The sequence below is a fragment of the Pseudomonas sp. G166 genome, from assembly GCF_037027455.2.
Lineage (GTDB): Bacteria > Pseudomonadota > Gammaproteobacteria > Pseudomonadales > Pseudomonadaceae > Aquipseudomonas.
Genome location: NZ_CP146985.1, coordinates 5,962,501 through 6,020,171 on the forward strand (window position 1 = coordinate 5,962,501; position 57,671 = coordinate 6,020,171).

51 protein-coding genes and 1 tRNA gene are annotated in these 57,671 nt (G+C 59.6%); 27 read left to right on the plus strand and 25 right to left on the minus strand.

Annotation, left to right across the window (positions count from 1 at the left end):
• Positions 1–133: 133 nt before the first annotated feature.
• Entirely contained in the window at positions 134–1,333 is a 1,200-nt protein-coding gene (gene tyrS / locus SGN16_RS26505) for a tyrosine--tRNA ligase (protein WP_210641400.1), read from the minus strand.
• 210 nt (positions 1,334–1,543) lie between these two features.
• Here tyrS and SGN16_RS26510 point away from each other — a divergent pair, with 210 nt between their 5' ends.
• Positions 1,544–2,959, plus strand: coding sequence for a peptidoglycan DD-metalloendopeptidase family protein (locus SGN16_RS26510; RefSeq protein WP_210641402.1), 1,416 nt, complete (start codon positions 1,544–1,546; stop codon positions 2,957–2,959).
• 3 nt (positions 2,960–2,962) lie between these two features.
• Positions 2,963–4,054 carry an anhydro-N-acetylmuramic acid kinase gene (locus SGN16_RS26515; RefSeq protein WP_335945457.1) on the plus strand — a complete coding sequence of 364 codons (1,092 nt, stop codon included), beginning with the start codon at positions 2,963–2,965 and terminating at the stop codon, positions 4,052–4,054.
• Positions 4,055–4,123: 69 nt separating this feature from the next.
• Here SGN16_RS26515 and erpA read toward each other — a convergent pair whose 3' ends face one another.
• A complete protein-coding gene (erpA, locus tag SGN16_RS26520) occupies positions 4,124–4,474 on the minus strand; it encodes an iron-sulfur cluster insertion protein ErpA (RefSeq protein ID WP_025215766.1) in 351 nt (116 codons plus the stop codon).
• Between the two features lie 128 nt (positions 4,475–4,602).
• Positions 4,603–5,637, minus strand: coding sequence for an N-acetyl-gamma-glutamyl-phosphate reductase (gene argC / locus SGN16_RS26525; RefSeq protein ID WP_210641406.1), 1,035 nt, complete (start codon positions 5,635–5,637; stop codon positions 4,603–4,605).
• 134 nt (positions 5,638–5,771) lie between these two features.
• On the opposite strand from argC, the gene hemJ reads away from it, so the two are divergent.
• The 6 genes from hemJ (at position 5,772) to coq7 (ending at position 10,213) form a co-directional block, all read left to right on the plus strand.
• Positions 5,772–6,203: a protoporphyrinogen oxidase HemJ gene (gene hemJ, locus SGN16_RS26530; RefSeq protein ID WP_210641408.1), complete on the plus strand. Its 432-nt coding sequence runs from the start codon at positions 5,772–5,774 to the stop codon at positions 6,201–6,203.
• 40 nt (positions 6,204–6,243) lie between these two features.
• Entirely contained in the window at positions 6,244–7,212 is a 969-nt protein-coding gene (locus tag SGN16_RS26535) for a nitronate monooxygenase family protein (RefSeq protein ID WP_335945456.1), read from the plus strand.
• 43 nt (positions 7,213–7,255) lie between these two features.
• Positions 7,256–8,218, plus strand: a complete 963-nt coding sequence (locus SGN16_RS26540) for a DUF805 domain-containing protein (protein WP_210641412.1) — start codon at positions 7,256–7,258, stop codon at positions 8,216–8,218.
• Between the two features lie 62 nt (positions 8,219–8,280).
• Positions 8,281–9,069, plus strand: a complete 789-nt coding sequence (locus tag SGN16_RS26545; RefSeq protein ID WP_335945455.1) for an SDR family oxidoreductase — start codon at positions 8,281–8,283, stop codon at positions 9,067–9,069.
• Between the two features lie 83 nt (positions 9,070–9,152).
• Positions 9,153–9,491 carry a histidine triad nucleotide-binding protein gene (locus SGN16_RS26550; RefSeq protein WP_123343850.1) on the plus strand — a complete coding sequence of 113 codons (339 nt, stop codon included), beginning with the start codon at positions 9,153–9,155 and terminating at the stop codon, positions 9,489–9,491.
• Between the two features lie 74 nt (positions 9,492–9,565).
• Entirely contained in the window at positions 9,566–10,213 is a 648-nt protein-coding gene (gene coq7 / locus SGN16_RS26555) for a 2-polyprenyl-3-methyl-6-methoxy-1,4-benzoquinone monooxygenase (protein WP_210641420.1), read from the plus strand.
• 75 nt (positions 10,214–10,288) lie between these two features.
• Here the strand turns inward: coq7 and speD are convergent, their stop codons facing one another.
• Positions 10,289–11,083 (minus strand): adenosylmethionine decarboxylase, encoded by a 795-nt coding sequence (gene speD / locus SGN16_RS26560; RefSeq protein WP_210645435.1) that lies wholly within the window; start codon positions 11,081–11,083, stop codon positions 10,289–10,291.
• Between the two features lie 238 nt (positions 11,084–11,321).
• Positions 11,322–11,744, minus strand: a complete 423-nt coding sequence (locus tag SGN16_RS26565; protein ID WP_210641422.1) for an OsmC family protein — start codon at positions 11,742–11,744, stop codon at positions 11,322–11,324.
• A gap of 230 nt (positions 11,745–11,974) precedes the next feature.
• Between SGN16_RS26565 and crp the strand changes: the two genes are divergently transcribed.
• Positions 11,975–12,619: a cAMP-activated global transcriptional regulator CRP gene (crp, locus tag SGN16_RS26570; protein WP_210641429.1), complete on the plus strand. Its 645-nt coding sequence runs from the start codon at positions 11,975–11,977 to the stop codon at positions 12,617–12,619.
• Here crp and SGN16_RS26575 read toward each other — a convergent pair.
• From SGN16_RS26575 to SGN16_RS26640, 14 genes are all read right to left on the minus strand, one after another.
• Complete coding sequence (locus tag SGN16_RS26575) at positions 12,616–13,317, minus strand: lipoate--protein ligase family protein (RefSeq protein WP_335945454.1); 702 nt, start codon at positions 13,315–13,317, stop codon at positions 12,616–12,618. The genes crp and SGN16_RS26575 overlap by 4 nt on opposite strands.
• A gap of 4 nt (positions 13,318–13,321) precedes the next feature.
• Positions 13,322–14,158 carry an indole-3-glycerol phosphate synthase TrpC gene (gene trpC / locus SGN16_RS26580; protein WP_210641433.1) on the minus strand — a complete coding sequence of 279 codons (837 nt, stop codon included), beginning with the start codon at positions 14,156–14,158 and terminating at the stop codon, positions 13,322–13,324.
• Positions 14,155–15,204 carry an anthranilate phosphoribosyltransferase gene (gene trpD / locus SGN16_RS26585; RefSeq protein ID WP_210641435.1) on the minus strand — a complete coding sequence of 350 codons (1,050 nt, stop codon included), beginning with the start codon at positions 15,202–15,204 and terminating at the stop codon, positions 14,155–14,157. Before trpD ends, trpC begins: the two co-directional genes overlap by 4 nt.
• A 9-nt stretch (positions 15,205–15,213) precedes the next feature.
• The gene (locus SGN16_RS26590) at positions 15,214–15,807 is read right to left on the minus strand and encodes an aminodeoxychorismate/anthranilate synthase component II (protein WP_210641437.1); all 594 of its coding nucleotides are present in this window, start codon (positions 15,805–15,807) and stop codon (positions 15,214–15,216) included.
• 86 nt (positions 15,808–15,893) lie between these two features.
• Positions 15,894–17,375: an anthranilate synthase component I gene (gene trpE, locus SGN16_RS26595; protein ID WP_335945453.1), complete on the minus strand. Its 1,482-nt coding sequence runs from the start codon at positions 17,373–17,375 to the stop codon at positions 15,894–15,896.
• Between the two features lie 70 nt (positions 17,376–17,445).
• Positions 17,446–18,264, minus strand: a complete 819-nt coding sequence (locus tag SGN16_RS26600; protein ID WP_335945452.1) for a phosphoglycolate phosphatase — start codon at positions 18,262–18,264, stop codon at positions 17,446–17,448.
• Positions 18,261–18,935 (minus strand): ribulose-phosphate 3-epimerase, encoded by a 675-nt coding sequence (gene rpe / locus SGN16_RS26605; RefSeq protein ID WP_335945451.1) that lies wholly within the window; start codon positions 18,933–18,935, stop codon positions 18,261–18,263. The genes SGN16_RS26600 and rpe overlap by 4 nt, the downstream gene beginning before the upstream one ends.
• 78 nt (positions 18,936–19,013) lie before the next feature.
• Positions 19,014–20,162, minus strand: coding sequence for an iron-containing alcohol dehydrogenase (locus tag SGN16_RS26610; protein WP_335945450.1), 1,149 nt, complete (start codon positions 20,160–20,162; stop codon positions 19,014–19,016).
• Between the two features lie 217 nt (positions 20,163–20,379).
• Positions 20,380–21,204, minus strand: coding sequence for an ABC transporter permease (locus SGN16_RS26615; protein WP_210641453.1), 825 nt, complete (start codon positions 21,202–21,204; stop codon positions 20,380–20,382).
• Between the two features lie 12 nt (positions 21,205–21,216).
• Entirely contained in the window at positions 21,217–22,464 is a 1,248-nt protein-coding gene (locus tag SGN16_RS26620) for an ABC transporter permease (RefSeq protein WP_210641455.1), read from the minus strand.
• Positions 22,465–22,667: 203 nt separating this feature from the next.
• Complete coding sequence (locus SGN16_RS26625; protein ID WP_210641457.1) at positions 22,668–23,711, minus strand: ABC transporter substrate-binding protein; 1,044 nt, start codon at positions 23,709–23,711, stop codon at positions 22,668–22,670.
• 49 nt (positions 23,712–23,760) lie between these two features.
• Positions 23,761–24,885 (minus strand): ABC transporter ATP-binding protein, encoded by a 1,125-nt coding sequence (locus tag SGN16_RS26630; protein ID WP_210641458.1) that lies wholly within the window; start codon positions 24,883–24,885, stop codon positions 23,761–23,763.
• Between the two features lie 334 nt (positions 24,886–25,219).
• Positions 25,220–25,849: a response regulator transcription factor gene (locus SGN16_RS26635; RefSeq protein WP_210641460.1), complete on the minus strand. Its 630-nt coding sequence runs from the start codon at positions 25,847–25,849 to the stop codon at positions 25,220–25,222.
• Between the two features lie 120 nt (positions 25,850–25,969).
• Positions 25,970–28,366, minus strand: a complete 2,397-nt coding sequence (locus SGN16_RS26640; RefSeq protein WP_335945449.1) for a transporter substrate-binding domain-containing protein — start codon at positions 28,364–28,366, stop codon at positions 25,970–25,972.
• 74 nt (positions 28,367–28,440) lie between these two features.
• On the opposite strand from SGN16_RS26640, the gene SGN16_RS26645 reads away from it, so the two are divergent.
• Complete coding sequence (locus SGN16_RS26645) at positions 28,441–29,436, plus strand: alpha/beta hydrolase family protein (RefSeq protein WP_335945448.1); 996 nt, start codon at positions 28,441–28,443, stop codon at positions 29,434–29,436.
• A 61-nt stretch (positions 29,437–29,497) separates the two neighbouring features.
• Here SGN16_RS26645 and SGN16_RS26650 read toward each other — a convergent pair whose 3' ends face one another.
• From SGN16_RS26650 to SGN16_RS26660, 3 genes are read right to left on the minus strand one after another with little or no spacing between them, the layout of a single operon-like run.
• Positions 29,498–30,265 (minus strand): TerB family tellurite resistance protein, encoded by a 768-nt coding sequence (locus tag SGN16_RS26650; RefSeq protein ID WP_335945447.1) that lies wholly within the window; start codon positions 30,263–30,265, stop codon positions 29,498–29,500.
• A gap of 1 nt (position 30,266) precedes the next feature.
• Positions 30,267–30,938 carry an N-acetylmuramate alpha-1-phosphate uridylyltransferase MurU gene (gene murU, locus SGN16_RS26655; RefSeq protein WP_335945446.1) on the minus strand — a complete coding sequence of 224 codons (672 nt, stop codon included), beginning with the start codon at positions 30,936–30,938 and terminating at the stop codon, positions 30,267–30,269.
• A complete protein-coding gene (locus tag SGN16_RS26660; protein ID WP_335945445.1) occupies positions 30,935–31,960 on the minus strand; it encodes a phosphotransferase in 1,026 nt (341 codons plus the stop codon). The genes murU and SGN16_RS26660 overlap by 4 nt, the downstream gene beginning before the upstream one ends.
• A gap of 130 nt (positions 31,961–32,090) precedes the next feature.
• Between SGN16_RS26660 and SGN16_RS26665 the strand changes: the two genes are divergently transcribed.
• The 11 genes from SGN16_RS26665 (at position 32,091) to SGN16_RS26715 (ending at position 46,185) form a co-directional block, all read left to right on the plus strand.
• On the plus strand, positions 32,091–34,889 hold the full coding sequence (locus tag SGN16_RS26665; RefSeq protein WP_335945444.1) for an LPS-assembly protein LptD: 2,799 nt from the start codon (positions 32,091–32,093) through the stop codon (positions 34,887–34,889).
• Entirely contained in the window at positions 34,870–36,186 is a 1,317-nt protein-coding gene (surA, locus tag SGN16_RS26670) for a peptidylprolyl isomerase SurA (protein WP_210641473.1), read from the plus strand. The genes SGN16_RS26665 and surA overlap by 20 nt, the downstream gene beginning before the upstream one ends.
• Entirely contained in the window at positions 36,183–37,172 is a 990-nt protein-coding gene (gene pdxA / locus SGN16_RS26675) for a 4-hydroxythreonine-4-phosphate dehydrogenase PdxA (protein ID WP_335945443.1), read from the plus strand. Before surA ends, pdxA begins: the two co-directional genes overlap by 4 nt.
• Positions 37,169–37,987: a 16S rRNA (adenine(1518)-N(6)/adenine(1519)-N(6))-dimethyltransferase RsmA gene (rsmA, locus tag SGN16_RS26680; protein WP_210641477.1), complete on the plus strand. Its 819-nt coding sequence runs from the start codon at positions 37,169–37,171 to the stop codon at positions 37,985–37,987. Before pdxA ends, rsmA begins: the two co-directional genes overlap by 4 nt.
• 114 nt (positions 37,988–38,101) lie before the next feature.
• Positions 38,102–38,482, plus strand: coding sequence for a Co2+/Mg2+ efflux protein ApaG (gene apaG / locus SGN16_RS26685; RefSeq protein WP_210641479.1), 381 nt, complete (start codon positions 38,102–38,104; stop codon positions 38,480–38,482).
• Entirely contained in the window at positions 38,482–39,360 is an 879-nt protein-coding gene (locus SGN16_RS26690) for a symmetrical bis(5'-nucleosyl)-tetraphosphatase (RefSeq protein ID WP_210641481.1), read from the plus strand. Before apaG ends, SGN16_RS26690 begins: the two co-directional genes overlap by 1 nt.
• Before the next feature lie 33 nt (positions 39,361–39,393).
• Positions 39,394–39,723, plus strand: coding sequence for a thiosulfate sulfurtransferase GlpE (glpE, locus tag SGN16_RS26695; RefSeq protein WP_210641482.1), 330 nt, complete (start codon positions 39,394–39,396; stop codon positions 39,721–39,723).
• A 302-nt stretch (positions 39,724–40,025) separates the two neighbouring features.
• The gene (locus SGN16_RS26700; protein WP_210641484.1) at positions 40,026–41,948 is read left to right on the plus strand and encodes a PrkA family serine protein kinase; all 1,923 of its coding nucleotides are present in this window, start codon (positions 40,026–40,028) and stop codon (positions 41,946–41,948) included.
• 113 nt (positions 41,949–42,061) lie between these two features.
• Positions 42,062–43,333 (plus strand): YeaH/YhbH family protein, encoded by a 1,272-nt coding sequence (locus tag SGN16_RS26705; protein WP_210641486.1) that lies wholly within the window; start codon positions 42,062–42,064, stop codon positions 43,331–43,333.
• A complete protein-coding gene (locus SGN16_RS26710; protein WP_210641488.1) occupies positions 43,330–44,895 on the plus strand; it encodes a SpoVR family protein in 1,566 nt (521 codons plus the stop codon). Before SGN16_RS26705 ends, SGN16_RS26710 begins: the two co-directional genes overlap by 4 nt.
• A 63-nt stretch (positions 44,896–44,958) precedes the next feature.
• Positions 44,959–46,185 (plus strand): multifunctional CCA addition/repair protein, encoded by a 1,227-nt coding sequence (locus SGN16_RS26715; RefSeq protein ID WP_210641490.1) that lies wholly within the window; start codon positions 44,959–44,961, stop codon positions 46,183–46,185.
• A 153-nt stretch (positions 46,186–46,338) separates the two neighbouring features.
• Here SGN16_RS26715 and folK read toward each other — a convergent pair whose 3' ends face one another.
• Both folK and folB read right to left on the minus strand, forming a co-directional pair.
• Entirely contained in the window at positions 46,339–46,857 is a 519-nt protein-coding gene (gene folK, locus SGN16_RS26720) for a 2-amino-4-hydroxy-6-hydroxymethyldihydropteridine diphosphokinase (protein WP_335945442.1), read from the minus strand.
• A complete protein-coding gene (gene folB, locus SGN16_RS26725; RefSeq protein ID WP_210641495.1) occupies positions 46,848–47,201 on the minus strand; it encodes a dihydroneopterin aldolase in 354 nt (117 codons plus the stop codon). The genes folK and folB overlap by 10 nt, the downstream gene beginning before the upstream one ends.
• A 74-nt stretch (positions 47,202–47,275) precedes the next feature.
• On the opposite strand from folB, the gene plsY reads away from it, so the two are divergent.
• A complete protein-coding gene (gene plsY / locus SGN16_RS26730) occupies positions 47,276–47,845 on the plus strand; it encodes a glycerol-3-phosphate 1-O-acyltransferase PlsY (RefSeq protein WP_210641496.1) in 570 nt (189 codons plus the stop codon).
• Positions 47,846–47,853: 8 nt separating this feature from the next.
• Here the strand turns inward: plsY and tsaD are convergent, their stop codons facing one another.
• On the minus strand, positions 47,854–48,879 hold the full coding sequence (tsaD, locus tag SGN16_RS26735; RefSeq protein WP_210641498.1) for a tRNA (adenosine(37)-N6)-threonylcarbamoyltransferase complex transferase subunit TsaD: 1,026 nt from the start codon (positions 48,877–48,879) through the stop codon (positions 47,854–47,856).
• Between the two features lie 199 nt (positions 48,880–49,078).
• Here tsaD and rpsU point away from each other — a divergent pair, with 199 nt between their 5' ends.
• The 5 genes from rpsU (at position 49,079) to SGN16_RS26760 (ending at position 57,608) form a co-directional block, all read left to right on the plus strand.
• A complete protein-coding gene (gene rpsU / locus SGN16_RS26740) occupies positions 49,079–49,294 on the plus strand; it encodes a 30S ribosomal protein S21 (protein ID WP_002551877.1) in 216 nt (71 codons plus the stop codon).
• Positions 49,295–49,775: 481 nt separating this feature from the next.
• Complete coding sequence (gene dnaG, locus SGN16_RS26745) at positions 49,776–51,734, plus strand: DNA primase (RefSeq protein WP_335945441.1); 1,959 nt, start codon at positions 49,776–49,778, stop codon at positions 51,732–51,734.
• A gap of 67 nt (positions 51,735–51,801) precedes the next feature.
• Positions 51,802–53,649: an RNA polymerase sigma factor RpoD gene (rpoD, locus tag SGN16_RS26750; RefSeq protein ID WP_135847475.1), complete on the plus strand. Its 1,848-nt coding sequence runs from the start codon at positions 51,802–51,804 to the stop codon at positions 53,647–53,649.
• Between the two features lie 123 nt (positions 53,650–53,772).
• Positions 53,773–57,516, plus strand: a complete 3,744-nt coding sequence (locus SGN16_RS26755; protein ID WP_210641503.1) for an EAL domain-containing protein — start codon at positions 53,773–53,775, stop codon at positions 57,514–57,516.
• Positions 57,517–57,531: 15 nt separating this feature from the next.
• A tRNA-Ile gene (locus SGN16_RS26760) sits at positions 57,532–57,608 on the plus strand.
• Positions 57,609–57,671: the final 63 nt, after the last annotated feature.

Below are 57,671 nucleotides of genomic sequence, written 5' to 3' on the forward strand. Positions count from 1 at the left end.
CGATGAACTGAAGCCCGGCACCTTCAAAACATGGCTAACTCATTGAAACTCAAGGAGTTTTCCGTTTCGACTGCGCCGGAAGTGGGGCGAATTATAGACGTCCAGAACTTGCCGTCAACACCTATTTTCAGCTTTATTCGGATTTCAGCGTAATTCGCGCGAAAGCCTTCTTGCCGGCCTGGCATACATGAGTCGACCCCAACTCATATATATAGGTGCGGTCGACAACCTCACCATCTATACGCACACCACCCGAACCAAGAAGGTCTCGGGCCACTGCCGCATTCTTGACCAGACCTGCCTTATTGAGCACGGCAGCAATCGGCATATCCTCGGCGGCGGTCAACTCGATCTCTGGCAGATCATCCGGCAGCTCGCCATCCTTCATACGATTGCCCGCCGCACGGTGAGCATTGGCTGCGGCCTCCTCACCATGAAAACGAGCAACGATCTCTTCAGCCAGCTTGATTTTGATATCCCGCGGATTGGCTCCCGCCTCGACATCTGCACGGAACGTATTGATCTCGTCCATGGAGCGGAAGCTCAACAGCTCGAAGTAGCGCCACATCAGCACATCCGGAATGGAGACCAACTTGCTGTACATGACACCCGGCGCCTCCTGAATGCCGACGTAGTTGCCCAACGACTTGGACATCTTCTTCACGCCATCCAGACCTTCCAGCAACGGCATCGTAAGGATGCACTGGGCCTCCTGACCATATCCGCGCTGCAGCTCACGCCCCATCAACAGATTGAACTTCTGATCCGTACCGCCGAGCTCAACGTCCGCTCGCAACGCAACCGAGTCATACCCCTGCACAAGCGGATAAAGGAACTCATGAATGGCGATTGGTTGATTGGTTTTATAGCGTTTGTCGAAATCATCGCGCTCGAGCATACGAGCCACGGTGTACTGGGACGTCAGGCGAATGAAATCCGCCGGCCCCATCTGATCCATCCAAGTGGAGTTGAACGCCACCTCGGTCTTGGCCGGATCAAGAATCTTGAAGACTTGAGTCTTGTAGGTCTCGGCGTTATCGAGAACCTGCTCGCGAGTCAGCGGTGGGCGCGTAGCACTCTTGCCGCTCGGATCACCGATCATCCCAGTGAAGTCACCTATAAGGAAGATGACCTGGTGCCCCAGATCCTGGAACTGGCGCAGCTTATTAATAAGCACGGTATGCCCCAGGTGCAGGTCAGGCGCCGTAGGGTCGAAACCAGCCTTGATACGCAGCGGTTGCCCGCGTTTGAGCTTTTCGATCAGCTCGGACTCGACCAACAGTTCTTCCGCACCACGCTTGATCAGCGCTAGCTGCTCTTCAACCGACTTCATAACAGACCCGCAAGGCTCAGATTCAAAGGGCCCCAACCATACAAGATCGCGCACCAAATACAAGGTTTGCCCGGCGCACGGACACCAATCCACAGACAGAGCGTCTGCGGGCTTGCTTCGCGGGGGATTTGGTTATATTTTATACAGTTATTTCATCTTCATCATGTCATTCATCTTTTCCAATTCATCTTTTCAAAAGTCAAATTACTTATGACCACAGAACCGTCTAAAGCGCCGCCGCTTTACCCAAAGACCCACCTGCTTGCCGCAAGTGGCATCGCAGCCCTCCTTAGCCTGGCGCTCCTGGTGTTCCCCTCCAGCGATGTTGAAGCCAAAAAGACGACTCTGAGTCTTGAACTGGAAAGTCCTGCTGAACAACTGACACAAGATCAAGACGCTGCAGAAGCGGTCCAAGCCACAAACGAACCGGCCACCTCTCCCTTTGCGCAGATTGAAGACAGCCCTGAGGACACCACGGAGGCCGCTCAAGCAGTGCCTCCAGCTGTAGAAGAAAAGAAAGGACCGGACCACCGCGAGGTCATTGTCGCCAAAGGCGATACGCTCTCTACCCTCTTCGAAAAAGTTGGCCTGCCTTCGACTTCAGTTCACGAAATCCTGGCCAGCGACAAGCAAGCCAAACAGTTCACCCAACTGCAACGCGGCCAGAAACTCGAATTCGAACTCACTCCAGACGGACAGCTGACCAATCTGCACACCAAGCTGAGCGACCTGGAAAGCATCACCCTGACCAAAAATGACAAGGGTTATGTATTCAATCGCATTACGGCCAAGCCCACCGTGCGCTCGGCGTACGTCCATGGCGTCATCAATAGTTCGCTATCGCAGTCGGCTGCGCGCGCAGGCCTTTCCCACAGTCTGACAATGGACATGGCCAGCGTGTTTGGCTACGACATCGACTTCGCCCAGGATATTCGTCAGGGCGACGAGTTCGATATCATTTATGAACAGAAAGTGGTCAACGGAAAGAGCGTGGGCAACGGCCCGATTCTTTCCGCGCGCTTCACCAACCGCGGCAAGACCTATACTGCGGTGCGTTACACCAACAAACAGGGCAACAGCAGCTACTACACCGCTGATGGCAACAGCATGCGCAAGGCATTCATCCGCACGCCGGTAGATTTCGCCCGCATCAGCTCGAAGTTTTCCGCAGGCCGAAAACACCCGATCCTGAACAAGATCCGGGCTCACAAAGGCGTCGACTATGCCGCCCCGCGTGGCACTCCAATCAAAGCCGCCGGCGATGGCAAAGTATTGCTGGCCGGACGCCGCGGCGGTTATGGCAACACCGTGATCATCCAGCACGGCAACACCTACCGCACGCTGTACGGCCATATGCAAGGCTTCGCCAAAGGCGTGAAAACCGGCGGTAGCGTCAAGCAAGGCCAGGTTATCGGGTACATTGGCACTACCGGCCTGTCCACCGGACCGCACCTGCATTACGAGTTCCAGGTCAACGGTGTTCACGTCGATCCGCTTGGCCAGAAACTGCCGATGGCCGATCCAATCGCCAAATCCGAACGCGCCCGCTTCCTGGCTCAAAGCCAACCGCTAATGGCTCGCATGGATCAAGAGAAAGCCACCATGCTGGCCTCGAGCAAACGCTGAGCCATGGCGCGCTATATTGGTGTGATGTCCGGGACCAGCCTGGATGGCTTGGATATCGCACTGATCGAACTGACCCCGGCGATCAGACTGATCGCCACGCATTACATCCCCATGCCCGCCTCCCTACGCACCGAATTGCTCGGTTTGTGCAGCAGTGGGCCCGATGAGATCGCTCGTTCCGCCATTGCCCAGCAGAACTGGGTAAAGCTGGCCGCTCAGGGCGTCAACACCTTGCTCGATGCACAGAAACTCAAGCCTCAAGACGTGACGGCGATCGGCAGTCATGGCCAAACCATCCGCCACGAGCCGGCCCGCGGCTTTACCGTGCAGATCGGCAACCCCGCACTGCTGAGCGAATTGACCGGCATTACCGTCGTCAGTGACTTTCGCAGTCGTGACGTAGCGGCCGGAGGACAAGGCGCTCCTCTGGTGCCGGCGTTTCACGAAGCGTTGTTCGAAGAGCGAGTCGGTAATCGCGCCGTGCTGAATATCGGCGGCTTCAGCAATCTCAGCCTGATAGAACCCGGAAAACCCGTAGCAGGGTTCGATTGTGGCCCCGGCAACGTATTGCTCGATGCCTGGATACACCAACAACGGGGCGAACATTTCGATCGCGATGGCCAATGGGCTACCACCGGGCAAGTCGAACCGGTTTTGCTCAAGGAGCTACTTAGCGACCCGTTCTTTGTCACCAGGGGGCCGAAAAGTACAGGACGCGAAGTATTCAACCTGCCCTGGCTGATCCAGCACCTATCGCACCTGCCAGCTTTCGCCCCTGAAAACGTACAGGCAACGCTGCTCGAACTGACGGCCCTGACCATCGTCGAATCACTGCAAAGTGCCCAGATGGCGACTCAGGAGTTGCTGGTCTGCGGCGGAGGCGCGCACAACCACGCGCTCATGAAGCGTCTGGCTGACTTACTGCCGGACGCCAAAGTCAGCAGCACCGCGTCTTACGGCGTGGATCCGGATTGGGTGGAAGCCATGGCCTTCGCCTGGCTGGCGCATTGCTGCCTTGAAGGCATTCCAGCAAACCGCCCAAGTGTCACAGGCGCGCGGGGCTTACGCGTACTGGGCGCCATCTACCCCGCCTGAACCACTTAACCCTCAGACAAAAAAACGCCGCAGAGCCGTAAGGCACTGCGGCGTTTTTTATTGAAGCTGTCAGATCGAGAACGAAGAACCGCAACCGCAGGTTGTGGTGGCATTCGGGTTCTTGATCACGAAACGCGACCCTTCCAAACCTTCTTGGTAATCCACCTCGGCACCCGCCAGGTATTGGAAACTCATCGGATCGACTACCAGGCTGACCCCTTCGCGCTCGACGATGGTGTCATCTTCGGCCACTTCCTCATCGAAAGTGAAGCCGTACTGAAAACCTGAACAACCGCCGCCCGTCACGAATACGCGCAGCTTCAAACGATCATTGCCCTCTTCATCGACCAGGCTCTTCACCTTGTGCGCGGCACCGTGGGTGAATTGCAAAGCCATGGGGGTGAAGGTTTCGACGCTCATGCTGAATATCTCCCGGCGCTAACGCCGCCATAATGCGTAATGGCGGGCATTATCCGCTTCTCCTACAAAATCGGTCAACTATTTAGAAGACCAGCGCCAAGCTGCAGACTTGGAGGCCGTGGCCGCTGTTAAGGCAACATCCCCGCATGAGACAGACCCAGACGCTCATCCAGCCCGAACAGGATGTTCAGGTTCTGCACCGCCTGGCCCGACGCGCCCTTGACCAGGTTATCGATGACCGACAACACCACCACCAAGTCGCCATCCTGCGGACGATGCACAGCAATCCGGCATACGTTCGCACCACGGACGCTACGGGTTTCTGGATGACTGCCGGCGGGCATTACGTCGACGAACGGTTCGTTGGCATAACGCTTTTCGAACAACGCCTGCAGGTCCACGGAGCGATCGACGACGGTTGCGTAAAGGGTGGAGTGGATGCCACGAATCATTGGCGTCAAGTGCGGCACGAAAGTCAGACCGACATCCTTGCCCGCTGCCCGACGCAATCCCTGGCGAATTTCCGGCAGGTGACGGTGCCCCTTGACCGCGTACGCCTTCATGCTTTCCGATGTCTCAGAGTACAACGAACCGACACTGGCGCCACGCCCGGCACCGCTCACACCGGATTTGCAGTCAGCAATCAGACGCGAAGTATCGGCAAGACCGGCCTCCAGCAGAGGCAAGAACCCCAACTGCGTCGCAGTCGGATAGCAACCCGGTACCGCGATCAGTCGTGCCTGCTTGATTTTCTCGCGATTGACTTCAGGTAACCCATAGACTGCCTCGTCCAGCAGTTCCGGCGCGCCGTGAGGCTGACCGTACCATTTGGCCCATTCGTCCGCGTCCTGCAGGCGGAAGTCCGCCGACAGGTCGATGACCTTGGTCCCGGCGGCCAGCAGTTCACCTGCCAGGGCGTGGGCGACACCGTGAGGCGTGGCGAAGAACACCACGTCGCAGGCGCCGAGGGTCTTGATGTCCGGAACGCTGAACGCCAGGCCGTCGTAATGACCGCGCAGGTTCGGATACATATCGGCGACGGCCAGGCCGGCCTCGGATCGGGAGGTAATGACCACCACCTCAGCTTGCGGATGCTGTGCCAACAAACGCAGCAGTTCGACACCGGTGTAACCCGTGCCGCCGACGATACCGACCTTGACCATAAACCTGCCCTCAACGAACCCACTGGAAAGCCGTCGATGATAGGGGCCACGCGGCGCGGCGACAACCGCCAAGGTGACGTGTGGCCGCTCTAACCTCTACTATCGAGCTACCGTGAATCTGGGAATAACTAAAAATGCTCTATCTGTGGCTCAAAGCACTTCACATCGTCAGCATGGTCTGCTGGTTCGCCGGCCTGTTCTACCTGCCCCGCCTGTTTGTCTATCACGCCCAAAGCGAAGACACCGTCAGCAAGGAGCGCTTCAGCGTCATGGAGCGTAAGTTGTATCGCGGCATCATGGGCCCAGCGATGATCGCCACACTGGTGTTCGGCATCTGGCTACTCAGCCTCAACGCTGGCGCGTACTTCAGCCAGGGCGGCTGGATGCACGCCAAACTGACCCTGGTAGTGCTTCTGATCGGCTATCACCACATGTGCGGCGCCCAGGTAAAGCGCTTCGCCCGCGGTGAAAACACCCGCAGCCATGTCTTCTATCGCTGGTTCAATGAAGTACCGGTTCTGATATTGCTAGCTATTGTAATTCTGGTCGTGGTCCGTCCGTTCTAATCTCCAATCGGCACTGCTTACCTTATCCGGGGTACTTCCCATGTCGCTACCCGCTCTGCTTGAACAACGTTTGCGCCTGCCGGTCGTGGCGGCGCCGATGTTCCTGATTTCCAACCCGCAGTTGGTCCTGGCCTGCTGCCGCAACGGTATCGTCGGCAGCTTCCCGGCGCTGAACCAGCGTGAAAGCAGTGGCTTCAAGGCTTGGCTCGAGGAAATCGAAGCAGGTCTGGCGGCATTGGAAAGTCCGGCGCCCTACGCCGTAAACCTCATCGTCCACCACAGTAACCCAAGGCTTCAGGCCGACCTGGCCATCTGCATCGAGCACAAAGTACCGATTGTCATCACCAGCCTGGGTGCGGTGAAGGAACTGGTGGACGCCGTTCACAGCTATGGCGGCCTGGTGTTCCACGATGTCACTACACGCCGCCACGCCGAGAAAGCCGCCGAGGCCGGTGTCGATGGCCTGATCGCCGTTGCCGCCGGTGCAGGTGGGCACGCCGGGACCTGGAGCCCGTTCTCGCTGGTTGCCGAGATTCGCCAGTTTTTCGATAAAACCGTGCTGCTTGCAGGATGCCTGAACCACGGCCATCAGATCCTGGCCGCGCAATTGCTCGGCGCGGATTTGGCCTACTTCGGGACGCGCTTCATCGGCACGACCGAAAGCCATGCGCCTGACGCTTATAAAGAGATGTTGCTCACATCCCAAGCCGCAGACATCGTGCATACTTCTGCGGTGTCCGGGGTGCCGGCCAGCTTCATGCGTCAGAGCCTGGAAAACGCCGGTTTCGACCTTAACGCCCTGCAGGGCAAAGGTGAGGTGGATTTCGGCTCGAAACTCAAGCCGTTGAACGATGAGGCCAAGGCTTGGAAAACCGTGTGGTCCGCAGGCCAGGGCGTGGGTGAAATCCATGATTTGCCCAGCGTCGACCAACTGGTGGCGCGCCTGACTGAAGAATACCGTCAGGCACACGCCCGGACGGTACAGCTTGGCGGCCAATGGCCCCGCTGAACTAACCCAACAAATTTCAACTTTAGAGACAAGGATGCCTGGCATGAGTGAACCCCGCTTCAACATCGTATTCGACGGAGCCCTGCTGCCGGGTGTCGATGCCACGACTGCAAAACTCAATCTCGCCGAGCTGTTCAAAAGCGATGTCGCTGCCATCGAACGGTTGTTCAGCGGTCGCAAGGTGGCCCTTAAAAGCAACCTGTCCCAAAGCGAAGCCCAGAAGTACCTGGAAGCGCTCAACAAGAGCGGAATCGATGCCCGAGTCGAAGCCGAGCCCGCCCTCCAGCTGAACCTTGGCGATGTACAGGAATCGCCACTGCAACCGAACGGACGGCACCCGGACTCGATCATTGAGCCTGTTTCGCCTTACGCACCGCCACGGGCCGCCGTCGGCGAAGCACTTGCCGAATACAGCACGCTCAAGCCCTTCAGCTTCGACGGGCGTATCGGCCGCCTGCGCTACCTGGCCTGGACCATGGTTTTGACCCTGGCCATGATGCCCGTGGTTGGCGTGGCTTTTTGGGTCAGCCTGTCCTGGCTGCTCACTTCCAACTCGATCGCTGCAATGATCGTCGGCGGGCTGGTGGCGGTGGTCATCGCACTGGGCTTTGCCTATGTGAGCATTCAGTTCAGCGTCCAACGCCTGCATGACCTGGGCTGGTCCGGGTGGCTGTGGCTGCTCAACCTCGTTCCGTTCGTGGGCAGCGTCTTCCCGTTCGTGCTCATCTGCATGCCTGGCAATGCCGGGGCGAATCGCTACGGCCCTCCACCACCGCCCAACAGCACCGCAGTCAAAGTACTTTCGTGGTTGTGGGTCGTCATGATCGTACTGATTTTCCTCGGCGCGTTGGCCGGCGCTTTCAGCGGTATCGGCGAGGAATACGGGAGCAGTTCCTTGAGCAGCTATGAAAGCAGCGAGTCCAGCGACGATGCCGCCGAAGAACCCGCCGTAGAGGCAGCCGAGCCCGCCTCGCCTTCTGTAGACTATGAAGAAGAGGAACAATAAGCGCGCTTGATGCCAGTGACAGCCCAGTCCACTGGTGGCGGGCTGTTGCGATGGAGAACTGCATGACCCGTTACGCTCTGATCACTGGCGCCTCCAGCGGCCTCGGCCTGGCCATGGCCGAGGCGCTGGCCCGGCGCGGCCGCAACCTGATACTGGTGGCTCGACAGCGCGATCGGCTGGAAAGTATTGCAATAGAACTGACTCAACGGTTTGGCGTGGAGGTGCTGTTCCGAGCTTGCGATTTGGGAGAGCCCCTCAGGCTTTCAGGTTTCCTGCTGGAACTGGAAGAGGGTGAGCGACACATCGACCTGCTGGTCAACTGCGCAGGCATCGGTACTTGCGGCCCGTTCCTGGGCCAGGACTGGATGACCGAACAGGACCTGATCGAAGTCAATATCCTCGCCCTGACGCGCCTCTGTCATGCGATAGGTAATACCATGGCCCTGCAGGGCGGCGGGCAAATCCTCAACGTCGCCTCGATCGCCGCATTCCAACCAGGCCCCTGGATGAGTACCTATTACGCCAGCAAGGCCTATGTACTGCACTTCTCCGAAGCCCTGCGGGTCGAACTCAAGAAGTGCGCGATCAAAGTATCGGTGCTTTGCCCTGGCCCGACCCGCACCGGCTTTTTCGCCCGAGCGCAGCTCGATGAACAAAAACTCACTGACAGTAAGTGCCTGATGAGCCCGGAGGAAGTTGCACTGTATGCCGTGCGCGCACTGGATAAAAACAGGGCCATCATCATTCCCGGGCGCCGTAATCGCTGGATCGCCACGCTACCGCGACTGGGGTCGCGTTGGCTGGTCCGAACTGTCGCCGGCATGATCAATAAGGCCTACTGTCCGCGTTGAATACCCCTTTGCAGTTAAAACCCAGGCTCGCCAGCTGCGCCTTGAGTACACTCGAGCTCGACTAACCCAATGGAGAAACAGCTGTGGATACTCTGTTTACCAAGATCATCAACCGGGAGATTCCGGCCAAGATCATTTACGAGGATGACCAGGTTCTGGCCTTCCATGACATTGCCCCACAGGCACCGGTGCACTTTCTGGTTATTCCGAAGAAGCCGATCCGTACGCTCAACGACCTGACCGAAGAGGATAAAGGGCTGGCTGGGCATATTTTGTTCACAGCCCAACGCCTGGCCAAGGAGCAAGGCTGCGAAGACGGTTTCCGTGTAGTGATGAACTGCAATGAACTCGGCGGGCAGACCGTCTATCACATTCATATGCATGTGCTGGGACAGCGCCAGATGCACTGGCCACCGGGTTGATACCCTGACTCAACGCAAATCTTCGGCGGCCGATTCGGTTAAACTGGCCGCTGTGATTTTTCCCGGAGGTAAGCATGACTACCCAACGTCACTACTCGCCGATTGACCGCCTGCTGCTGCAAGCCGATACCGCGATGCGTACGCTGTTGCCCTTCAGTGGCCAGCCGTACCGCCCATCACCGGCTATCGTGCAGCCGGACGCACAGTTGAGCGACGAGCAGACGCGCCACGTCGCCGGGCTGATGCGCATCAACCATACAGGCGAAGTTTGCGCCCAGGCGCTGTATCAGGGCCAAGCGCTGACAGCCAAGCTGCCCCAGGTGCGCGAAGCAATGGAACATGCCGCCGAGGAAGAAGTCGACCATCTGGTCTGGTGCGAGCAACGCATTCGCCAGTTGGGCAGCCATACCAGCGTCTTGAACCCATTGTTCTATGGGATGTCATTTGGAATCGGTGCCGTGGCCGGTCTGATCAGCGACAAAGTCAGTCTTGGCTTCGTTGCAGCGACCGAGCATCAAGTGTGCAAGCATTTGAATGAGCACCTGGAGCAACTGCCAGCCGAGGATGAGAAATCCCGGGCGATACTGGAGCAGATGCGCGAGGACGAGGAACACCATGCCGAAAGCGCCCTCCAGGCCGGTGGTTTTCGTTTTCCGGCACCGGTGAAGTTCGGTATGAGCCTGCTGGCCAAGGTCATGACCAAGAGCACTTATCGGATCTGATGGCGAAATTGGAGTCAGCTCCCATAAAAAAGGCGACTACCCATCCCGGGAGTCGCCTTTTTTATGCTCGAAACTTCAGCGCGGCATGTTGCGTGCGTAGAAGATTTCCAGCATTTCGTGTTTCACACGCTCTTCCACCTGCGCGCGCTGTTCAGTAGACAGGTTGCTGGTGGCATCACCAAACAGGTAGTTATCCAGCTCAAAGTCCTTGAGCAGCATTTTGGTGTGGAACAGGTTTTCCTGATACACGTTCACATCGGTCATCTGGTACGCATCGCGCGTGTCTTCAGACAGGTAGTTCTGGATCGAATTGATCTCGTGATCAATAAAATGCTTGTGGCCTTCAACGTCGCGGGTAAACCCACGCACGCGATAATCCACGGTCACGATGTCCGACTCGAACTGGTGAATGAGGAAGTTGAGCGCCTTGAGCGGTGAAATGACACCACAGGTCGACACATCGATGTCCACACGGAACGTTGCAATGCCATCTACCGGGTGTATTTCCGGGTAGGTATGTACCGTGATGTGACTCTTGTCGAGGTGGGCCAGGATGATTTCAGGCAATGGGCCCGGGGACTCTTCGATCTGGCTGTCGGTCGGCGTCACCGGCTCTTCCGAGATCAGAATGGTTACGCTGGCACCTTGGGGTTCATAGTCCTGACTGGCGATGTTCAGGATGTTGGCACCAATGATATCGACAACTTCTGTGAGGATCTGCGTGAGGCGCTTGGCGTTGTACTCTTTATTGATGTACTCGACGTAGGCCTGCTGGTCTTGCGGAGTTTCCGCATAGCAGATGTCATAGATGTTGAAGCTCAAGGTCTTTGTCAGGTTATTGAACCCATGGAGCTTGAGTTTGCTTTTCACCGTTTGAAAACTCTCTATGTATTGCGGCCCGGCCGCGTGATCAAGCATGCCCGTCAGATGCGAACGACGCACCTGCGTAGGACGGTTAACACCTCTTCGCGATGGCGATTTTGGTTGTCTGTCCAGACAAGGACCGGTCACATGACCGATCCCTGCCCTGAAAAAAGTGGCGCATTATGCAGACGTCGGCTTCTGATCGCCAGAGCTTGCACTGCTTTTATGATGGTTGGATGTCGATTCAACCCAGTTCGATGATTTCATAATCGTGGGTGATTTCAACACCGGCAGCGCCGAGCATGATGGAAGCCGAGCAATATTTCTCGGCGGACAGCTCAATGGCACGCTTGACCTGGGCTTCCTTCAAGGCTCGCCCCTTCACCACAAAATGCATGTGAATCTTGGTGAACACTTTTGGATCCTCGGTGGCGCGCTCCGCTTCCAGGAAGGCTTCGCAGCTTTCGACGGCCTGGCGGGACTTCTTGAGAATGCTGACCACGTCGAAGTTGCTGCAACCGCCCACGCCCAGCAGGAGCATTTCCATTGGCCGAACACCCAGGTTGCGACCACCGGCTTGCGGCGGACCGTCCATGACCACCACATGACCACTGCCTGATTCACCGAGGAACATGGCTTCGCCAGCCCATTGGATGCGTGCCTTCATCGCCAAGACTCCACTGTTAAAAAGGGGGCGCCAGCTTAGCACAGCCCCCTTCATGACAGGCTCTGCCGTAAGACGCCTGGAGGCACGCATGTAGGTAAATTCTCAAATCAATTGAAGATGCCTCTGTTAAGCTGGCTCGGCTCGCTGGCGTATTGCCAGCTATCGCGATTGTCATCGTGCCTCATAAGAAAACCAAACCACCACACCGCGCAGTCTTTCGGGATACAACCATGGTTGCCATTACTCCCACGCTCAAGATCAAGAACCTCGACAAACTCCTGATGCACTGTCAGCGCCGTCGCTATCCAGCCAAGCACAACATCATTTGCGCGGGCGATCGCTCCGACACGCTGTTTTTCATCATCAAGGGATCGGTCACGATCCTGATCGAGGATGACGATGGTCGGGAAATGATCATCGCCTATCTCAATTCGGGGGATTTTTTCGGCGAGCTGGGGTTATTCGAACAGGCAGGCAAGGAGCAGGAACGCAGTGCCTGGGTACGCGCGAAAATCGAGTGTGAGGTCGCGGAAATCAGTTACAGCAAATTCCGGGAACTGTCAGTGCAAGACCCGGACATTCTTTACGTCCTCAGCGGACAGATCGCACAGCGCCTGCGCAACACTACGCGCAAGGTCGGCGACCTGGCCTTCTTCGACGTGACCGGTCGCGTCGCCCGCTGCCTGCTGGAACTGTGCAAGCAACCCGACGCCATGACTCATCCGGACGGCATGCAAATCAAGGTAACCCGCCAGGAAATCGGCCGGATTGTCGGCTGTTCTCGGGAAATGGTCGGCCGGGTGCTCAAGGACTTGGAGGAGCGCAACTTGGTCAGCGTCAAAGGCAAGACCATGGTCGTGTTCGGAACGCGCTAGCCCCCGGATAGCGTGGTCAGCCATTGCCGATATAACGCATCGAGCCGCTCCAGCGCGCAAGGGGCCGGAAACTTCTCGTGCAAGGCAATATGGCTTTCGGCGCGAACGCGCTGCTCCAGACCACAAGCTTCATTGAAACGATTGACCGCAGCCACCATGGATTCACGTTCGTTCTCTAGCAACAGCGCTCCATGCACCAGGCCCACCGGGCGTTGCCCGCCCTTGCTCTGGCGCCAGCGCTGCGCTGTACCAACCATTTTGCGACCGTCAAGATTGACGTTGAATCGTCCGTCGCAAAACGCACCGTCCACCTCCCCCAACGAAGCGACTCCGCCCAACTCATCGAGCAACTGACAGATGGGATCACACAAGCGGCGATACGCGGTTTCGATCCGGCCATGATCGCCTTCGCTGCGCGGTGGTGCGTAGACCAGGGCGATATTGACGGTAGCGGCAGACTGCGGCACCGGCTCTCCACCGGTTTCGCGCAACAGTACCGGCCAGCCGTTGGCGGCCGATACTTCGCATGCGTGGTCAAACCCCGGTAGGCGACTCAAGCGGCGCGGCATCACCAAGGCACGATCATGGGGTTGCCAGAACAACAAGCCGAACTCAGCATCGCCCGCGCAAATACGGGCCAGCAGATCCTGTTCGGCTTGCAGGCCGGCTTCGACGGTCAGGGAAATCACTGGCGACATTGAATCAGTCCAGTGTCGAACCGCTGACCGGGAGACCACGTTCAGGAAAGAACAATCGTTGCAATTCGGTGCCCGGGCTTTCGGCCCGCATGAACGCTTCGCCCACCAGGAACGAGTACACATCGCTGACTTCCATCAGCTCGACATCAGCCCGGTTGAGGATGCCACTTTCGGTGATGACCAAGCGATCACGCGGAATACGCGGCAGCAGGTCCAAGGTGGTTTCCAGGCTGACTTCGAAGGTGTGCAAGTTGCGATTGTTCACGCCAACCAGCTTGGTATCGAGGGTCTTCAGCGCGCGCTCCAGCTCGTCGCCGTCATGGACCTCCACCAATACATCCAGGCCCACGTCTTTGGCGACCGCCGCCAGCTCGGCCATTTTCACGTCATCGAGGGCCGAAACGATCAACAACACGCAATCGGCGCCCAGCGCGCGCGCCTCGACAATCTGGTACGGGTCGATCATGAAATCCTTGCGGATCACCGGCAGCTTGCAGGCCGCCCGCGCCTGCTTCAGGTAATCGTCGGCCCCCTGGAAAAAGTCGATGTCAGTCAGTACCGAGAGGCAGGTCGCGCCGCCCTTCTCGTAGCTTTTGGCGATGTCGGCCGGGACGAAGTGCTCGCGAATCACACCTTTGCTGGGAGAGGCCTTTTTAATCTCGGCAATCACCGCAGGTTGTTTTTTCTTCGCCTGATCGATCAGCGCCTTGGCAAAGCCACGGGGTGCATCCGCTGAGCGCGCGAGGTTCTCCAGCTCCGCCAGACTGACTCGAGCGCTGCGCTCGGCCACTTCTTCAGCCTTGCGAGCCAGAATTTTTTCCAGAACCGTTGGCACACTCATCCTTCGTTCTCCACTTTGAATACGGCGGTAAATGCACCCAATTCTTCGAGTTTTTCCCTGGCCAGGCCAGTGTGCAACGCATCGTGGGCCAGTTCCACGCCTTGCTTGAGGCTGCTGGCGTGGTCGGCGGCGTACAACGCAGCACCGGCATTGAGTACGATCATCTCAGCGGCTTTCTGGCCATTCTCGGTCTTGCGGCGGCCCAAGGCATCGCGAATCAGCTCCAGCGACTGGGCCGGGCTATCGACCGCCAGCCCATGCAAGCTCTGGCTCTTCATACCGAGGTCTTCAGGTTCGACCCAATATTCGCTGATCTGATCATTTTTTAGTTCGGCCACGAATGTAGGTGCCGCCAGGCTGAATTCATCCAGCCCGTCCTTCGAATGAACCACCAGCACGTGCTTGCTGCCCAGACGCTGCAGGACTTCTGCCAACGGCCGGCACAGCGCCTGGCTGAACACACCGATCACCTGATGTTTTACGCCGGCCGGATTCGTAAGCGGGCCGAGCATGTTGAACAGGGTGCGCAGGCCCAGCTCACGACGCGGCGCAGCGGCGTGTTTCATGGAGCCGTGATGATTCTGGGCAAACATGAAGCCGATGCCGACATTATCGATGCAACGCGCCACCTGGACCGCGGTCAGGTTCAGGTAGATGCCGGCCGCTTCCAGCAAATCGGCACTGCCACTCTTTCCGGAAACCGCGCGATTGCCATGTTTGGCAACCGTGCAACCAGCTGCCGCGACGACGAATGCCGCAGCGCTGGAGACATTGAAGATATTGGCGCCGTCACCACCGGTGCCCGCGACATCCACCACACCGTCCAAAGTCTTGAGCTCGACCTTGTCCGCCAGTTCACGCATCGCCGAAACCGCGCCGACGATTTCATCGATGCTCTCGCTCTTCATGCGCATGGCCATCATGAACGCGCCAATCTGCGCATCCGTGCATTGTCCGGTCATGATTTCGCGCATCACGTCGCGCATCTCGTCGGTGCTCAGGTCGAGATGGCCGACGATACGGCTCAGGGCTGTCTTGATATCCATGAAAAGTCCTTAGCGCGTGCCGCCGGTTTGTTTGAGAAAGTTGGCGAACAGTTCGTGGCCCTGTTCAGTGAGAATAGACTCAGGATGAAATTGCACACCCTCGATGTTTAGCGTCTTGTGGCGTAGCCCCATGATTTCATCCACCGAACCGTCTTCCAGCTGGGTCCAGGCGGTCACCTCCAGGCAGTCGGGCAGGGTTTCGCGCTTGACGATCAAAGAGTGGTAGCGGGTGACCGTCAGCGGACGATTCAGCCCTTCGAATACGCCCTTGTCCTCGTGGAATACCGGGCTGGTCTTACCGTGCATGACTTGACGGGCACGCACCACATCGCCACCGAACGCCTGGCCGATCGACTGATGCCCCAGGCAAACGCCCAGGATCGGCAGCTTGCCGGCGAAATATTTGATGGCTTCGATGGAAATGCCGGCTTCGGTCGGTGTGCAAGGACCGGGCGAGACCACAATGCGCTCAGGCTTGAGAGCTTCGATTTCAGCGATGGTCAGTTCGTCGTTGCGCACGACCTTGACCTCGGCACCCAACTCGCCGAGGTATTGCACAACGTTGTAGGTAAAAGAGTCGTAGTTATCGATCATCAGCAACATGGCGTAGCAACCTTTGGATTCACTGACTTTAAATACGGCCTTCAGAGCAAAAAAAGCTCCCTGGCCACAGGTTGTTGTGGAGGATTTCAGTCGCCTGAAGTCTGCTCCGCCAACGCCACGGCGCGGAACATAGCCCGACGCTTGTTCAGGGTTTCTTCCCACTCCAACGCTGGCACCGAGTCAGCGACGATGCCGCCGCCGGCTTGCACGTGCAGCTCACCGTCCTTGATCACGGCGGTGCGGATGGCAATGGCGGTGTCCATGTTGCCGTTCCAGGCGAAGTAACCAACGGCCCCGCCGTACACACCCCGCTTGACCGGCTCCAGTTCGTCGATGATTTCCATCGCGCGGATTTTCGGCGCCCCGGACAAGGTGCCCGCCGGCAGGATCGCCCGCAAGGCGTCCATCGCCGTCAACCCGGCCTTCAACTGGCCGGTGACGTTGGAGACGATATGCATCACGTTGGAATAACGCTCGATGACCATCTTCTCGGTGAGCTTCACCGACCCCACTTCCGAGACGCGCCCGGTGTCGTTACGGCCCAGGTCGATCAGCATCAGGTGCTCAGCGATTTCCTTGTCGTCCGACAGCAGGTCCTCTTCCAACGCCCGGTCGGCCTCTTCCGTGGCGCCACGTGGGCGAGTGCCAGCAATCGGCCGCACCGTGATGAGGTTGTCTTCGACCCGCACCAGCACTTCTGGCGAACTGCCCACGACATGGAAGTCGCCGAAGTTGAAGAAGTACATGTAAGGCGTCGGGTTGAAGCAGCGCAGAGCCCGGTACAGGTCAATGGGTGCCGCTTTGAAGTCGATGGACATCCGTTGCGACGGCACCACCTGCATGCAGTCGCCAGCGAGGATGTACTCCTTGATGGTGTCTACGGCCCTTTCGTAATCGTCCTGGGTGAAACTGGAGCGGAACACCGGGTCGGCCGCCGATTGCTTGCTGAAATCCAGGCCGGGGCGTGGTGTGATCGGCTGACGGAGTTTTTCCAGCAGTGCCTGCAGGCTTTGTTGGCCTTGCTCGTAGGCATCTTCCTGAGACGGGTCGGCCAGGACAATGGCGTGCATCTTGCCAGCGAGGTTGTCGAAAACGACGACGGCGTCGGACACCATCAGCAAAATATCCGGAACGCCCAGTGGATCGGGGTTCGGACAGGTGCCCAGGCGTTTTTCCACGTAGCGCACGCAGTCGTAGCCGAAATACCCCACCAGGCCACCGTTGAAACGTGGCAGGCCAGGGATGGTCGGCACGTTGTAGCGAGCCTTGAAGGTTTCGACGAACGCCAGCGGGTCTTCAACGTCCAGGCTTTCGATCTCGACGCCGTCGTGGGTCACGCTGATGCGATGGTCATGGACCCGCAGCACGGTACGGCACGGCAGGCCGATGATGGAGTAACGGCCCCATTTCTCGCCGCCCTGTACCGATTCGAGCAGGTAGGAGTTGGGCTGGTCGGCCAGTTTCAAGTAGATCGACAGCGGCGTGTCGAAGTCGGCCAGGGTTTCGCAGGCAAGCGGGATGCGGTTGTAGCCGGCAGCGGCTAGACGCAGGAATTCTTCACGGATCATGGGGTGCCTCGTGGCAAGAGGAGCTGACAGTCAGGTATGCAAACGCGCCGGATAACCGGCCAGGATCACGTCAGGCGCGCCAACGCCAGCGGGCCAGGGCCTTGATGACTTTCATCCAGAGTTTGCGAGTGACCACCACGATGGCGTTTCCAGAAGAGGATTGAACAGCGTCGGGCAACGTTATCTCAGCGGCCGGGTCCAGGCAACCGGGAATTAACAGACGTAAATCGTCGATCACCAGCGTGGGAAACTCTTCGGCGATCGGCCGGCCATGGTTATAGCCATAACTCAGCGCCACACATTTGACCCCAGCCGCTTTCGCCGCCAGCACATCACTGCGCGAGTCGCCGACGAACAACGATTGGGAGGCCGGGATGTTGGCCATTTTCATCACGAAGAACAGTGCGGCCGGGTCAGGCTTTTTCTGCGGCAAGGTGTCGCCGCCGATGATCCAGCGGAAATAACGGCCGATTTTCATCTGATCCAGCAACGGCGCGACGAAGCGCTCCGGCTTGTTGGTGATCAGCGCCATTTCCACGCCCTGCTTTTGCAGCCATTTGAGAGTCGAGCGCACGCCGGGGTAGACCACCGTCAGTTCGTGATTGCCCTCGTAAGCTTCGTTGAACAGCTCCAGCGCCCGCTCGGCCTCGGCCTCATCGACACCCTGGGCATCGATGTGGTTGGCCAGGGCCCGGCGCACCAGCATGGGCGCGCCATTGCCGACCCATTGACGCACAGCGTCGAGGCCGGCGGGCGGGCGGTCGAGCTTGAGCAGCATGTGGTCCACGGCGGCCGCGAGGTCTGGAACCGAATCGACCAGAGTGCCATCGAGGTCGAACATCACCAGACGCGGCAGGCTGCCGGGGAACAACTGCTCGAAACCGCTCATGGACGGGCCAGAGCCAATTCGGCGCGCATCTTTTCAATGACCTCTTTGTAGTCCGGGGCATTGAAGATCGCCGAGCCGGCAACGAAAGTGTCGGCACCCGCGGCGGCGATTTCGCGGATGTTGTTCACATTCACACCACCGTCGATTTCCAGGCGGATATCCCGGCCCGAGGCATCGATCAGCGCCCGGGCTTTGCGCAGTTTATCGAGGGTGCCGGGGATGAATTTCTGCCCACCGAAGCCTGGGTTGACGCTCATCAGCAGGATCATGTCGACCTTGTCCATCACGTACTCGAGCACGTCCAGCGGTGTCGCCGGGTTGAACACCAGACCAGACTTGCAACCGCCTTCGCGGATCAATTGCAGGGAGCGATCGATGTGCAGCGTGGCTTCAGGGTGGAAAGTGATGTAGGTGGCGCCGGCTTCGATGAAGTCACCGACGATGCGATCCACCGGGCTGACCATCAAGTGCGCGTCGATCGGCGCGGTGACGCCGTACTTGCGCAGCGCCGCGCAGACCATCGGGCCGATGGTCAGGTTGGGGACGTAGTGGTTGTCCATGACATCGAAGTGCACGAAGTCGGCCCCGGCGGCCAGAACATTGTCCACTTCCTCACCCAGGCGGGCGAAGTCGGCGGAGAGAATCGACGGAGCAATAACAAAGGGCTGCATGACGCACCTGTTTTGAGCGAAATCACGATGGCGCGCATTGTATACCTCAAGATTTGGCGCGCCCACCGTGACAGACGATCAATACGCCGCGCGGTAGATCTTCTCGATATCGCTGGCGCTCAGTTGGCGCGGATTGTTGCGCATCAGCCGCTCTATGCCCGCCGCTTCCACCGCCATCGAGGGAATCACGTCCTCGGTCACGCCCAAACCGCTCAGGCCCTGGGGAATTTCCACGGCAACACAGAGCGCAACCATGGCCTCCACGGCCTCATCGGCGGCCTCGAGATCACTCAGATGAGCGGTCTTCAAGCCCATGGCTTCGGCGATATCACGCATGCGCTCGACGCAGGCCATCTTGTTCCACGCCATGACATACGGCAGCAACAAGGCGTTGGCAACGCCATGGGAGACGTGGAAGCGCCCGCCCAATGGATAGGCCAGTGCATGCACCGCCCCGACCCCGGCGTTGCCAAACGCCATCCCGGCCATGAGGCTGGCGGTGGCCATGTCTTCGCGGGCTTGCAGGTGCGCGGGGTTGGCATAGGCCTTGGGCAGTGCGCGGGTGATCAGCTTGATCGCCCCGATGGCCAAGGCATCGGTGATCGGCGAGGCATTGAGCGACAGGTAAGCCTCAATGGCGTGCACCAGCGCATCGACGCCACTGGCCGCCGTCACGCTGCGTGGGCAGGTGAGGGTCATCTGCGGGCTGACCAGCGCCACGTCCGGCAGCAGGTAATCGCTGACGATGCCTTTTTTCAGTTGAGCGGCCTTGTCGGAGAGAATCGCCACATTGGTGACTTCCGAGCCGGTCCCGGCCGTGGTGGGGATGGCGATCATGGGCGGGCCTTTGCGCGGGACCTGGTCGACCCCGAACATATCCTGCAGCTCGCCATGGTAACCGGCGTAGACCCCCACGCATTTGGCGATGTCGATGGCACTGCCGCCACCCAGGCCGATCAGGCCATCATGGCCACCGTCGCGGTAGGCCTGCATGCAGTCTTCGACGATGGCGATTTCCGGGTCCGGCATGACCCGGTCGAAAATTTCGTAGTCGCGCCCGCCCAGGTGCTGCAGGGCCAGCTCCACGGTACCGGACTTGACCAGTGCGGCGTCGGTGACGATCAGCGGGTTGTCGACGTCCAGCCGGGTCAGCTCGGCCGCCAGTTGCTCGATGGCAGCGGCACCTGTGATCAGTTTATGGGCGATCTTGAATGAGGAAAGACTCATGTGCGCGGCCTCTTATTCGAGTATGGGCTGGCACAAGGATAGCTCGGTATTGGGGGTTGTCTGCTATTCAGCTTGTGAATGCAATAAAGGAACCTGCGGATGGGCCCCTGTGGGAGCGAGCTTACTCGCGATGGCGGCGGCACATTCAACATTTACGTTGAATGTCAGTGCGCTATCGCGAGCAAGCTCGCTCCCACATTGTGATCGGCTCAGACCTTTATACTTGCGCAGTACGCAGTTTCTCGCTGCGCCCACGCAACCACTCCAGGGTCAGCAGCAGGATCACCGAGAAGGCGATCAGCAGCGTCGCGGCGGCGGCGATGGTCGGGCTGAGGTTTTCGCGGATACCGCTGAACATCTGCCGTGGCAGGGTTGCCTGCTCGGGACCGGCCAGGAACAGGGTCACCACCACTTCATCGAACGACGTCGCGAAGGCGAACAGCGCGCCAGAGATCACGCCGGGGGCGATCAACGGCAGGGTCACCCGACGAAACGCGGTCAATGGCGAAGCCCCGAGGCTGGCGGCGGCCCGAACCAGGTTGTGGTTGAACCCCTGCAAGGTCGCCGACACGGTGATAATGACGAACGGCACACCCAGCACGGCGTGGACCACAATCAGCGAGATGAAACTGTTGCCCATCCCCAGTGGCGCGAAAAACAGGTAGCTGGCCACGCCGATGATCACCACCGGCACCACCATCGGCGAGATCACCAGGGCCATTACCAACGCCTTGCCCGGGAAGTCGCCACGGGTCAGGCCAATGGCCGCCAGCGTGCCGAAGATCATTGCCAGCAACGTCGCCGCCGGTGCCACGATGATGCTGTTTTTCAGCGCCCGCATCCATTCGGCCGAGGCGAAGAAATCGTGGTACCACTGCAGCGAAAAGCCCTGCAGCGGGTACACCAGGAAGCTGCCGGAGTTGAACGACAGCGGAATGATCACCAGCACCGGCAGAATCAGGAACAACAGGATCAGCCCGCAGAGGGTGCGCAAGGTGTAGAACCACACCCGTTCGACGGGAGACATGTAAGGACTCAGCATTTCGATCTCCCCTTAGCTCAGGCGCAGGCGGCTGGCGCCCACCAGCCGGTTGTAAATCAGGTAAAGCACGACGGTCGCCAGCAACAGCAGCCCGCCGAGCGCCGTGGCCATGCCCCAGTTGATGCTGGTGTTGGTGTAGAACGCGACAAAGTAGCTGACCATCTGATCGTTCGGGCTACCCAGCAACGCCGGCGTGATGTAGTAGCCGATGGCAAGGATGAACACCAACAGGCAACCGGCGCCGACACCGGCATAAGTCTGCGGGAAATACACCCGCCAGAAACTGGCGAACGGATGGCAGCCCAGGGAAATCGCCGCACGCATATAGGTTGGCGAGATGCCCTTCATCACGCTGTAGATCGGCAAAATCATGAACGGCAGCAGGATATGGACCATGGAGATGTAGACACCGGTACGGTTGAACACCAACTCCAGGGGTTTATCGATGATGCCCATGGCCATCAGGCCACTGTTGATCAGCCCGCCCGACTGCAACAGCACGATCCACGCGGCCACCCGCACCAGGATCGAGGTCCAGAACGGCAGCAATACCAAGATCATCAGCAGGTTGCTTTGACGCGACGGCAGGTTCGCCAGCAGGTAGGCCAGCGGATAGGCCAGCACCAGGCAGATCGCGGTGATCACCAGGCCCATCCAGAACGTGCGGGTGAAAATATCCAGGTAAATCGCCTGGTCGGGGGTGGCCGGCGCCAGTTCACCGAGGTCATCGATACGATGATCGACGGCCGCCAGCAAGTAATACGGGGTGACATTGCTGGTGTTGCGGCGGATCACCTGCCAATACGCTGGATCGCCCCAGCGCTCGTCGAGGTTTTCCAACGCTTCTTTATAAGAGGCCGGCTCGCTGGCAAACGGCAGTGCACGAGCGGTCTTGGTCAGCAGGCTGCGATAGCCGGCCAGTTCCATGTTCAGGCGCTTGGACAAGTCGCCCAGGGTCTGATTCTTGCGGGCTTCGGCCAGGTCTTCACTGGCAGCCTTGTACACCGGCTCACCCGGCAACCCGCGCCCGTCCCATGCAGCGACGGCAGCGACAGTACGCGGCATGGCACCCACCACTTCCGGGTTGCTGACGCTTTTGAACAGCAGCGCCACGATCGGCACCAGGAACACCAGCAACAGAAACAGCACCAGCGGCGCGATCAGCGCCTGAGCCTTCCAGCGGTTGACCCGCTCGGCATGCTTGAGCCGCTGCTTCAGGGTGGGGCTGGTGCCCGCGTTCAGTGGAACGGCGATGGCCATGGCGAACTCCGCAAATCTTTTTGATCGTTACAGGGGCGGCGGGCCGCCTCTGTTCTTTTGAAACACCCGAGTTGATACAAGAACCTGTGGGAGCGAGCTTGCTCGCGATGGCTGCGGCACATTCAATACTGAGGTACCTGACAGACCGCTATCGCGAGCAAGCTCGCTCCCACATGGCTCTCATCCAGTTTCAGACCGTCGGGTTACTTCGCCGCCCAGGAGTTGAAGCGCTGCTCCAGTTGCTCACCGTTGTCAGCCCAGAAGCTGACATCGATCTGCACCTGGTTGGCGATGTTTTCCGGGGTGGTCGGCATGTTGGTCAGGACATCCTTGGCCAGCAACGGCACTGCCTGGGTGTTCGCCGGACCGTAGGCGATGTTTTCCGAGTAGGTCTTCTGCTGCTGCGGCGCCACCGAGAAGGCGATGAATTTCTTCGCCGCTTCGGCGCGGGTCTTGTCCAGGCCACGCGGGATGGCCCAGGCATCGAAATCGTAGATCCCGCCGTTCCACACCACTTTCAGGTTGCTTTCTTTCTGGACCGCAGCGATCCGACCGTTGTAGGCCGAACTCATGACCACGTCACCGGACGCCAGGTACTGCGGCGGCTGAGCGCCAGCTTCCCACCACTGGATGTTCGGCTTGAGTTCGTCGAGTTTCTTGAATGCACGGTCCTGGCCGTCTTTGCCGGCCAGCACTTTGTAGACATCTTTCGGCGCTACGCCGTCGGCCATCAAGGCGAATTCCAGGGTGTACTTGGCGCCCTTGCGCAGGCCGCGCTTGCCCGGGAACTGCTTGGTGTCCCAGAAGTCTGCCCAACTGGTCGGCGCGGTCTTCAGTTTGTCGGCGTTGTAGGCCAGTACGGTCGACCACACGAAGAAACCGACGCCGCACGGCTGGATGGCACCTTTGACGTAGTCTTCAGCCTTGCCGAACAGGGCCGGGTCCAGTTGTTCGAACATGTCTTCGTCACAACCACGGGACAACTCCGGGGACTCGACTTCCACCAAATCCCAGGAAACGCTCTTGGTGTCGACCATGGCTTTGACCTTGGCCATTTCACCGTTGTACTCGCCAGCTACGATCTTGCCGTTACCGGCCGCTTCCCACGGTGCGTAGAAGGCTTTGACCTGAGCCGCCTTGTTCGCCCCGCCGAAAGACACCACGGTCAGGTCCGGGCCCGCCGCCATCGCGCTTGCCGCACCTATCATGCCCAGGGTCAGGGCTGTGAACTTCAGGGATCTCAACATTTATTGTTCTCTCCACGTGCAGGGTTGGTGTTGGTACAGCAGGGGGCGATCAATTCGCCTCTAGAAGGGGATCGAGCGCACGCACGTGCTCGACTTGCCAGCCAAGCGGAACCACGTCCCCGACGGCGAGCCCGGGATCGAGCTCGGCAATCGGTTGTTTCACGAAGAAGTCGTTCTTGCCGCAGACTTCCAGGCGAACCCGGACGTGGTCGCCCAGATAGATGAATTCCGCCACCCTCCCTGAGAAGCGGTTGACACATTGTTCGCTTGCGCCATTGAGGCTCACCCGTTCCGGACGGATCGACAGGGTTACCGGTTCGCCAGGCTTGCCGACATTCACCGCCAGCGCCTCGACCTTCTCGCCGCGTCCCAGCTCAACCAGGCAACGGTCACCGGTGTGGCTGTGCAGGCGGCCGTTGAGGCGGTTGTTCTCGCCGATGAAATTGGCGACGAAGGTGTTTTTCGGCTCTTCATAGAGCGTGCGCGGTGGGGCAATCTGCTGGATCTCGCCCTGGTGGAACACCGCCACGCGGTCGGACATGGTCAAGGCTTCGCCCTGGTCGTGGGTCACGTAGACCACGGTCACGCCCAGGCGCTGGTGAAGGTGTTTTATTTCCATCTGCATGTGTTCACGCAGTTGCTTGTCCAGCGCACCGAGAGGTTCGTCCATCAGCACCAGTTGCGGTTCGAACACCAGGGCCCGGGCCAGGGCCACCCGTTGCTGCTGGCCACCGGACAATTGCGCCGGATAGCGTTGGGCGAAGGTGTCCAGCTGGACCATGCTCAAGACGCGCTTGACCCGATCACTCACATCGCTCTTGTTCAGGCCTCGCACGGTCAGCGGGAACGCCAGGTTCTCGGCAACGGTCATGTGCGGGAACAACGCGTAGTTCTGGAACACCATGCCGATGTCACGCTTGTGCGGCGGCACGTTGTTGATGGAACGCCCGGCCAGCTGGATCTCACCGGCGGTTGGCGTTTCAAACCCGGCGAGCATCATCAGGCTGGTGGTCTTGCCGGAGCCGGACGGCCCGAGCAGGGTCAGGAATTCGCCTTTGCGAATCTCCAGGTTGAGGTCCTTGACGATCAGGTTTTCGCCGTCGTAGCTCTTTTGCACACCACGAAAGCTGACCAGCACATCACTGGCCCCCGCACTTGAATCGACCTGGCTCATACCCGCACCTTTTGTATTGATGACTGCTTGTGAATCAAGCCTAGTGGACCCTGGGGGCTGCGCAAATCGGGAGGCAGGAGAGAATCGCCTCAGCCGGATGGAAGAGTCGGGGTAGGGATTGCCCTACAGCGATGGCGGGATTGGATAAGGGCGGCGGTGAGTTTGAAGCGGCGAGCTGCAAGTGTTGGGTAAAAGCGGTGTTGGGGCGTGTCGCAAATAGGTATGTCGACACTATCCCCTGTGGGAGCGCGCTTGTTCGCGATAGCGGTGTGTCAGCCAACATCGATGCTGAATGGTCCGACGCCATCGCGAGCAAGCTCGCTCCCACAAGGGCTTAGAGCAACTTGTGCTCCATCGCGTACTTCACCAGTTCCGCTAATGAGGTGATGTTGAGTTTCTGCATCAACCGCGCCTTGTGGGTGCTGATGGTTTTGCTGCTCAGGGCCAGTTGCTGGGCAATGTCGTTGACGTTGGCACCCTGGGCCAGGCGCTCGAAGACCGAGAACTCGCGCTCGGACAATAGCGAATGCAACGGGCGGGTGTCGGTCAGGCCGACTTCGAAGACCATGCGGTCGGCCAGGTCCGGGTCGATGTAACGCCCTCCGGCCGCGACCTTGCGAATCGCCAGGAGCAGCAGGGCCGGGTCGCTGTCCTTGGTGGCGTAGCCAGCGGCGCCGACTTTCAACGCACGGGCGGCCATTTGCGCTTCGTCGTGCATCGACAGCACCAGGATGGCCGGCGGATTGTTCAGCGCACGGATCCGCGGGATCGCCTCCAGGCCATTGACTCCCGGCATGGAAATATCCAGCAGCACCACTTCGCAGGGCACGTGCCGCAGAGTCTCGAGCAACTGTTCGCCATTGCTCGCCTCCCCCACCACCTGCAGATCCTTCGCCAGGCCGATCAACTGCTTGATGCCTTCGCGGACGATGGTGTGGTCTTCGGCTACCAGTACACGGATCACATTCTTCTCCAGATTCAGGATCTCATCGCGAGTAAACTCGCTTCCACATTGATTGAGGCGTACACAAACCCTGTGGGAGCGAGCTTGCTCGCGATGACTCAGCCCAGGTAACCGAAACCGTCAGGCCTCACTCAGCGGCACCCGCACCGACAGGGTCGTCCCCTCTCCCGGCTCGCTTTCCAGGGACACCTGCCCGCCCATGATCAGCACGCGCTCACGCATGCCGACCAGGCCAAAGGAGGTTGGCCGACCTGTATTGGCAATAAAGCCTACACCGTCATCGCTGACTGTCAGACACAATTCGTCGCCTTCCTGAACCAGCGTCAGTTCCACAGTATGCGCCTGGGCGTGGCGCATCACATTGGTCAGCGCTTCTTGGAGAATCCGGAACAGGCCGATGGCCTTGGCATCGCTCAAGGGCGGCAGATTGTCCGGCACCTGCACCAGGCAAGGGATCTGCGTACGCGCCTCGAAACGCCGGGCCTGCCATTCGATGGCCGAGGCGATGCCGGCATCGAGGATCGGCGGGCGCAACGCAGTCGCCACGTCCCGTACCAGTTGGAACAACTGGGCAATCAGGCGCTTCATGCTGTTAAGCCGCTCCTGCAGGCCAGGGTCCAGTTGCGCGTAGGCCAACTCACACATGGAAGTTTCAAGCTTCAACACCGTCAGCATCTGCCCCAGCTCGTCGTGGACTTCCCGGGCGATGCGCGCCTTTTCCTCTTCCCGCACGCTTTCCAAGTGCGCCGACAACTCGCGCAACTGCTCCCGAGAGCTGGCCAATTCCAATTCGATGCGCTTGCTTTCGGTGATGTCCCAGACAATTCCGTCCCAGACGTAAGCGCCATCCTCGAGACGACGAGTGATTGCCTTGATCTCGGCCCAACGCTCCTGCCCTTCGCGGGTCAGGATGCGGCCCTGCCATGACCAGTCGCTATCGCTGTCCAGCGCCTGGTCCTGGGTGCGGTGGTAACCGGCCTTGTCGTCCGGGTGCACCAGGCTGCGTAAACCGGTGTCGCTGCGGGCCAGGGTCGCCGGGGAATAACCCACCAGGCTTTCGCTGCCTTCGCTGATGTAGGCAAAGTCGATCTGGCCGGTCACCGGCGCCCGCTCCAGACGAAAGACCAGCCCCGGGACGTTGGCGGCAATGCCTTGCAAGCGCGCCTCGCTTTCGCGCAACGCCGCCAGCGCGCGCCGGCGTTCGGTCACGTCATTGAGGTAAACCACCAAGTATTCGGCGTCGCGAAAACGCAGGAAACTCAAGGACACATCCGCCGGCAGGATACTGCCATCGGCCCGCACGCACTCGGTTTCGAAACTCTGCGGCCCTTCGTCACTGGCCCGGGCGCGCTTCCACAGGTTGAGCCAGCGATCCATATGCAGGCCGGGTTCGAAGTCGATCAAGGGCCGGTCGATGATGGCGCCCGGTGCATAGCCCAGCATGGTTTCGGCGGCATGGTTGGCGTAGCGCACATGGCTGTCCCAGTTGACCCAGAGAATGCCGACGGTGCTTTGATCGATGGAAAACTGCGTCAGGCGCAAGGCTTCTTCGCTGGCGGTACGCTGGGCAATGTCCTCCCGCGCGGCACGCAGACGCCGTTCCAGCGCCCGTTGCTGGCGACGTTGCCAGAACACGATGGCCACGCTGCTCAACAACAACGCCAGCATCAACAGGGTAAGGTTTTGCCAGAACCCGGGGGTCTCGGTCAGGCGCGGATATTTAGGCTTGAGCCAGCGACTGTGCAGTTGCTCCAGCTCCTTGGCCGGGATCGCCTGCAAACCGGCGTCGACGATTTCGGCCAACTGCGGCCAGTCCCGACGCGTGGCGACCCGTAGCAGTTGCGGCAAACCTATGTCGCCCACCACCACCAATTCGGAAAATTCAGGCTCGACCATCAACCGCCCTAACTGGGCCTCGTCAACCACGGCATAGCGGGCCTGCTGGCTCAGCAGCAATTGCAGGGCCTGGCGCTCCATCGGCACCCCCTGCAGGTTCAGCGTCGGGTAATTGCTGCGCAGATAATCGGCCGTGGCGCTGGGCATGCGCACCGCCACACGGGTCCGGGCATCGAGTTTTTCCAGCTCCACGCCCTCGGCGCCCTTCTGCTCGCCGACGATCAATTGCGGCACCCGCATGTAAGGGTCGGAAAACTGCCAGAGCCTGAGCCCGCCCGGCGTCTGGTTCAGGCCCGGGGCGATATCCACCTCACCCTCGCGCAGTGCGGTCTCCAACTGCCCCAGGTCCTGGAAATTGCGCCAGGTCAGCTCGACATTCAACGCCTTGCCCAGCCATTGCATCAGCTCGACGTTGGTACCCGACAAACGCTGCAAGCGCCGGTCGTATTGCGCATAGGGCGCCTGCAATACGAGGCCGACCCGCAATTGCGGATGTTGCGCAAGCCACTCGCGCTGTTCCGCATTCAATTGCACCCCATGCGCCGATGGCGCGGGCGCGGCCCACGCCATCAAGGGAAGCCATAAACAGCCGATAACCCACAGGCAGCAAAAACGCATCATCGAAGTCTCATGCACTGACAAATACTGACCAACCCATTAGGCTGCCGGAAATACTTCTGGTCATGGAATATCCGATGCCCTCTGTTTACCGCCTGGCATTGCCAGCATTGTGCCTGTCGCTGATCCTGCCGAGTGCCTTTTCTGTACAGGCCAGTGAACCAGCACCCGCTGCGACGGAGCAACCTGCCGAGGAAAAACCGGCCGAACGCCAGCCCTTGCTTGAGCGTAGCCAGGAAGAAGCGGCGGCACTCGAACGACAAATCCCGGTCCAGGAACAACAACGGCTACAGACTGGCAGCGATACGTTCCTGGCGCTCTGGAAACCGGCCAACACCAGCGACCCCAAAGGCGCGGTCATCATAATCCCCGGTGCCGGCGAAACCGCTGACTGGCCTCAAGTAATCGGCCCGTTGCGCAAAAAATTACCTGACGTCGAATGGAGCAGCCTGAGTATCACCCTGCCGGACCTGCAAAGCGACGTCATCGCACCGCGCGTGGCGGAAACACCGGCCGAAACCAAACCGGCCGACACGGCTGCCGCGGCACCGGATGCCACCACCGCAGCACCGATCGAACAGGTTGCAGGGGGCGAGGCCGATGCGGCAGACCCAGCCGTTGTCGAAACGAGCGAGGAACACGCCAAGGCCGACGCCGAGCGCATCTTCGCTCGCATCGATGCGGCGCTGGCGTACGCCGAACAACAGGGCGCACGCAGCATTGTGCTGCTGGGCCACGGCACCGGCGCCTATTGGGCGGCACGTTACCTGAATGAAAAACAGCCCGCGCAAATCGAACGCTTCGTGATGGTCGCCGCCCAGACCCCGGTCACCGCCAAACCCGGCCTGGCCGAACTGACCCCGACCTTGAAACTGGCGACCGCCGACATTTTCTACACGGACAAACCGCTGGATCGCAACTCAGCACTGGAACGCTTGCAGGCGAGCAAACGCTTGAAAGGCTCAACCTTCAGCCAGGTTTCCCTCAAAGCCCTGCCGAACCCGTCGGCGGAACAGGAACAGCTGTTCCGTCGGGTTCGGGGCTGGTTGAGCCCGCAGAAACCGGGGGAGTGAGGTCACTGCAGACATAATGTGGCGAGGGGATTTATCCCCTTGCCACAGGTGGTGCGGGTGACTAGCGGAAATCGCGCCGCTCGCGAATCAAGCGATAGGCGTTATGCAACTCCCGGGTTTTATCGGTGGCCTCACGCACCTGCAATGGCGTCGCCCCGCTGCCAGCAATCTTGTCCGGGTGGTGACGACTGAGCAGGCGTCGGTAGGCGCGCTTGATCTGCGACGGTTCACTGGTGGCAGAAACCCCCAACAAACGCATCGCCTCCTGATACGTGATGCCGCTACTGGGCGGCGCCAGTTTCTGAGGTTCGTAATCGCTCGCCAACGCTTGGACTTGTTGCTGCGTCCAGCCTAGCCACTTGCCCCACCGGGTAATCAATTCACGCTCCCCTGCGCCCGCCCGACCATCGGCCCAAACCATCCGCCAGCAGGCCCGTAACACACCTTCAGCCGCATGTGGCTGGGTGCTGAGGCGACGCAGATAACCGCGCAAGCGATCATTTCCAGACTTGCCGCGGTTGAACGCAGCAATGGCCCGGCGCTGAGCCGCTTCACTCAGGTCCAAGGCGCGCATCTCCTGGCGAGCCTGCTGGATGTGGCCATCGACCACTCGCCCATCGCTTTTCGCCAGCCGCCCCAGCAATACAAATAACAATTCATCGTTGCGCAACGCTGGACGACCGCCCAGGCGCTCACGTAGCTGCGCCCAGCTCTGCAGGTCCAGGCGCCTATCCAACGCCTGCCCCAACAACGCGCCCAGCATGGCCCCCGGAATGCTGGCTATGGCAAAGCCCGCCCCGGCTCCAATCAGAGTCCCTGGCCACCACATATCAACCGCTCGCTTCTATCAAGGTTTCGACCTGCGCCAAACGTTCATGGGTTCCGACATCGACCCAGCGGCCCTTCAGCAGCTCGCCACTGACGCGCCCCTCGGCCATGGCCTTGCGCAGCAGTGGTGCAAGCTTGAACGCACCGTCCGAGCAGCCGCCGAACAACAGTGGGTGCAGGACGGCGATGCCGCTGTAGGTCAGTTTGTCGGCAGCGGGCTCACCATCGTGAGCCTTTCCGTCGGCCAGGATAAAATCGCCACCCGGGTGGTGTTCTGGATTGTCCACCAACACCAGGTGCGCCAGCCCTTCGAGCGGCCGACGCAAAGCACTGAAATCGTAGTCGGTCCAGATATCGCCATTGACCACCACAAACGCTTCATCGCCCAGCAGCGGCAAGGCTCGGAAAATTCCACCGCCAGTTTCCAGCGGCTCACCTTCGGGCGAGAAATGAATGCTCACGCCAAAGCGCGAACCGTCCCCCAGGTAGTCTTCGATCTGCTGACCGAGCCAGGCATGATTGATCACAATGTCGGTGAACCCGGCCTTGGCCAAGGCCCGCAGGTGATATTCGATCAAAGGAACGCCGCCAACGCGAATCAACGGCTTGGGTGTGGTGAGGGTCAGGGGCCGCATGCGCTCCCCCTTGCCCGCCGCCAGGATCATCGCCTTCATGCCGTCGCCCCGGTCGCTTGACGCAGGCTGCAAAGCAGCTCATCGAGCTGCGCCAGTTCAGGACGGCGAGCGATGACCGCGTCTATATAAGCAAAGAAGCGCGGCACATCGCCCAGATACCGCGGTTTGCCGTCGCGATGGCAAATGCGCGCGAAAATCCCGATGACCTTGAGATGACGCTGCACACCCATCAAATCGCTGGCCCGCAGGAAGTCCTCGACATCCGGCTGGACTGGAATGCCAAGCGCGCCGGCCTGCTGCCAGTAATCCACCAACCAGCCACGCACACGCTCCTCGGGCCAACTGAGGAAAGCGTCCTTGAACAGACAAGTCACGTCGTAGGTGACGGGGCCATAGACCGCATCCTGGAAATCCAGCACGCCGGGGTTCGGCTCGCTGAGCATCAGGTTGCGCGGCATGTAGTCGCGGTGCACCAGCACTTTGGGCTGGGCCAGGGCGCTGTCGATCAGCAGATCGGAAACCTGCTGCCAGAGCTGCTGCTGGGCCGCATCGAACTCGACACCCAACTCACGCTTGACGTACCACTCGGGGAACAACTCCAGCTCCCGACGTAGCAAGGCGACGTCGTAGCTGGGCAACGGCGCCACCATCGGCAGTTGCTGGAAAGCCAGCAAAGCTTGCAGCGCATCGCGGAATAGATCGTCGGCATTGTCGGCGTTGATCACATCCAGATAGGTCTGGTTGCCCAGGTCATTGAGCAAAAGAAATCCGCGATCGAGGTCCTCGGCATAAATTTTTGGCACATTGATACCGGATTTCGCCAGCAAAAACGCGATATCCACGAAAGGTTTGCAGTTTTCCTGGGGCGGTGGCGCATCCATCACGACGAAACTGCGGTCCTCGCCTTTCCAACGGAAATAACGACGAAAACTCGCGTCGCTGCTGGCCGCGGTCAACGTGGCCGGGGGGACGGCGCCCCAACCCTGTTGAGTAAAGAGGATCGGCAGCTGTTCATCGAGCCAAACTTTCAGGTGTTGCAGGCGTACATCTTGGTCGGGCATTGCAAGGGTCTCCGACGGCGCTAGCCGTCAAGCGGGTCATGCTTTATTATCCAGCATCTTTTTCAGACCATCGAGAGGCGTGCGGCCCACACCGCGGGCAGATGGCACGCAGGAAGCCCGGACTAATAAGATGGCATTGAAATCCCCCGCGTTTCGTAAAAAATTTCCGTTGCTGGTCACCGGCAGTCTGCTGGCCCTGCAACCCCTGGCCTCTTCATTCGTCGTCGCGGCGCAGCAGTATGACTGCTCCGTCTCCGCTTCGGGTGCCTGGGACTGCTCACCCAAGACACCGGCCGCCGCATTGCCGCCGCGCCCGGTGCATGAAGGCAGCGCGGTTGCCGACAGCGGCGACGCTGCGACCGACAACAGCTCGGGCGAACAAGCCGGCGACAAGCCGATGCTCGTCACCGAAGCCAAGGGCCGCGGCCTGAAGTCGCGCAGTGCAGACTACAGTCACCTGGACTGGGTTCCGCGCGAGAACCTCACGCCTGCACAATTGGCTGAGACCGGCCCTTACTGCTCGGGTGCCTACATCGAACCGACTCGTCCTGGCATGAACGACAAGACGGCCAAGAGTGACGCGCCGACGTTCCTTGGTGCCAAGGCTTCGCGCTATCAGCAGGAAGAACAGGTGGCGACCCTGGCCGGCGACGTAGTCATGCGCCAGGGCAGCATGCAGGTCGAGGCCGACGAGGCCAGCCTGTACCAGGCCGAGAACCGCGGTGAGCTGAACGGCAACGTACGGGTTCGCGACAACGGTGCACTGATCGTCGGCGACCATGCCGATGTACAACTGGACACCGGCGAAGCCAAGGTCGACAACGCCGAATACGTGATGCACAAGTCGCGCATCCGCGGTAACGCGCTGTACGCCAAGCGCGCCGAGAACGCGATCATCCGCCTCAAGGACGGCACGTACACCACGTGCGAACCGAACAGCAACGCCTGGACGCTCAAGGGCAACAACATCACCCTGAACCCGGCCACCGGCTTCGGTACCGCGACCAACGTGACGCTGCGGGTCAAGGACATTCCAGTCCTGTACACGCCTTATATTTATTTCCCGATCGATGACCGTCGCCAGTCCGGCTTCCTGCCGCCGACCATCGGCAGCGGCAGCGATACCGGCTTCCTGCTGGTCACTCCGTACTACTTCAACCTGGCGCCCAACTACGACGCCACGTTGTACCCGCGCTACATGAGCAAGCGCGGCATGTTGATGGAAGGCGAGTTCCGCTACCTGACCAAGTCCAGCGAAGGTCAGTTCGGCGCCGCTTACCTCAACGATGAAGACGATGAGCGCAGCGGCCAGACCGACTACGACAAGACCCGCTACATGTACAACTGGCAGCACAAGGGCGGCTTGGATTCGCGCGTGCTGACGGAAGTCGACTACACCAAGATCAGCGATCCTTACTATTTCCAGGATTTGCAGACCGACCAGATCGGTGTCGAATCCAGGGACTATGTGAACCAACAGGGGGCCGTCAGCTATCGGGGTGACAATTACGTCGCTCGCTTGAACGCCCAGGCTTATCAGATGGCGACGATTTCGAAGATCACGCCTTATAACCGTCTGCCTCAGATCACCTTTAATGGCTCGTTGCCTGAGCACCCGTATGGTCTGGATTTCGCGTACCGGACAGAGTTGGTGCGGTTTGATCGTGATTTGCGGACCGGTGACTACACCGATGAAGACGGCAACACTGATCCGTTTCTTGATACCAACGTTCGCGGGTTGGCCAGAGCCAACGGCAATCGCCTGAATCTAGCGCCTGTCATGAGCCTGCCCATGAACGCAAGCTACGGCTACATCAAGCCGGCGCTCAAGTATCAGTACACACAGTACGATCTGGATCTTGATAGCCGAGGCAAATCGGATATCGCAGCACAAAACGCTGAGGCCGATCGCCTACGGGGCACTTACAGTGGTAGCCAGAGCCGCGGCGTTCCAATTGCCAGCATCGACAGCGGCTTGTACTTCGATCGCAATACGCAGTGGTTCGGCACCAACTATCGCCAAACCCTGGAACCGCGCCTGTTCTACCTCTATGTACCGGAGAAGGACCAGAGCGACATTCCGGTCTTCGATACCAGCGAATCGACGTTCAGCTATTCCTCACTGTTCCGGGATAACCGCTTTACCGGCTCCGACCGTGTCGGCGACGAGAACAAGCTGTCCCTGGGCGTGACCAGCCGTTGGATCGAAGAGAACGGTTTCGAACGCCAGCGCGTCAGCGTCGGCCAAGCCTTGTACTTCAAGGATCGTGAAGTCCAATTGCCGGGCATCGACTTCAAGACCCGCGAAGATGCGAAATCCGATGTATCTCCTTACGCCCTGGAATACGAATACCGCTGGAACCGTGACTGGCGCACCACCGCCACTTACAACTGGGATCCGGACACCCACAGCCCTCGTTCAGGCAGCGCGATGTTCCACTACCAGCCAGAAGACAACCCGAACAAGGTTATCAACGCCGGCTATCGCTATCGCAACGACCAGGTCCGTTACGACGAGACTACCGGTACATGGCAAGTGGGCGGCGGCGACTACGGCACCCCGGGCACTCCTGGCTACGTGAAGGACTACTACAAGATCAAGCAGCACGACTTCTCGGTCATCTGGCCGATCGTGCCGCAGTGGAACGCAATCAGCCGCTGGCAGTATGACTACAACCGCAACCGTACCCTGGAAGCCTTCGGTGGTTTCGAATACGACAACTGCTGCTGGAAACTGCGCCTGATCAACCGTTACTGGGTCGACTATGAAGAGTTCAGTCAAGCCGCCCCGGAAAACGAAAAAGGCGACCACGGCGTCTTCCTCCAAATTGTTCTGAAGGGACTCGGCGGCCTCACCGGCGCCAAGGTAGAGAGCTTCCTCGACAAAGGCATCCAAGGTTATCGTGAACGTGAAGATCAAGCTTTCTGATTGTCTGCGCCCGCTGATGCTGGGCGCGCTGTTCCTGGGTACCGCGGCCAACGCCGCGGTGCAGTCCATCGATAAAGTGGTGGCCATCGTCGACAACGATGTGGTCATGCAAAGCCAGCTGGATCAGCGCGTCCATGAGGTGCAGCAAACCATCGCCAAGCGCGGCGGCGGCATGCCGCCGCCGGGCGTGCTGGACCAACAAGTGCTCGAACGCCTGATCGTCGAAAACCTGCAATTGCAGATCGGCGAACGCTCCGGCATTCGCATCACCGATGAAGAGCTGAACCAGGCCGTCGGCACCATTGCCCAGCGCAACAACATGACCATCGACCAGTTCCGCGCCGCCCTGGCTCGCGACGGCCTCTCTTACGAGGACGCCCGCGATCAGATCCGCCGCGAGATGGTCATCAGCCGTGTGCGCCAGCGCCGTGTCGCCGAACGCATCCAGGTGTCCGAGCAGGAAGTGAAGAATTTCCTCGCTTCCGACCTGGGCAAAATGCAGCTTTCCGAAGAACTGCACCTGGCGAACATTCTGATCCCCACCCCGGAAAGCGCCAACTCCGAAGCGATCCAGAGTGCTTACCGCCAGGCGATGGATGTCTACCAGCAGCTCAAGCAAGGTGCTGATTTCAGCCAGATGGCCATTGCCAAATCGGGCAGCGACAACGCCCTGGAAGGCGGCGACATGGGCTGGCGTAAACCCGCTCAACTGCCGCCCCCGTTCGACCGCGAACTGAGCACCATGGCGGTGGGTGACATCACCCAACCAGCCCGTACGCCCGGCGGCTTCATCATCCTCAAAGTCCTGGAAAAACGCGGTGGCGGAACCCAGGTGCGCGACGAAGTGCATGTTCGCCACATTCTGATCAAGCCAAGTGAAATCCGCAGCGAAGCCGAAACCAAGCGCCTGGCGGAAAAACTCTACGACCGCATCGAAGCAGGCGAAGACTTCGCCGAACTGGCCAAGAGCTTCTCGGAAGACCCAGGTTCGGCGCTCAACGGTGGCGACCTGAACTGGGTCGATCCGAATGCACTGGTCCCCGAGTTCCGCCAAGTCATGGCCAATACGCCACAAGGCCAGTTGTCCAAGCCGTTCAAGAGCCCTTATGGCTGGCACGTGCTGGAAGTCCTTGGCCGCCGCGCCACCGACAGCACGACCCAGGCTCGCGAACAACAGGCGATGACCGTACTGCGTAATCGCAAATACGACGAAGAGCTGCAAACCTGGCTGCGTCAGATTCGCGACGAGGCCTACGTTGAAATCAAACTCCCTGGTGCAGACCAGGCAGCGCAGTGAAACCCAAGCGTTTCGCGCTGACACCCGGCGAGCCCGCCGGCATTGGTCCCGACCTGTGCCTGCTACTCGCCTCGCGGCCCCAGCCACACCCTCTGATTGCCATCACCAGCCGCGACCTGCTCCTTGAGCGGGCCGCGCAGCTGGGGGTGGTCGTCAATCTGCTGCCAGTATCGCCGCACGCCTGGCCGGACGTCCCGGCGCCGGCCAACAGCCTGTATGTCTGGGATACGCCGCTGGGCGCGCCGGTGGTTACCGGCCAACTGAACAAGGCCAACGCGGCGTTTGTCCTCGAGACCCTGACCCGCGCCGGCCAAGGCTGCCTCGACGGAGCTTTTGCGGGCATGATCACCGCGCCGGTGCACAAGGGTGTGATCAACGAATCCGGCATAGCCTTCTCCGGGCATACTGAGTTTCTGGCGGACCTGACTCACACCGCACAAGTGGTGATGATGCTCGCCACGCATGGCCTGCGCGTGGCCCTGGTGACCACTCACCTGCCCCTGCGGGACATCGCGGACGCCATCACCCCGGAACGCCTGGAGCGGGTCACGCGGATCCTGCATGCCGACCTGCAGGAAAAATTCGGCATCGCCCAGCCCCGTATCCTCGTCTGTGGGCTCAACCCCCATGCCGGTGAGGGCGGACACCTGGGCCGCGAAGAAATCGACATCATAGAACCCACATTGGAACGCTTGCGCAGCGAGGGCATGGACCTGCGTGGCCCGCTGCCTGCCGACACTCTGTTTACCCCCAAATATCTGGAGCACTGCGACGCGGTGCTGGCGATGTACCACGACCAGGGCCTGCCCGTACTGAAGTACAAAGGCTTCGGCGCAGCCGTCAACGTGACGCTGGGCCTGCCGATCATCCGCACGTCGGTGGACCACGGCACAGCCCTGGACCTGGCTGGCAGCGGCAGGATCGATACCGGTAGCCTGCAAGTCGCACTGGAAACCGCCTACCAGATGGCCGAGACCCATTTATGACCGAGCAATACCAACACCGCGCGCGCAAGCGCTTCGGCCAGAACTTCCTGCATGACGCTGGCGTGATCGATCGCATCCTGCGCTCCATCAATGCCAAGCCCGACGATCGCCTGCTGGAAATCGGCCCGGGCCAGGGTGCCCTGACCGAAGGCCTGCTCGACAGCGGCGCGCAACTGGACGTAGTGGAGCTGGACAAGGACCTGGTCCCGATCCTCAACCAGCAGTTCGCCGGCAAGAGCAATTTCAACCTGCACCAGGGTGACGCGCTGAAGTTCGACTTCAATAGCTTGAACGCAGCACCGCGCAGCCTGCGCGTGGTTGGCAACCTGCCCTACAACATTTCCACACCCCTGATCTTTCACCTGCTAAGCAACGCAGGCCTGATCCGCGACATGCACTTCATGCTGCAAAAAGAAGTGGTCGAGCGTCTCGCTGCCGGTCCTGGCGGGGGTGACTGGGGCCGTCTGTCGATCATGGTCCAGTACCACTGCCGGGTCGAACACCTGTTCAACGTCGGCCCGGGGGCATTCAACCCGCCGCCGAAAGTCGACTCGGCCATCGTCCGCCTGGTGCCCCATGCGGTCCTGCCGCACCCGGCCAAGGATCATCGGTTGCTGGAGCGGGTGGTACGTGAAGCGTTCAACCAACGCCGCAAAACCCTGCGTAACACCTTGAAACTGCTGCTCAGCAGCGCTGAAATCGAAGCCGCCGGCGTGGACGGTAGCCTGCGTCCCGAACAGTTGGACCTGGCAGCTTTCGTGCGCCTGGCCGACAAGCTCAGCGAACAGGTTGCGCCGCAAGCCGACGCCAGCTGACGGACGATGATCGCTATCGGGCGGGACGACACTCTGGTCTACTACCCGATACTTGGCCTAGACTGACTTCATCAGCTACGCCCGCGTCCCGCTTCGCTTCTAAGGCCTTTTTGCATGTCCGATCCTCGTTACCAGGTCGACGTTAGCGTCACCACCCGTTTTCTGGCAGAACAGTCGCAACCCGAGCAAAACCGCTTCGCCTTTGCCTACAACATTACCGTACGCAATAACGGCTCTTTGCCAGCCAGGCTGCTGTCGCGGCACTGGGTCATCACCGACGGCGATGGGCATGTCGAAGAAGTGCGCGGTGCAGGCGTGGTGGGTCAGCAACCGTTGATCGAGGCAGGCAAAAGCCACAGCTATAGCAGTGGCACGGTGATGACGACCAAGGTCGGTACCATGCAGGGCACTTACCAGATGCTGGCCGAGGACGGCAAACGCTTCGACGCCATCATCAAACCCTTCCGCCTGGCGGTGCCCGGAGCCTTGCACTGATGGCCACGTATGCAGTGGGTGACGTGCAAGGCTGCCTCGAACCACTCAAGTGCCTGCTGGAGCGAGTCGCCTTCGACCCGCAGCGAGACACGCTATGGTTGGTCGGTGACCTGGTCAACCGTGGCCCGCAATCGCTTGAGACCTTGCGCTTCCTCTACGGCATCCGCCAGTCGCTGGTCTGCGTGCTCGGCAACCACGACCTGCACCTGCTGGCCGCCTGGCAGAACATCGAGCGCCTGAAAAAATCCGATACCTTGAGCGAAATCCTCAACGCCCCCGACTGCGTCGACCTGCTGGAATGGTTGCGCCAGCAAAAGCTCATGCACTATGACGAGCAACGCAACCTGGCACTGGTTCATGCCGGAATACCCCCCCAGTGGTCGCTACGCAAGGCGCTCAAATGCGCCAACGAGGTCGAACAGGCATTGCGCGACGACAATTTGTTCGCACCCTACCTGGACGGTATGTACGGCAACGATCCGGTCAAATGGGATAATGAGCTCACCGGCGTAGCCCGTCTTCGCGTCATCACCAACTATTTCACCCGCATGCGTTTCTGCACCCGCGATGGCAAGCTTGATCTCAAGAGCAAGGAAGGCATCGAGACGGCCCCGCCCGGCTACGCCCCTTGGTTCAAGCACAAGGAACGCAAGACCCGTAACCTTAAAATCATTTTCGGTCATTGGGCGGCGCTGCAAGGTCAATCCGACGAGCCCGGGGTCATCGCCCTTGATACCGGCTGCGTATGGGGTAGCGCGATGACACTGATGAACGTCGACACCGGCGAGCAACTGCGTTGTGATTGCGACGAACAGGGCCATGCCAAACCCAACCACAAGCCGACCACTGCATCAGTGTCGGCCGGCACCGCCGTTTGACCGGCGCTACGCTTCAAGCTACAGGAGCCCCTCATGACTGAATTCAAACGCATCCCCCCGGACCAGGCCCAGGCCCTGCGCGAGCAAGGCGCAGTGGTCGTCGATGTTCGCGACCCAGCCACATTTGCCGCCCTGCACATCAGCGGCTCCAGACACTTGGATAACCACTCCATCGCCGACTTCATTCGCTCCGCCGACCTCGACGCCCCTACCGTCGTGGTCTGCTATCACGGCAACTCCAGCCAAAGCGCAGCCGCCTACCTGGTCAGCCAGGGCTTCACCGATGTCTACAGCCTGGACGGTGGTTTCGAACAATGGCGTACGACTTACCCTTCGGAAATTGCGCAAAGCGTTCACGAATAATTTTTTATGTCGTCCCAAGCCCGCGGGAACCGTGGGCTTGAGCGCTGGCAGACGAACGGTCTGCCATAACTAATTACGCATTCCCCCTTTACCTCTCCGATTCCGAACTATCCTTAGCCTCAGGCCATCCAAAACAGGGGAGAGCCGGTACACCGGCGCACGGGTCATCGGGAGTAAGCTTTCAGGAGCCTGCATTCCTGAAAGCATTCTGGGGGGTAAACGGCAGCTGGGTTCCACCAGCGGCTGACCAGCATCGACTGATTGATCCGCCACCGGCTCCACGTATCGAGCGAGGTGACGTCATGAGCATTTTTAGCCACTTCCAACAACGTTTCGAGTCCACGCGGCAGGAGGAATACTCGCTGCAGGAATACCTCGAACTCTGCAAGCAGGACCGCAGCGCCTACGCATCAGCCGCGGAGCGTCTGTTGCTGGCAATCGGAGAACCGGAACTGCTGGATACCTCGACCAACTCGAGGCTTTCGCGGATTTTTTCCAACAAGGTGATTCGCCGCTATCCGGCCTTCGAAGACTTCCACGGGATGGAAGAATGCATCGACCAGATCGTGTCCTATTTCCGCCACGCCGCCCAAGGCTTGGAAGAGAAGAAGCAAATCCTCTATCTGCTCGGCCCCGTAGGTGGCGGTAAATCGTCCCTGGCCGAAAAGCTCAAGCAATTGATCGAAAAAGTGCCCTTCTATGCAATCAAGGGCTCGCCGGTGTTCGAATCGCCCCTGGGGTTGTTCAACGCCACCGAGGACGGCGCGATCCTCGAGGAAGACTTCGGCATCCCACGCCGCTACCTCAGTACCATCATGTCGCCATGGGCCACCAAGCGCCTGGCCGAGTTCGGTGGCGATATCAGTCAGTTCCGAGTGGTCAAGCTCTACCCGTCGATCCTCAACCAGATCGCAGTAGCCAAGACCGAACCGGGGGATGAAAACAACCAGGACATTTCGGCCCTGGTGGGCAAGGTGGATATCCGCAAACTGGAGGAATTTCCGCAGAACGACGCCGACGCCTACAGCTATTCAGGCGCACTGTGCCGGGCCAACCAAGGCCTGATGGAATTCGTCGAGATGTTCAAGGCCCCCATCAAGGTACTGCACCCCTTGCTGACCGCAACCCAGGAAGGTAACTACAACAGCACCGAGGGTCTGGGGGCCATTCCGTTCACCGGTATCCTGCTGGCTCACTCCAACGAGTCGGAATGGCATACCTTCCGCAACAACAAGAACAACGAAGCCTTCATCGACCGGATCTACATCGTCAAGGTACCGTACTGCCTGCGCGTCACCGACGAGGTGAAGATCTACGACAAACTGCTGTTCAACAGTTCGCTGTCCAAGGCCCACTGCGCGCCCGACACGCTGAAGATGCTCGCCCAGTTCACCGTACTATCGCGCCTCAAGGAGCCGGAAAACTCCAATATCTATTCGAAGATGCGGGTATACGACGGCGAAAACCTCAAGGACACCGATCCGAAGGCCAAATCCATCCAGGAATACCGCGACAACGCGGGGGTCGATGAAGGCATGAACGGCCTGTCTACACGTTTCGCGTTCAAGATCCTCTCCAAGGTCTTCAACTTCGACCCCCACGAGATCGCCGCCAACCCGGTTCACCTGCTGTACGTGCTGGAGCAACAGATCGAGCAGGAACAGTTCCAGGCGGAAACTCGCGAGCGTTATCTACGATTCCTCAAGGAATACCTGGCCCCGCGCTACATCGAATTCATCGGCAAGGAAATCCAGACTGCGTACCTGGAGTCCTACAGCGAATACGGCCAGAACATCTTCGACCGCTACGTGCTGTACGCCGACTTCTGGATCCAGGACCAGGAATATCGCGACCCGGAGACCGGCGAAATCCTCAACCGCGTGGCGTTGAACGAGGAACTGGAAAAAATCGAGAAACCGGCCGGCATCAGCAATCCGAAGGATTTCCGTAACGAAATCGTCAACTTCGTATTGCGCGCCCGGGCTAACAACAACGGCAAGAACCCAACCTGGCTCAGCTATGAAAAGCTGCGGGTGGTGATCGAGAAGAAAATGTTCTCCAACACCGAAGACCTGCTGCCCGTCATCAGCTTCAACGCCAAGGCCAGCAAGGAGGACCAGCAAAAACACAACGACTTCGTCACACGCATGGTCGAACGTGGCTACACCGACAAACAGGTACGGCTGCTCTCCGAGTGGTATCTGCGGGTCCGCAAATCGCAATAAGCAGCGGCAGGTTTCTAGCGACAGGCTGCGAGGGACAGCCGTTGAGCCCGAGGCTCGACAGCGTTTCCCTTGCGGCCTGGAGCTGACGACTTGAAGCTTCCCCGGAGGGGCCTATGAGCTATGTGATCGACCGACGCCTTAATGGCAAGAACAAGAGCACGGTAAACCGCCAGCGGTTTCTGCGGCGCTACCGTGATCACATCAAGAAGGCCGTCGAAGAGGCGGTCAGCCGGCGTTCCATTACCGATATGGAACATGGCGAACAGATCAGCATTCCTGGCCGCGACATCGACGAGCCGGTGCTTCACCATGGCCGCGGTGGCAAGCAGACCGTGGTGCATCCCGGCAACAAGGAATTCACCAGTGGCGAGCACATTCCCCGTCCACAAGGAGGCGGTGGCGGCAGGGGACCCGGTAAGGCCGGCAACTCCGGCGAAGGTATGGACGAGTTCGTGTTCCAGATCACCCAGGAGGAATTCCTTGAGTTCATGTTCGAGGACCTGGAACTGCCCAACCTGGTCAAGCGCAACCTGACCGGCACCGACACCTTCAAGACCGTGCGAGCCGGCATCAGCAACGAAGGCAATCCTTCGCGCATCAATATCATCCGCACACTTCGTTCGGCCCACGCGCGACGCATTGCGCTGTCAGGAAGCAGCCGGGCCAAACTGCGGGAGGTCAAGGAGGAACTGGCTCGCCTGAAACGCGAAGAACCCGATAATTTCGGCGATATTCAAGACCTCGAAGCGGAAATCGAGAAACTCAGCGCGCGCATTCATCGCGTACCATTCCTCGATACATTTGACCTCAAGTACAACCTGCTGGTGAAACAGCCTAACCCCAGCTCCAAGGCAGTGATGTTCTGCCTGATGGACGTATCAGGCTCCATGACCCAGGCGACCAAGGACATCGCCAAGCGCTTCTTCATCCTGCTGTACCTGTTCCTGAAGCGGAACTACGACAAGATCGACGTCGTATTCATTCGCCATCACACCAGCGCGAGAGAAGTGGACGAAGAAGAATTCTTCTATTCCAGGGAAACCGGCGGCACTATCGTTTCCAGCGCCTTGAAACTGATGCAGGAAATCATGGCTGAGCGCTACCCCGCCAACGAGTGGAATATCTACGCGGCCCAGGCGTCCGACGGTGACAACTGGAACGACGATTCGCCGATCTGCCGTGACATCCTGATCAACCAGATCATGCCGTTCGTCCAGTACTACACCTATGTGGAAATTACTCCACGCGAACATCAGGCCTTGTGGTACGAATATGAGCGTATTGCCGAAGCTTTTTCCGACACATTTGCCCAACAACAACTGGTCTCGGCCGGGGATATCTATCCGGTCTTCCGTGAACTCTTCCAGCGCAGGTTAGTGACATGACCGCCAAAAAAGAGCAGAAACGTCAGCCTATTTCCACCGGCTCCGAATGGACATTCGAGCTGATCCAGGCCTACGACCGCGAAATCAGCCGTATCGCGGACCGTTATGCCCTGGACACGTATCCGAACCAGATCGAGGTCATCACCGCCGAGCAAATGATGGACGCTTATGCGTCGGTTGGTATGCCGCTGGGTTATCACCACTGGTCCTACGGCAAGCACTTCCTCAGCACCGAAAAATCCTACAGCCGTGGCCAGATGGGGCTGGCTTACGAGATCGTGATCAACTCCGACCCGTGCATCGCTTACCTGATGGAAGAAAACACCATCTGTATGCAGGCTTTGGTGGTGGCGCATGCGTGCTACGGCCACAACAGTTTCTTCAAGGGCAACTACCTGTTCCGCACCTGGACCGATGCCAGCTCGATCATCGACTACCTGGTGTTTGCCAAGCAGTACATCATGCAATGCGAAGAGCGCCACGGCATCGACGCAGTGGAGGATCTGCTGGACTCTTGCCACGCCCTGATGAACTACGGCGTGGACCGTTACAAGCGGCCATATCCGATTTCTGCCGAAGAAGAGCGCCGTCGCCAAAAGGACCGTGAAGAACACCTGCAAAAGCAGATCAACGACCTGTGGCGCACCATTCCCAAGGGTGCCGACAAATACAGTGAAAAAGACAACGCGCGCTTCCCTGCCGAACCGCAGGAAAACATTCTTTATTTCATTGAAAAACACGCGCCGCTGCTGGAGCCCTGGCAACGGGAAATCGTGCGCATCGTGCGCAAGATTGCCCAGTATTTCTATCCACAACGCCAGACCCAGGTCATGAACGAGGGCTGGGCCACATTCTGGCACTACACGCTGATGAACGACCTGTACGACGAAGGCCTGGTGACCGACGGCTTCATGATGGAGTTCCTGACATCCCACACCAGCGTAGTGTTCCAGCCCGGTTTCGACAGCCCGTACTACAGCGGTATCAATCCTTATGCACTGGGCTTTGCCATGTACCGTGACATTCGGCGCATGTGCGAAAACCCCACCGAGGAGGATCGGCGCTGGTTCCCGGACATCGCGGGCTCGGACTGGCTGTCCGCCATCAAGTTCGCCATGAGCAGCTTCAAGGATGAAAGCTTCATCCTGCAGTACCTCTCACCCAAGGTGATCCGCGACCTGAAGCTGTTCAGCATTCTCGATGATGACCAGAAAGATGACCTGCTGGTGCCTGCCATCCATGACGAAGGCGGTTATCGCATCATCCGCGAGACCCTGGCGGCCCAATACAACCTGGGCAATCGCGAGCCCAACGTGCAGATCTACAGCATCGACCGCCGGGGAGATCGCTCGCTGACCCTGCGCCACCAGGCTCATGACCGAAAACCGCTGGGCGACTCCACCGATGAGGTACTCAAGCACCTGCATCGTCTCTGGGGTTTCGACATCCATCTGGAGACCTTGCAGGGCGACCAGGTAATGAAAACCCACCATGTGCCGCCCCGCACCGAACAAGCCGAAGGAGACTATGGCCGCCTGGACCTGGCCGTCATTCACCTTTGATCCCGTTTTCACCTCCGAACGTCCGGCGCAAAGGTTATCCTGTCGGACCAACGGAGGTTTTTTATGCAGATTTATAAAGTCGGCGGCGCCGTTCGCGATCGCCTGCTGGGCATCCCCGTCACCGACATCGATCGGGTCGTGGTGGGTGCCACCGCCGAGCAGATGCTGGCCAAGGGGTTCCGCCCCGTGGGGGCCGATTTCCCGGTGTTCCTCGACCCGAAGACCGGCGAGGAGTACGCCCTGGCCCGTACCGAACGCAAAAGCGGTCGAGGCTATGGCGGCTTTGTGTTCCATGCCAGCCCTGAAGTGACCCTCGAAGAAGACCTGATCCGCAGAGACCTTACGATCAACGCCATGGCTGAAGACGACAACGGCCATCTCACTGATCCATACCACGGCCAGCGCGATCTCGAAGCCAGAATTTTGCGCCACGTTTCCCCCGCATTTGCCGAAGATCCCCTCCGAGTACTGCGAGTTGCTCGCTTCGCCGCACGTTATGCTCCGTTGGGCTTCAAAGTGGCCGATGAAACACTTGAGCTGATGCGTCAGCTCAGCGATTCCGGTGAGCTGGAGGCATTGACCGCCGAACGCAGCTGGAAAGAAATTTCCCGCGCCCTCATGGAAAATCAACCACAGGTGTTTATCCAGGTGCTGCGCGACTGTACGGCACTCAAGGTTCTGATACCCGAGGTCGATGCGCTGTTCGGCGTGCCACAACCTGAAGCCCATCACCCGGAAATCGACACTGGCTTGCATACCCTGAGCGTGCTGGAACAGGCAGCGCTACACCGGCAGCCTCTGACCGTCCGCTGGGCTTGCCTGCTCCATGATTTGGGGAAAGGCCTGACACCCGAGCACGAATGGCCGCGACACATCGCTCACGAGCACAAGGGATTGAAACTGATCAAAGCGGTCAATGAGCGCTTCAAGGTGCCGCGCGACTGCCAGGAGTTGGCGCTATTGGTTGGCCAGTACCACACCCATGGTCATCGTGCACTTGAGCTCAAGGCTTCTACCCTGCTTGAGCTGTTGCAGAGTTTTGACGTGTATCGCCGGCCTCAGCGCTTCGAGGAATTCATCGCGGCGTGCGAGATGGATGCGCGGGGACGCAAAGGGCTCGAAGAGAGAAGTTATCCACAGGCTGACTATTTGCGAGGTGCAGCAGCAGCGGCCCGCGGAGTGGCAGTGCAGCCCTTGCTGGAGAAGGGCTTCAAGGGCCCGGAGTTGGGCGAGGCGATCAAGCGCGAGCGCCTCAGGGCGTTGAAAGCGTACAAGGACGCAGCGAACTGACGGAAGGCATAGGGGCGGCTTGCATCTTCGCGGGATGCGCCACCGCCATCGCGAGCAAGCTCGCTCCTACAGTGGGCTTCAGTCGAACACAACACATGTGTCCGCTGATTAATCAATGTGGGGGCGAGCTTGCTCGCGATGACCGCAGGCGCCTCACAGCAGATTCGACGGCGTAAGCTGCTGGCCTCGCCACTCAAAAGCCACCGGCGCCAACACCTGATCAATCTGCGACTCGTCCCACAAAGTGGCGAAGCTTTTGCCCACACCTGGATGAATCCGATCCGGCGCGATCAACGACAACGGCCACAGAACAAAGGCGTTCTTGAGGATTTCGGCGCGAGGCAGAATCAACCCGTCGAAGTTGCCAACCTGTTCGCCATACAGCAGCACGTCGATATCCAGCGGCAGCCCCTTGCGATCCGGCGCATAACGACCGTTGTCCGCCTCGATGAACTTGAGGCGACGGTCCAACTCCATCAGCGGCAGATCCGTGAAGGCCGACACGACGAAATTGAAGAATGGCCCGCTCTTGATCCCCACCGGCTGACTCTCGAAGACCGCCGAACAGCGTATGTCCACCAGGAAATCGGCCAAGGCTTCAAGGCCCGCACGCAAATGGATTTCGCGCTCGATATTGCTGCCGAGCCCGAGAAAAACCTGAGTCAGCGACATCCGCGCTCGATCTCCACGCCAACACCGCTGGCCGCCGGCACCGCACCGGGCTTGGTCACCTTCAGACGCAGCCAAGTAATCTTGAACTCGTCCATCAGTTCCTGGGCCAGTCGTTCGGCGAACGTTTCGACCAACTGGAACTGCGCTTGCTCGGCAAATGACTGGATGCGCGCCGATACGCTGGCGTAGTCGAGCGCCAAAGTCAGGTCATCGCCTGCGGCGGCCGGGCGGTTGTCCCAAGCGAAACTCAGGTCAAGCCGCAGACACTGTCGGATGCCTCGTTCCCAGTCGTAGGCACCGATTACCGTGTCGACTTCCAGGCCCTCGATAAACACTCTGTCCAAGCACTCTTCTCCGCAGCACGACAAGGGCGCAATGCGCCGTTAGAATCAGGGCGTCCTCGCCCGGAATAGTTAGCATGTTTTGGTTACTGGCGATTCTCGCCTACCTGCTCGGCTCGCTGTCCTTTGCCATTTTGCTCAGCCGCCTGACCGGTCGCCCGGATCCGCGAACGAGTGGCTCAGGCAATGCCGGCGCCACCAACATGCTGCGCCTGGCCGGACGCAAACTCGCCGTCCTGACCCTGCTTGGCGACCTCTGCAAAGGTCTTTTCCCGGTATTGATCGCCAGCCTTGCAGGGCTCTCGTTGCAGCAACAGGCCTGGATCGGCGTCTGCGCCGTTATCGGCCACCTGTTTCCGCTGTACTTTCGCTTTCGTGGCGGCAAGGGTGTCGCCACTGCTGCCGGCATGCTGCTGGGCCTGTATCCGCCCGCGGCCCTACTGGCGGTCTGTGCCTGGCTGCTGACGTTCTACCTGACCCGCACCAGCTCACTGGCCGCGCTGATCGCCACACCGCTGACCCTGCCACTACTGGCCTGGCAGGAGCCGGCGGCCTTGTTGCCGATGACAGCCTTGGTCGCACTGATCGTCTGGCGTCACCGAGGCAATCTACGCGACCTGTTCGCCGGGCGCGAACGGCATTTTTAAAAGCCGCTTCACAGCGGCGACAACTGCTCCATCGGCCAACGCGCCTGCACGCTGATGGCCAGGCTTTCATGCTGGCCCGCCTGCAAACGCTGACAGCCGGCAAAAGCAATCATCGCGCCGTTATCGGTACAGAACTCCGGCCGGGCGTAGTAAACGTCGCCCTTCATGTCGCCGAGCATTTTCTCCAGTGATACGCGCAACGCCTTGTTCGCACTCACGCCACCTGCGATTACCAGACGCTTGAGACCGGCCTGCTTCAGGGCACGCTTGCACTTGATGGTCAAAGTCTCCACCACGGCCTGCTGGAACGCCAGCGAGATGTCGCAACGGGCTTGCTCACTGTCGTCCCCGGCGCTGACGCACTGCTGCCAAGTATTCAGGGCGAAGGTTTTCAGGCCGCTGAAACTGAAATCAAGACCCGGGCGATCGCACATCGGACGCGGAAACACGAAACGTCCTTCAACGCCTTGAGCTGCAAGTCGGGCGATTTCCGGTCCGCCGGGATAATTGAGCCCCATCATTTTCGCGGTTTTGTCGAAAGCTTCGCCAGCGGCGTCGTCAAGTGTTTCGCCCAGCAACTGGTATTGGCCGATGCCATCGACCCGAACCAGCTGCGTATGGCCGCCAGACACCAACAAAGCGACGAACGGAAATTGCGGTGGTTGCGGCTCCAGCATGGGCGCCAGCAAGTGGCCTTCCATGTGGTGCACACCAAGGGCCGGGATACCCCAGGCAAAGGCCAGCGCCTGGGCGCAGGAAGCGCCTACCAGCAACGCGCCCACCAGGCCCGGCCCAGCGGTGTAGGCAATGGCATCGATCTCGGTCGGTACACAGCCTGCTTCGGCCAGGACCTGGCGGATCAAGGGCAGCATGCGCTTGACGTGATCGCGCGACGCAAGCTCAGGCACCACCCCACCATAAGCGCGGTGCAGGTCGATCTGGCTGAACAGCGCATCGGCCAGCAGGCCGCGTTCACTGTCGTAAAGTGCAACGCCGGTTTCGTCGCAGGAGGTTTCTAATCCCAGTACTAGCATGGGTTTGCGCCTTGTAGAGGCTGAATTCGAAGGCGCGCATAATAGTCGCCGCGTTGTGCCCCGACCAGCGGTTTTCGATCAGAGGCTTTGCATTCCGAGCGATGAGGGGTTAACATCCGCAACCCTTAAAAACCGACGTCTTCAAGTGCTCTTTTGCCGCGAGGATGTTGACCCCGGTAATGAATGAAGGTAGCTCTGGATGCCAGCCGTCAAAGTAAAAGAGAACGAACCCTTCGACGTAGCTCTGCGTCGTTTCAAGCGCTCCTGCGAAAAAGCCGGTGTTCTGGCTGAAGTTCGTAGCCGCGAATTCTACGAGAAGCCGACTTCGGAGCGTAAGCGCAAAGCAGCAGCCGCTGTTAAGCGTCACGCCAAGAAAGTTCAGCGCGAACAGCGCCGCGCCGTACGTCTGTACTAATACACAGACGTCCGTAGCAAGCTTCTGCCAAGCCCGGCCCTCAAGCCGGGCTTATGGCATTTGCGGAATCACGCTTGATGCTTCACCGTCAAAGCCGCAGACGCGACCAAGACAACCTGCTTCACCACGTCAGACCTGGCTCTTTTGCCAGCGGTGCACGTCTCTTCTGACGAGCCTACCAAGGCTACTGACGAGCACACCCCTGATTCCTCTAACGACGATCAGCCCAAGGCACCTGCTTGCGTGCCCGCTTGATGAGCTATCCGAGGCCTGACCGGCCGTTACCGGACTCAGCGCAACACATTCAAACAGTCGAATGCTGATAGTTATTAACGTCAGTGGATTATCGGCAGATACACTTCCCGACAGCGATGATGCAGACGACCCGGTCGAGCCACCGTTTTACTGTGCCTCAAGACCAAGAGCCGGTTACGCCTGCTGATTTCGGGTCCATATTTCGCGCAGTGATGATGAGAACGCCATGGCCGGGCTGATTCCCCAGAGCTTTATTGACGACCTCCTGAACCGCACCGACATCGTCGACGTGGTCAGCTCTCGCCTGCAAATGAAGAAAGCAGGCAAGAACTACACGGCCTGCTGCCCGTTTCACAAGGAAAAAACCCCATCGTTCAGCGTCAGCCCCGACAAGCAGTTCTACTATTGCTTTGGCTGCGGCGCAGGCGGCAATGCCCTCGGCTTCATCATGGACCACGACAACCTGGACTTTCCCCAGGCCGTCGAAGAACTGGCCAAAGCCGCTGGCATGGAGATTCCCCGGGAGGAAAGCGGTCGGCAACACAAGCCGCGCCAACCGACCGACTCGCCGCTCTATCCGCTGCTGACCGCGGCGGCCGACTTTTATCGCCAGGCCCTCAAAAGCCATCCGGCACGCAAGGCAGCGGTGGATTACCTCAAGGGTCGCGGCCTGACCGGCGAAATCGCCCGGGACTTCGGCCTCGGCTTCGCCCCGCCCGGCTGGGACAATCTCTATAAGCATCTAAGCAGCGACACGCTGCAGCAACGCGCCATGATCGACGCCGGCCTGCTGGTCGAGAATGCCGAAACCGGCAAGCGCTACGACCGCTTCCGCGACCGGGTAATGTTCCCCATCCGCGACACCCGCGGGCGGATCATTGCTTTCGGTGGCCGAGTACTGGGTGACGACAAGCCCAAGTACTTGAACTCCCCGGAAACCCCGGTCTTCCATAAAGGCCAGGAACTCTATGGCCTGTACGAAGCGCGCAAGAACAACCGCAATCTCGACGAAATCATTGTCGTCGAAGGCTACATGGACGTTATCGCCCTGGCCCAGCAAGGCCTGCGCAACGCCGTCGCAACCCTGGGCACGGCCACCAGCGAAGAACACATGAAGCGCCTGTTTCGCGTGGTGCCCAACGTGCTGTTTTGCTTTGACGGCGACCAGGCCGGCCGCAATGCCGCCTGGCGTGCACTGGAAGCCACCCTGCCGTGCCTGCAGGACGGGCGGCGTGCACGCTTCCTGTTCCTGCCAGAAGGCGAGGACCCGGATACCCTGGTGCGCTCCGAGGGGACCGATGCGTTCCGCGCGCGGATCAATCAGCACGCGCAACCATTGGCCGATTATTTTTTCCAGCAATTGACCGAAGAGGCCGATCCGCGCTCACTCGAAGGCAAGGCCCACATGGCCACTCTCGCGGCACCACTGATCGACAAGGTGCCTGGCGCCAACCTGCGCACGCTCATGCGCCAGCGCCTGACCGAGATCACCGGCCTGAACAGCGAAGCGGTCAATCAACTGGTCCACAGTGCGCCTCAGGAGGCGCCACCGGCCTACGACCCGGGTATCGATTACGACGCGATGCCAGATTTCGCCGACTATCATCAACCGCAGCAGGACTATGCACCGCAGCAGGAATGGACGCCGAAAAAACCCGGCAGCGGCGGCAAGAAATGGGACAAAAAGCCTTGGGACAAGAACGGCAAGCGCGGCGATCGTGACCAGCCACGTGCCCCGCGCGTGCCGGCCGCCGTCGAACCACCAACACTGGCCGCCTTGCGCACCTTGCTGCATCACCCGCAACTGGCTGAAAAAGTCGAGGACGCCGGGCACTTCGCCGCCGAGGACCACAGCAATACGCAATTGCTGGTCGCGCTCCTTGAAGCGGTGCAGAAGAACCCCAAGCTAAACTCTTTCCAGTTGATCGCACGATGGCATGGCACCGAACAGGGGCGTCTGTTGAAGGCCCTGGCCGAGAAGGAATGGCTGATTGAAGGAGATAACCTTGAACAACAGTTTTTCGACACCATTACTAGCTTGTCCGCCCGCCAACGCGAGCGAAATCTGGAACAACTTCTGCGAAAAGCTCGCCAGAGCGAGTTGACCAGCGAAGAGAAAAACCAATTGCGCGACTTACTCAGCCGCAATGTTTGCGCATCAAACCCGACCTCAACTGGCGCGTGAGGTCACAGCTCAGGTATAATCCTCGGCTTGTTTTTTGCCCGCCAAGACCTTCAGTGGATAGGGTGTTATGTCCGGAAAAGCGCAACAGCAGTCTCGTATCAAAGAGTTGATCCTATTGGGTCGTGAGCAGGGCTACCTGACTTACGCGGAGGTCAACGACCACCTGCCGGAGGATATTTCAGATCCGGAACAGGTGGAAGACATCATCCGCATGATCAACGACATGGGGATCAACGTATTCGAGGTTGCTCCAGATAAGGATGCCCTTATGCTGGCCGACGCCGATACCGACGAGGCGGCCGCTGAAGAAGCGGCCGCAGCGTTGGCAGCGGTCGAGACCGACATTGGTCGCACCACGGACCCCGTGCGCATGTACATGCGTGAAATGGGTACGGTAGAGCTCCTCACACGCGAAGGCGAAATCGAAATCGCCAAGCGTATTGAAGAAGGCATCCGTGAAGTGATGGGCGCAATCGCGCACTTCCCTGGCACGGTTGACCATATTCTCTCCGAGTACACCCGCGTCACCACCGAAGGTGGCCGCCTGTCCGACGTCCTGAGTGGTTATATCGACCCGGACGACGGCATTGCGCCGCCTGCCGCCGAAGTGCCGCCGCCGATCGACGCGAAAGCCGTCAAGGCCGACGACGACACCGATGACGACGACGCCGAAGCCAGCGACGACGAGGAAGAAGCCGAAAGCGGTCCGGATCCGGTCATCGCTGCACAGCGTTTCGGCGCTGTGGCCGACCAGATGGAAATCACCCGCAAGGCGCTGAAAAAGCACGGTCGTAACAACAAGCAGGCCATCGCCGAGCTGTTGGCACTGGCCGAGCTGTTCATGCCGATCAAGCTGGTGCCCAAGCAGTTCGAAGGCCTGGTGGAGCGTGTTCGCAGCGCCCTGGATCGTCTGCGTCAGCAAGAGCGCGCGATCATGCAACTTTGCGTGCGTGATGCCCGCATGCCACGCGCCGATTTCCTGCGTCAGTTCCCTGGCCACGAAGTCGACGAAAGCTGGACCGATGCCCTGGCCAAAGGCAAAAGCAAATACGCCGAAGCCATTGGTCGCCTGCAACCGGACATCATTCGTTGCCAGCAGAAACTGAGCGCGCTGGAGACCGAAACCGGCCTGAGCATCGCTGAGATCAAGGACATCAACCGTCGCATGTCGATCGGCGAGGCCAAGGCCCGCCGCGCGAAGAAAGAGATGGTTGAGGCCAACTTGCGTCTGGTGATCTCCATCGCCAAGAAGTACACCAACCGCGGCCTGCAATTCCTCGATCTGATCCAGGAAGGCAACATCGGCCTGATGAAAGCGGTGGACAAGTTCGAATACCGTCGCGGCTACAAGTTCTCGACTTATGCCACCTGGTGGATCCGTCAGGCGATCACTCGCTCGATCGCCGACCAGGCCCGCACCATCCGTATTCCGGTGCACATGATCGAGACGATCAACAAGCTCAACCGTATTTCCCGGCAGATGTTGCAGGAAATGGGTCGCGAACCGACCCCGGAAGAGCTGGGCGAACGCATGGAAATGCCTGAGGACAAGATCCGCAAGGTACTGAAGATCGCCAAAGAGCCGATCTCCATGGAAACCCCGATCGGTGACGACGAAGATTCCCATCTGGGTGACTTCATCGAAGACTCGACCATGCAGTCTCCGATCGATGTCGCCACCGTTGAGAGCCTCAAGGAAGCGACTCGCGAAGTACTCTCCGGCCTTACTGCCCGTGAAGCCAAGGTACTGCGCATGCGCTTCGGCATCGACATGAATACCGACCACACCCTCGAGGAAGTCGGTAAGCAGTTCGATGTCACCCGTGAGCGGATTCGTCAGATCGAAGCCAAGGCATTGCGCAAATTGCGCCACCCGACGCGAAGCGAGCATCTGCGCTCCTTCCTCGACGAGTGACCTTCAAACCCCCGGCCCTGCCGGGGGTTTTGTTATGTACAGATAAAATCCCCCCGTGCTGTCCCCCCGCCCTATTGCCCGTCTACACTCGAAACATCCTCCCCAAGCCATGACGAGACACTGATGCCCAGACTGACGGCCGCGCTTTTGCTGTCCTTGATAACCTGGACCGCAACAGCTGGCGCGTTGACGCTCACTGAAGAGGAGCTCCGCTGGCTCAAGGACCACCCCGACCTGCGCCTGGGTGTCGATGCCTCATGGCCGCCGTTTGAGTTTCGAGATGATCAGGGCCGCTATCAGGGCTTGGCCGCTGATTACGTCGAAATCATCCGCGAGCGGCTGGCTATCCAGCTCACACCGATCGAGCCGGTCAGTTGGACTGTAGTGCTGGAGCAGGCCGCACAGGGCAAGATCGATCTTTTGCCGGGCATCATGTCCACCCCCGAACGGCAGAATTACCTGGCGTTTACTCGCCCCTATCTCGATTTCCCAATCGTCATCCTGGCCCATCATGGCGGCGCCCAGCCGCATAACCTTAAAGAGCTGTACGGGCTGAAAATCGCTGTGGTGGAGAACTACGCCCCCCACGAACTGCTGCGCAACCACCATCCCGACCTGAACCTGGTGGCGCTGCCGAATGTCAGTTCAGCCCTGCAAGCGCTGGCAACCGACGAAGTGGACGCGGTGGTAGGTGACCTCGCTTCCAGCGTCTGGAGCCTGCGCCAACTCAAGCTCGATGGCCTTTATGTCAGCGGGGAAACACCTTATCGCTATCAACTGGCAATGGGCGTCCCTCGGGATAACAAGATACTGGTGAGCATCCTGGACAAGGTCCTGGCGGATATGACGCCAGCGCAAGTCAACGAGATCCAGGAGAAGTGGGTCGGCAATGTGCACGATTACCGCCAGCTCTGGTCAGACTTGCTGCTTTACGGCCTGCCCGCGCTGCTCCTCTTGATCGGCGTACTGGCAGTGGTGATTCGCATCAACCGTCGGCTCAGCTCGGAAATTGCCCGACGGGTCGAGCTTGAACAGGAACTACGCAGCAGCGAATACCATTACCGTGGTCTGGTGGAGAGTTTGTCGGCGATTGCCTGGGAAGCAAGGGTTAGCGATTTCACCTACAGCTACGTCTCCCCCCACGCCGAGGAATTGCTCGGCTACCCCCTCGCCCACTGGCTGATTCCGGGCTTCTGGCGCAACATCATTCATCCGGCTGACCTGATCCGCGCCCAGACCTATTGCGATCATGAAGTGCAGGCAGGTCGCGATCACTGCATCGATTACCGTGTTATCACCGCCGACGGGCGCTGCCTGTGGGTGCGCGACATTGTCAGCCTGATCGAGCACGGTCACGAACCAGTGATGCGAGGGTTGATGATCGACATCAGTGAGGCCAAGCACACCGAGGAAGCGTTGCGCCTTTCGGAGCAGAAGTTCGCCTCGGTATTCCGCCAGTGCCCGGACATCCTGGTGATAGCGCGCTTGATGGACGGCTGCCTGCTGGAGGTCAATAAAGCCTTCGAAGAGCAGATTGGCCTGAGCGCCGCAGAGGTAGTGGGCCAGACCGCGACCGAACTGAATATCTGGGGCATCCAGGGCGTTGGCCCAAGCCTGTTGCAGCGTTTGCAGGCCGGGAGCATTCGCAATCTGGAAATGCCCTTTCGCCGCAGCAACGGCCAGGAGTTCACCGGACTGATCTCCGCCGAACCCTTTGACCTCGACACGACACCCGCCCTGGTCGTGGTGGTGCGTGACATCAGCCAGCTCAAAGAAACCCAGCAGCAATTGCAGACATCCGAAGAGAAGTTCGCCAAGGCTTTCCACGCCTCCCCCGATGGCTTGCTGCTGTCGCGGCAAAGCGACGGCCTGCTGATTGAAGTCAACGAAGGTTTCAGCCGTATCACCGGCTTCAACAGCGCTTTATCGGTAGACCGCTCGACCCTGGACCTGGGTATCTGGGTCAATCTCAACGAACGCAAACAAATGCTCGATCTGCTGAAGCGAGACGGCTTCGTGAGGGATTTCAGCTGCCATATCCGCCGCAATGACGGCCAGATACGACTCTGCGAAGTGTCCAGCCGTCCGCTACCCATCGGCAATGAAGACTGCATGCTGACCATCGCCCGGGACATCACCGAACGCCATCTGATGCAGGAAAAGCTGCAGCAGGCCGCCACGGTGTTCGAAAGCACCGCCGAGGGTGTGTTGATCACCGATACACAACAACACATCAGCGCGGTGAACCGTGCCTTCACTGAAATCACCGGCTACAGCGAAACCGAAGCCTTGGGACATACGCCACGGCTATTGGCTTCCGGCCTGCACGACAGCGCGTTTTACGCCGCGATGTGGCACCAGTTGACGGCAGAAGGACACTGGCAGGGAGAGATCTCCAATCGGCGCAAGAATGGCGAGTTGTACCCCAGCTGGCTGACTATCAGCGCTGTACGCAACCGGAACCAGCAGATCACCCACTTCGTCGCGGTCTTCGCCGACATTTCCAGCCTCAAACACGCCCAGGCCCGGCTCGATTACCAGGCTCACCACGACCCGCTGACCGGCTTGCCGAATCGGACGTTGTTCGAAAGCCGTTTGCTCACGGCACTGAACAGCCAGCAGGAAAATGGTGGCCAGGGGGCGGTGCTATTCTTGGACCTGGACCGCTTCAAGCACATCAATGACAGCCTCGGACACCCGGTCGGCGACCTGCTGCTCAAAGGCATTGCCGTACGCCTGCGCGAACAGTTGCGCGACATCGACACCGTGGCACGCCTGGGCGGCGACGAATTCATCATTCTGCTACCGGGCCTGCAGCAGCCCAGCGACGCCGAGCACATCGCCCAGAAACTGTTGAACTGCTTCGCCGCGCCCTTCCAGGCCGGCGAACACGAATTTTTCATCAGCGCCAGCATCGGCACCAGCCTCTACCCGCAGGATGGCTGCGACGTCGCCACACTGGTCAAGAATGCCGACGCGGCGATGTACCGTTCCAAGTCCAAGGGACGCAACCGGGTGGAAAGCTACACCCGCGACCTCACTGCCCAGGCCAGCGAGCGAGTGGCATTGGAGCACGAGCTACGGCGGGCGATTGAACGCAACGAGTTGTCATTGTCCTTCCAACCGAAAATCAGCCTCGCCGACAACCAACTGGTGGGTGCCGAAGCGTTGATCCGCTGGACTCACCCCACGTTTGGCGACGTGCCGCCGGAACACTTCATCCCCCTTGCGGAAGAAAACGGCATGATCCTGCAAATCGGGGATTGGGTACTGGAGCGCGCCTGCCGACAGTTGTGCGAATGGAACGACGCTTACGACAGCCTTGGCCCCCTTTCGGTCAACCTGGCCGGGGCCCAGCTGCGCCAACCCAACCTATTGGGGCGTATCGAACAACTGCTGCGCGAGCACCAACTCGAACCTGGCTTATTGCAACTGGAAATTACCGAAAACTTCATCATGAGCCAGGCCGAAGAAGCCCTGACGGTACTGCACCAACTGAAAAAACTCGGCGTACAACTGGCTATTGATGACTTCGGTACCGGCTACTCATCCCTGAGCTACCTCAAGCGTCTGCCACTGGACATCCTCAAGATCGACCAGTCTTTCGTCCGCGGCCTGCCCGACGACCCTCATGACGCAGCCATCGTGCGGGCAATCATCGCCCTGGGCCGCAGCATGCAATTCACCATCATCGCCGAGGGCGTCGAAACCCTGGCCCAGCAACAATTCCTGACTGAAGAAGGTTGCGAACAGATCCAGGGCTATATCGTCAGCCTGCCCTTGTGCGCCGAAGAGTTTGCCGCAACGTTTCTTCGTATGACCGTATCGGATTTTTCGGATAGCACAGCCGAGAAACCGTCGCTATAATCCGCGACCTACTGAGGGCCTATAGCTCAGTTGGTTAGAGCAGAGGACTCATAATCCTTTGGTCCACGGTTCGAGTCCGTGTGGGCCCACCACCTTGAAAGCCGCGCATTGCGCGGCTTTTGCGTTTTTGAGACTGCGGATTTTGCACGCCCGGA

Excerpts from the sequence above, each read along its gene's own strand:
- tyrS (WP_210641400.1), bottom strand. The coding sequence starts at position 1,333 with ATGAAGTCGGTTGAAGAGCAGCTAGCGCTGATCAAGCGTGGTGCGGAA.
- SGN16_RS26510 (WP_210641402.1), top strand. The coding sequence starts at position 1,544 with ATGACCACAGAACCGTCTAAAGCGCCGCCGCTTTACCCAAAGACCCAC.
- SGN16_RS26515 (WP_335945457.1), top strand. The coding sequence starts at position 2,963 with ATGGCGCGCTATATTGGTGTGATGTCCGGGACCAGCCTGGATGGCTTG.
- erpA (WP_025215766.1), bottom strand. The coding sequence starts at position 4,474 with ATGAGCGTCGAAACCTTCACCCCCATGGCTTTGCAATTCACCCACGGT.
- argC (WP_210641406.1), bottom strand. The coding sequence starts at position 5,637 with ATGGTCAAGGTCGGTATCGTCGGCGGCACGGGTTACACCGGTGTCGAA.
- hemJ (WP_210641408.1), top strand. The coding sequence starts at position 5,772 with ATGCTCTATCTGTGGCTCAAAGCACTTCACATCGTCAGCATGGTCTGC.
- SGN16_RS26535 (WP_335945456.1), top strand. The coding sequence starts at position 6,244 with ATGTCGCTACCCGCTCTGCTTGAACAACGTTTGCGCCTGCCGGTCGTG.
- SGN16_RS26540 (WP_210641412.1), top strand. The coding sequence starts at position 7,256 with ATGAGTGAACCCCGCTTCAACATCGTATTCGACGGAGCCCTGCTGCCG.
- SGN16_RS26545 (WP_335945455.1), top strand. The coding sequence starts at position 8,281 with ATGACCCGTTACGCTCTGATCACTGGCGCCTCCAGCGGCCTCGGCCTG.
- coq7 (WP_210641420.1), top strand. The coding sequence starts at position 9,566 with ATGACTACCCAACGTCACTACTCGCCGATTGACCGCCTGCTGCTGCAA.
- SGN16_RS26565 (WP_210641422.1), bottom strand. The coding sequence starts at position 11,744 with ATGAAGGCACGCATCCAATGGGCTGGCGAAGCCATGTTCCTCGGTGAA.
- crp (WP_210641429.1), top strand. The coding sequence starts at position 11,975 with ATGGTTGCCATTACTCCCACGCTCAAGATCAAGAACCTCGACAAACTC.
- SGN16_RS26575 (WP_335945454.1), bottom strand. The coding sequence starts at position 13,317 with ATGTCGCCAGTGATTTCCCTGACCGTCGAAGCCGGCCTGCAAGCCGAA.
- trpC (WP_210641433.1), bottom strand. The coding sequence starts at position 14,158 with ATGAGTGTGCCAACGGTTCTGGAAAAAATTCTGGCTCGCAAGGCTGAA.
- trpD (WP_210641435.1), bottom strand. The coding sequence starts at position 15,204 with ATGGATATCAAGACAGCCCTGAGCCGTATCGTCGGCCATCTCGACCTG.
- SGN16_RS26590 (WP_210641437.1), bottom strand. The coding sequence starts at position 15,807 with ATGTTGCTGATGATCGATAACTACGACTCTTTTACCTACAACGTTGTG.
- trpE (WP_335945453.1), bottom strand. The coding sequence starts at position 17,375 with ATGATCCGTGAAGAATTCCTGCGTCTAGCCGCTGCCGGCTACAACCGC.
- SGN16_RS26600 (WP_335945452.1), bottom strand. The coding sequence starts at position 18,264 with ATGAGCGGTTTCGAGCAGTTGTTCCCCGGCAGCCTGCCGCGTCTGGTG.
- rpe (WP_335945451.1), bottom strand. The coding sequence starts at position 18,935 with ATGCAGCCCTTTGTTATTGCTCCGTCGATTCTCTCCGCCGACTTCGCC.
- SGN16_RS26610 (WP_335945450.1), bottom strand. The coding sequence starts at position 20,162 with ATGAGTCTTTCCTCATTCAAGATCGCCCATAAACTGATCACAGGTGCC.
- SGN16_RS26615 (WP_210641453.1), bottom strand. The coding sequence starts at position 21,204 with ATGCTGAGTCCTTACATGTCTCCCGTCGAACGGGTGTGGTTCTACACC.
- SGN16_RS26620 (WP_210641455.1), bottom strand. The coding sequence starts at position 22,464 with ATGGCCATCGCCGTTCCACTGAACGCGGGCACCAGCCCCACCCTGAAG.
- SGN16_RS26625 (WP_210641457.1), bottom strand. The coding sequence starts at position 23,711 with ATGTTGAGATCCCTGAAGTTCACAGCCCTGACCCTGGGCATGATAGGT.
- SGN16_RS26630 (WP_210641458.1), bottom strand. The coding sequence starts at position 24,885 with ATGAGCCAGGTCGATTCAAGTGCGGGGGCCAGTGATGTGCTGGTCAGC.
- SGN16_RS26640 (WP_335945449.1), bottom strand. The coding sequence starts at position 28,366 with ATGATGCGTTTTTGCTGCCTGTGGGTTATCGGCTGTTTATGGCTTCCC.
- SGN16_RS26645 (WP_335945448.1), top strand. The coding sequence starts at position 28,441 with ATGCCCTCTGTTTACCGCCTGGCATTGCCAGCATTGTGCCTGTCGCTG.
- SGN16_RS26650 (WP_335945447.1), bottom strand. The coding sequence starts at position 30,265 with ATGTGGTGGCCAGGGACTCTGATTGGAGCCGGGGCGGGCTTTGCCATA.
- murU (WP_335945446.1), bottom strand. The coding sequence starts at position 30,938 with ATGAAGGCGATGATCCTGGCGGCGGGCAAGGGGGAGCGCATGCGGCCC.
- SGN16_RS26660 (WP_335945445.1), bottom strand. The coding sequence starts at position 31,960 with ATGCCCGACCAAGATGTACGCCTGCAACACCTGAAAGTTTGGCTCGAT.
- SGN16_RS26665 (WP_335945444.1), top strand. The coding sequence starts at position 32,091 with ATGGCATTGAAATCCCCCGCGTTTCGTAAAAAATTTCCGTTGCTGGTC.
- rsmA (WP_210641477.1), top strand. The coding sequence starts at position 37,169 with ATGACCGAGCAATACCAACACCGCGCGCGCAAGCGCTTCGGCCAGAAC.
- apaG (WP_210641479.1), top strand. The coding sequence starts at position 38,102 with ATGTCCGATCCTCGTTACCAGGTCGACGTTAGCGTCACCACCCGTTTT.
- SGN16_RS26690 (WP_210641481.1), top strand. The coding sequence starts at position 38,482 with ATGGCCACGTATGCAGTGGGTGACGTGCAAGGCTGCCTCGAACCACTC.
- glpE (WP_210641482.1), top strand. The coding sequence starts at position 39,394 with ATGACTGAATTCAAACGCATCCCCCCGGACCAGGCCCAGGCCCTGCGC.
- SGN16_RS26700 (WP_210641484.1), top strand. The coding sequence starts at position 40,026 with ATGAGCATTTTTAGCCACTTCCAACAACGTTTCGAGTCCACGCGGCAG.
- SGN16_RS26705 (WP_210641486.1), top strand. The coding sequence starts at position 42,062 with ATGAGCTATGTGATCGACCGACGCCTTAATGGCAAGAACAAGAGCACG.
- SGN16_RS26710 (WP_210641488.1), top strand. The coding sequence starts at position 43,330 with ATGACCGCCAAAAAAGAGCAGAAACGTCAGCCTATTTCCACCGGCTCC.
- SGN16_RS26715 (WP_210641490.1), top strand. The coding sequence starts at position 44,959 with ATGCAGATTTATAAAGTCGGCGGCGCCGTTCGCGATCGCCTGCTGGGC.
- folK (WP_335945442.1), bottom strand. The coding sequence starts at position 46,857 with ATGTCGCTGACTCAGGTTTTTCTCGGGCTCGGCAGCAATATCGAGCGC.
- plsY (WP_210641496.1), top strand. The coding sequence starts at position 47,276 with ATGTTTTGGTTACTGGCGATTCTCGCCTACCTGCTCGGCTCGCTGTCC.
- tsaD (WP_210641498.1), bottom strand. The coding sequence starts at position 48,879 with ATGCTAGTACTGGGATTAGAAACCTCCTGCGACGAAACCGGCGTTGCA.
- rpsU (WP_002551877.1), top strand. The coding sequence starts at position 49,079 with ATGCCAGCCGTCAAAGTAAAAGAGAACGAACCCTTCGACGTAGCTCTG.
- dnaG (WP_335945441.1), top strand. The coding sequence starts at position 49,776 with ATGGCCGGGCTGATTCCCCAGAGCTTTATTGACGACCTCCTGAACCGC.
- rpoD (WP_135847475.1), top strand. The coding sequence starts at position 51,802 with ATGTCCGGAAAAGCGCAACAGCAGTCTCGTATCAAAGAGTTGATCCTA.
- SGN16_RS26755 (WP_210641503.1), top strand. The coding sequence starts at position 53,773 with ATGCCCAGACTGACGGCCGCGCTTTTGCTGTCCTTGATAACCTGGACC.